The 57,671-nt window shown below is 48.4% G+C and carries 35 protein-coding genes and 5 tRNA genes (1 of these 40 running past the window's edge); 23 read left to right on the top strand and 17 right to left on the bottom strand.

The genetic code is table 11. The features are described from left to right. A protein-coding gene (locus K0504_RS14135; RefSeq protein ID WP_220104796.1) for a glutathione peroxidase crosses the window boundary here: on the bottom strand, positions 1-592 show its 5' portion. It extends 140 nt beyond the left edge of the window; 592 of the gene's 732 nt are visible here — the first part of the coding sequence; it begins with the start codon at positions 590-592; the stop codon falls past the left edge of the window. A gap of 418 nt (positions 593-1,010) precedes the next feature. On the opposite strand from K0504_RS14135, the gene K0504_RS14130 reads away from it, so the two are divergent. The 3 genes from K0504_RS14130 to K0504_RS14120 all read left to right on the top strand — a co-directional run bounded on the left by K0504_RS14130 (position 1,011) and on the right by K0504_RS14120 (position 8,966). Further along, the gene (locus tag K0504_RS14130; protein ID WP_220104795.1) at positions 1,011-3,806 is read left to right on the top strand and encodes a hypothetical protein; all 2,796 of its coding nucleotides are present in this window, start codon (positions 1,011-1,013) and stop codon (positions 3,804-3,806) included. A 136-nt stretch (positions 3,807-3,942) separates the two neighbouring features. Next, positions 3,943-6,600, top strand: a complete 2,658-nt coding sequence (locus tag K0504_RS14125; RefSeq protein ID WP_220104794.1) for a TonB-dependent receptor domain-containing protein — start codon at positions 3,943-3,945, stop codon at positions 6,598-6,600. Positions 6,601-7,052: 452 nt separating this feature from the next. Continuing rightward, positions 7,053-8,966: an alkaline phosphatase D family protein gene (locus K0504_RS14120; protein ID WP_220104793.1), complete on the top strand. Its 1,914-nt coding sequence runs from the start codon at positions 7,053-7,055 to the stop codon at positions 8,964-8,966. A gap of 35 nt (positions 8,967-9,001) precedes the next feature. On the opposite strand, the gene K0504_RS14115 is transcribed toward K0504_RS14120, so the two are convergent. The 5 genes from K0504_RS14115 to cysK all read right to left on the bottom strand — a co-directional run bounded on the left by K0504_RS14115 (position 9,002) and on the right by cysK (position 14,456). Then, a complete protein-coding gene (locus K0504_RS14115; protein WP_220104792.1) occupies positions 9,002-9,748 on the bottom strand; it encodes a substrate-binding periplasmic protein in 747 nt (248 codons plus the stop codon). 112 nt (positions 9,749-9,860) lie between these two features. After that, entirely contained in the window at positions 9,861-10,352 is a 492-nt protein-coding gene (locus K0504_RS14110) for a phosphatase domain-containing putative toxin (RefSeq protein ID WP_220104791.1), read from the bottom strand. A gap of 38 nt (positions 10,353-10,390) precedes the next feature. Further along, on the bottom strand, positions 10,391-11,410 hold the full coding sequence (locus tag K0504_RS14105; protein ID WP_220104790.1) for an SGNH/GDSL hydrolase family protein: 1,020 nt from the start codon (positions 11,408-11,410) through the stop codon (positions 10,391-10,393). A 144-nt stretch (positions 11,411-11,554) separates the two neighbouring features. Beyond that, positions 11,555-13,225, bottom strand: a complete 1,671-nt coding sequence (asnB, locus tag K0504_RS14100) for an asparagine synthase B (protein WP_220104789.1) — start codon at positions 13,223-13,225, stop codon at positions 11,555-11,557. Between the two features lie 268 nt (positions 13,226-13,493). Next, entirely contained in the window at positions 13,494-14,456 is a 963-nt protein-coding gene (gene cysK, locus K0504_RS14095; RefSeq protein WP_220104788.1) for a cysteine synthase A, read from the bottom strand. 378 nt (positions 14,457-14,834) lie between these two features. Here cysK and K0504_RS14090 point away from each other — a divergent pair, with 378 nt between their 5' ends. The 7 genes from K0504_RS14090 to amt all read left to right on the top strand — a co-directional run bounded on the left by K0504_RS14090 (position 14,835) and on the right by amt (position 26,368). Then, the gene (locus tag K0504_RS14090) at positions 14,835-16,058 is read left to right on the top strand and encodes a cation:proton antiporter (protein ID WP_220104787.1); all 1,224 of its coding nucleotides are present in this window, start codon (positions 14,835-14,837) and stop codon (positions 16,056-16,058) included. Positions 16,059-16,189: 131 nt separating this feature from the next. Beyond that, on the top strand, positions 16,190-16,945 hold the full coding sequence (locus K0504_RS14085; RefSeq protein WP_220104786.1) for a sulfite exporter TauE/SafE family protein: 756 nt from the start codon (positions 16,190-16,192) through the stop codon (positions 16,943-16,945). An 81-nt stretch (positions 16,946-17,026) separates the two neighbouring features. Beyond that, positions 17,027-17,392, top strand: a complete 366-nt coding sequence (locus K0504_RS14080; protein ID WP_220104785.1) for a diacylglycerol kinase — start codon at positions 17,027-17,029, stop codon at positions 17,390-17,392. Between the two features lie 123 nt (positions 17,393-17,515). Further along, on the top strand, positions 17,516-18,706 hold the full coding sequence (locus K0504_RS14075) for an efflux RND transporter periplasmic adaptor subunit (RefSeq protein ID WP_220104784.1): 1,191 nt from the start codon (positions 17,516-17,518) through the stop codon (positions 18,704-18,706). Further along, entirely contained in the window at positions 18,706-21,852 is a 3,147-nt protein-coding gene (locus K0504_RS14070; RefSeq protein ID WP_220104783.1) for an efflux RND transporter permease subunit, read from the top strand. Before K0504_RS14075 ends, K0504_RS14070 begins: the two co-directional genes overlap by 1 nt. 42 nt (positions 21,853-21,894) lie before the next feature. Beyond that, positions 21,895-23,085, top strand: a complete 1,191-nt coding sequence (locus tag K0504_RS14065; protein WP_220104782.1) for a tetratricopeptide repeat protein — start codon at positions 21,895-21,897, stop codon at positions 23,083-23,085. Positions 23,086-23,323: 238 nt separating this feature from the next. Continuing rightward, positions 23,324-26,368, top strand: coding sequence for an ammonium transporter (gene amt, locus K0504_RS14060; RefSeq protein WP_220104781.1), 3,045 nt, complete (start codon positions 23,324-23,326; stop codon positions 26,366-26,368). Positions 26,369-26,458: 90 nt separating this feature from the next. On the opposite strand, the gene K0504_RS14055 is transcribed toward amt, so the two are convergent. The 4 genes from K0504_RS14055 to cysZ all read right to left on the bottom strand — a co-directional run bounded on the left by K0504_RS14055 (position 26,459) and on the right by cysZ (position 32,882). Continuing rightward, the gene (locus K0504_RS14055) at positions 26,459-27,460 is read right to left on the bottom strand and encodes an acyltransferase family protein (RefSeq protein WP_318837982.1); all 1,002 of its coding nucleotides are present in this window, start codon (positions 27,458-27,460) and stop codon (positions 26,459-26,461) included. Positions 27,461-27,778: 318 nt separating this feature from the next. Then, a complete protein-coding gene (locus K0504_RS14050) occupies positions 27,779-30,487 on the bottom strand; it encodes a molybdopterin-dependent oxidoreductase (protein ID WP_220104779.1) in 2,709 nt (902 codons plus the stop codon). Further along, the gene (locus tag K0504_RS14045; protein ID WP_220104778.1) at positions 30,488-31,753 is read right to left on the bottom strand and encodes an NAD(P)/FAD-dependent oxidoreductase; all 1,266 of its coding nucleotides are present in this window, start codon (positions 31,751-31,753) and stop codon (positions 30,488-30,490) included. A gap of 373 nt (positions 31,754-32,126) precedes the next feature. Continuing rightward, a complete protein-coding gene (gene cysZ, locus K0504_RS14040; protein ID WP_220104777.1) occupies positions 32,127-32,882 on the bottom strand; it encodes a sulfate transporter CysZ in 756 nt (251 codons plus the stop codon). 510 nt (positions 32,883-33,392) lie between these two features. On the opposite strand from cysZ, the gene K0504_RS14035 reads away from it, so the two are divergent. Next, on the top strand, positions 33,393-35,372 hold the full coding sequence (locus K0504_RS14035) for a glycoside hydrolase family 16 protein (protein ID WP_318837981.1): 1,980 nt from the start codon (positions 33,393-33,395) through the stop codon (positions 35,370-35,372). Positions 35,373-35,395: 23 nt separating this feature from the next. Here K0504_RS14035 and K0504_RS14030 read toward each other — a convergent pair whose 3' ends face one another. Beyond that, positions 35,396-35,821 carry a DUF2141 domain-containing protein gene (locus K0504_RS14030; protein WP_220104776.1) on the bottom strand — a complete coding sequence of 142 codons (426 nt, stop codon included), beginning with the start codon at positions 35,819-35,821 and terminating at the stop codon, positions 35,396-35,398. A gap of 257 nt (positions 35,822-36,078) precedes the next feature. Between K0504_RS14030 and K0504_RS14025 the strand changes: the two genes are divergently transcribed. From K0504_RS14025 to K0504_RS13995, 7 genes are all read left to right on the top strand, one after another. Next, on the top strand, positions 36,079-37,302 hold the full coding sequence (locus K0504_RS14025; RefSeq protein WP_220104775.1) for a sensor histidine kinase: 1,224 nt from the start codon (positions 36,079-36,081) through the stop codon (positions 37,300-37,302). Continuing rightward, positions 37,299-37,934: a response regulator gene (locus K0504_RS18600; protein WP_220104774.1), complete on the top strand. Its 636-nt coding sequence runs from the start codon at positions 37,299-37,301 to the stop codon at positions 37,932-37,934. The genes K0504_RS14025 and K0504_RS18600 overlap by 4 nt, the downstream gene beginning before the upstream one ends. 169 nt (positions 37,935-38,103) lie before the next feature. Further along, positions 38,104-41,574, top strand: a complete 3,471-nt coding sequence (gene smc / locus K0504_RS14015) for a chromosome segregation protein SMC (protein ID WP_220104773.1) — start codon at positions 38,104-38,106, stop codon at positions 41,572-41,574. A 20-nt stretch (positions 41,575-41,594) separates the two neighbouring features. Next, positions 41,595-42,431 carry a cell division protein ZipA gene (gene zipA, locus K0504_RS14010; protein WP_220104772.1) on the top strand — a complete coding sequence of 279 codons (837 nt, stop codon included), beginning with the start codon at positions 41,595-41,597 and terminating at the stop codon, positions 42,429-42,431. Between the two features lie 99 nt (positions 42,432-42,530). Next, the gene (gene ligA, locus K0504_RS14005) at positions 42,531-44,564 is read left to right on the top strand and encodes an NAD-dependent DNA ligase LigA (RefSeq protein WP_220104771.1); all 2,034 of its coding nucleotides are present in this window, start codon (positions 42,531-42,533) and stop codon (positions 44,562-44,564) included. A 222-nt stretch (positions 44,565-44,786) separates the two neighbouring features. After that, positions 44,787-45,359, top strand: a complete 573-nt coding sequence (locus tag K0504_RS14000; RefSeq protein WP_220104770.1) for a DUF3016 domain-containing protein — start codon at positions 44,787-44,789, stop codon at positions 45,357-45,359. Between the two features lie 71 nt (positions 45,360-45,430). After that, positions 45,431-45,895, top strand: coding sequence for a GNAT family N-acetyltransferase (locus K0504_RS13995; RefSeq protein WP_225918145.1), 465 nt, complete (start codon positions 45,431-45,433; stop codon positions 45,893-45,895). Between the two features lie 2 nt (positions 45,896-45,897). Here K0504_RS13995 and K0504_RS13990 read toward each other — a convergent pair whose 3' ends face one another. Both K0504_RS13990 and K0504_RS13985 read right to left on the bottom strand, forming a co-directional pair. Then, a complete protein-coding gene (locus tag K0504_RS13990) occupies positions 45,898-47,142 on the bottom strand; it encodes a flagellar assembly protein T N-terminal domain-containing protein (RefSeq protein WP_220104769.1) in 1,245 nt (414 codons plus the stop codon). Further along, positions 47,130-47,909 carry a flagellar basal body L-ring protein FlgH gene (locus K0504_RS13985; protein ID WP_220104768.1) on the bottom strand — a complete coding sequence of 260 codons (780 nt, stop codon included), beginning with the start codon at positions 47,907-47,909 and terminating at the stop codon, positions 47,130-47,132. The genes K0504_RS13990 and K0504_RS13985 overlap by 13 nt, the downstream gene beginning before the upstream one ends. Before the next feature lie 402 nt (positions 47,910-48,311). Here K0504_RS13985 and K0504_RS13980 point away from each other — a divergent pair, with 402 nt between their 5' ends. Then, positions 48,312-49,559 (top strand): diguanylate cyclase, encoded by a 1,248-nt coding sequence (locus tag K0504_RS13980; protein WP_220104767.1) that lies wholly within the window; start codon positions 48,312-48,314, stop codon positions 49,557-49,559. A gap of 9 nt (positions 49,560-49,568) precedes the next feature. Here the strand turns inward: K0504_RS13980 and K0504_RS13975 are convergent, their stop codons facing one another. From K0504_RS13975 to K0504_RS13960, 4 genes are all read right to left on the bottom strand, one after another. Beyond that, positions 49,569-52,019, bottom strand: coding sequence for a sensor domain-containing phosphodiesterase (locus K0504_RS13975; protein ID WP_220104766.1), 2,451 nt, complete (start codon positions 52,017-52,019; stop codon positions 49,569-49,571). 349 nt (positions 52,020-52,368) lie between these two features. After that, a tRNA-Val gene (locus K0504_RS13970) sits at positions 52,369-52,444 on the bottom strand. Between the two features lie 7 nt (positions 52,445-52,451). Further along, positions 52,452-52,527 (bottom strand) — tRNA-Val (locus tag K0504_RS13965). Between the two features lie 8 nt (positions 52,528-52,535). Continuing rightward, positions 52,536-52,611: transfer RNA gene (locus K0504_RS13960), tRNA-Val, on the bottom strand. Between the two features lie 225 nt (positions 52,612-52,836). Here K0504_RS13960 and gltX point away from each other — a divergent pair. From gltX to K0504_RS13940, 4 genes are all read left to right on the top strand, one after another. Next, positions 52,837-54,318, top strand: coding sequence for a glutamate--tRNA ligase (gltX, locus tag K0504_RS13955; RefSeq protein ID WP_220104765.1), 1,482 nt, complete (start codon positions 52,837-52,839; stop codon positions 54,316-54,318). A gap of 1,967 nt (positions 54,319-56,285) precedes the next feature. Beyond that, the gene (locus K0504_RS13950; RefSeq protein ID WP_220104764.1) at positions 56,286-57,185 is read left to right on the top strand and encodes a dienelactone hydrolase family protein; all 900 of its coding nucleotides are present in this window, start codon (positions 56,286-56,288) and stop codon (positions 57,183-57,185) included. A 235-nt stretch (positions 57,186-57,420) separates the two neighbouring features. After that, a tRNA-Ala gene (locus K0504_RS13945) sits at positions 57,421-57,496 on the top strand. 102 nt (positions 57,497-57,598) lie between these two features. Further along, positions 57,599-57,671, top strand: a tRNA-Glu gene (locus tag K0504_RS13940).

Here is a 57,671-nt window from a genome sequence, read left to right as displayed (position 1 = left end):
AGCGGATGCTGGCATCAATTAATGCTTGCTTAGCTTTGGCACAAAATGGGCAGCCTGGTTTCGAAATGATACTGACTGAATCAGGTTTGTTAGCGCTTGGCGCAATGTAGCTCAACATGGTGTCAGCATCGGAGACTTCAAACGGGTCGCCTGGTTTCTGTGGCTCAATGAACATTTTTTCGATGATGCCGTTTTTCACTAACATGGAATAGCGCCACGAGCGTTTGCCAAACCCCAGCTCTGATTTATCTACCAGTAAGCCCATGCCTTGAGCGAACTCGCCATTGCCATCGGGGATCACGCGAATGTTTCCTGCTTCTTGATCGGCTAACCACGCGTTCATCACAAAGGTGTCGTTCACACTCATGCAAACAATCTCGTCAACACCACTGGCTTTAAATACCTCGGCTAACTCGTTGTAACGCGGTAAATGCGTGGATGAACACGTTGGCGTGAAAGCACCGGGCAAGGCAAATACGATCACTGTTTTGTTGGCAAATATTTCATCGGTGGTGACATGAACCCACTCATCGCCTTGGCGAGTTGGAAAGGTGACTTGCGGGACGGGTTGACCTTCTTTATTAGCAAACATAGTGGTTCTCCAGCAGGAATTCGACAGTAATTAGGTAACTGAGCTCAGTATGTTACCCAGAGTTTGATAATAGAAATCGATTAAACCTATCTACTTGATAGGTGTTGGTGCGAAGGATTGTTGTGCAACATCAAGGAGTGGCTAGATTTTGTTCGAGGGTTTGTATGTAAATCAAACAATGTTGGTTGGGGTAAACAGGGTTTTCTCTAGTTGTTGTGAATTTTTTATGACCACTGGTGTTTTCTTGAAGGGGGCTTGCCTATGGTCTACGCCGCGCCAAACAAGGGTTGAAACATTTGTGCAACGAATAAGACATATTTCATTCATCTAGTTGAAGTCTTTTTGTAATTTTTCGCCTTTAGCTTTGCTCACGCTTATTTCACATGCGATTAATTCCGTCCTCGGAGAAGACAAGACAATGGAACTCAAAACCCTGTTTAAGCTCGGCGCAATTTCTACTGCGTTGATCCTTGCTGGTTGTGGTGGCGACATCAACATTAAAACTGGTGAAGATACTGTAATTACCGACCCATCCGATCCATCTGAATCAACAACAGAGCAAGCTTACGGCGGCTTCGCTGAGCAAAGCACTAGCCTGACAGAACTGGACGGAATGGAAGTCTGGACTCTTAGCGGCTCACTGCTGCCATCAGAGGCTTCTGCTTCTAACTACACCACTGGTGGCCAAGACGGCGACGAAATTACCTTGGGTAACGACGTGGTATGGCAACTTGATGGCGCGGTTGTTGTGGGTGGCGATAACGAAAATTCAGTCACGCTGAACATTTTACCGGGCACCAAAATCATTGGTGGTGACGGTTCGTACTTAGTTGTTAGCCGTGGCTCAAAAATTGAAGCGGTTGGTACCGAAGATGCGCCAATCGTATTTACATCGACTGAAGCTGCACTTGGCCAAGAAGGCGAAGCGGGTCAGTGGGGTGGTTTGGTACTGCTAGGTAATGCGCCAGTTAACAGCTGCCCAGATTTAGATGCTTGTGACGCTTCGTTCGAAGTTGGCGATCACGCATACGGCGGTAACGATTCTGAAGACGATTCAGGTACGTTGAAATACGTTCGCGTTGAGTTCGGTGGTTTCAAAATCAACGACACACAAGAAATGAACGGCATCAGCTTCGCCGCTGTCGGTGCAGGTACTGAAGTTGAGTACATCCAAGTACACGAAAACAACGATGATGGCGTTGAGTTCTGGGGCGGTAACGTTTCAATCTCTAACGTTGTGTTGACCAATAACTTCGATGATTCGCTTGACTGGACCAACGGTTGGCAGGGTTCTGCTCAACACGTTCTGATCATGCAGAAAGATGACGGCTCGAACCGTGGTATCGAAGCAGATAGCAACAGCGACATTGATGCCGATCCTAAGTCAATGCCAACTCTATCTAACGTTACTATTTTGGTTGCCAACGGTACCAATGCTGGTGGTGACGATGCCGAAGGTATCATCCTGCGTAAAGCAACTGCCGTTAACGCTTATAACATCCTGGTTAAAGGCGACACTGACTCCGGTGAGTGTTTGGAAATTGACGGTGACAACACGGTTATCAACGCGCAAAACGGCGAGCTAGTGTTCACTCACAGCCTGCTGGACTGTGTTGAGCCAACTAAAGATCAAAGCGTAGACGAAGACAACACATTGGCCTTCGACGTAAACGCTTGGTACACCGAGCAAGAAGGTAACTACATTGGTGCCTCTGCGCTTGACGGTTACATGCCTACTTCTAGCTCTATTGCCCTGACGGGTGGTAAAGCTGACCTGAGCAACACTGATTCTCGTTTGGATGACGCTGAATACATTGGTGCATTTGACGGTTCAACTGACTGGACTGAAAACTGGACCACTGCCATCCACGACGACGGTGACGATGACACAGTAACACTGCAACCATTGACGTCTTGCCCAGTCGGCACGACTCAAGAAGATGCAACAGCTGGCCTTTATGAAGACTCCTCGGTTGAGCTGGTATGTGCGTTGGAAGGTAACCTACTAACGAACACGACCTTGTTGGCTGGCTCTAACGTTTTGTACAAGCTAGCTGGCGGTGCGGTTCTAGTTGGTGGCGACAATGAAGATGCAACAACTCTGGCGATTCAAGCTGGCGTTAACATCTTTGCTGAAAGCGACAGCTACTTGGCGATTAACCGTGGTTCTAAAATCATGGCGCAAGGCTCTGACGACATGCCAATTACCATGACTTCGCAAGAAGACGTTGTCGCTGGTCTTGACGGTGAGCGCGGTCAGTGGGGTGGTTTGGTTCTGCTCGGTAACGGTTTGACCAATGCTTGCCCTGATAAAGATGCTTGTGACGCTTCATTCGAAGTTGGTGACCACGCATACGGCGGCAACGACAACACTGATAGCAGCGGTACCATCAGCTACGTGGTTGTTAAGTACGCTGGCTTCAAAGTGAACGATACCCAAGAAATGAACGGTATTAGCTTTGCAGCGGTAGGTTCAGGCACTCAAGTTGACCACATTCAAATTCACGCCAACGGTGATGACGGCGTTGAGTTCTGGGGGGGTGCAGTGAGCATGAAATACGTTTACCTGACGCACAACTTTGATGACAGCCTCGACTGGACCAACGGTTGGCAAGGTAACGCTCAACACGTTTACATCACGCATGAAGATGGCCAAGCAAACCGCGGTATTGAAGGCGACAGCCACAAGAGTGACGGTGATACGCCAACGTCTCACCCTGTTCTGGCTAACGTAACTATCGAGCCTGGTGTTGATATCGAAAATGCTTCTGGTGACAAAGGCGAAGGCATCATCTTACGTGTTGCTACTGAAGCTGAAATCTACAACCTGCTGGTTCAAGGCCGTAAAGGCGACACGTCTGAGACTGAGTCTGGCGAATGTTTAGAGCTTGACGGTACTTACCCATCATTGGTTGATGGCGTGAACAGCGGTGCGCTGTTGATTGAAAACAGCATCATCGACTGTAACGAACCTTTCAAAGGCACTGAAATGGGTACTGTTGACGTTGAAGCTTGGTTCTTAGCTCAAAACGGTAACAGCACTGACGAAGTGACGCTGACTGATGGCATGCCTGCTGGTACTGACACTGTTCTGTTAGGTTCAGGTCAAGACGTAAGCGCTATGGACAGCTGGTTCGATTCAACTGACTACATCGGTGCATTTGACGGCACTAACGACTGGCGCGGCAACTGGGCATACGACCCAGCTAACTAAGCACAAGCTTAGGCTTCGACCCGGAGGGGAGCTTCGGCTCCCCCCCAATTCGTTTAACTCCTTCATCTATAGAAACACCTTTCGGGTTACCTACATCAGGGTAAGTCGAATTTGAATTGCACAGGATAGTCACAGTATGAAAACCAAGCCGAGTTTTACCACCCGCAAGGTAAGTGTTGCAGTTGCCAGTGCGCTATCTGCGGCAGCCATGTTCACTGCTGCTCCTGCTATGTCAGCAGACGAGCAACAAGCTGATGCGGGTTACGCAGGCAATGACGTAGAAGTTATTGCGGTAACGGCTCGACTCAAAAGCGCCGCTTCCGAGGTCATGGAAGAACGCCGCGAGCAAGCCTATGTCGCCGATCTCATGGGCGCAGACCAAATCTCGCGTACTGGCGATAGCGATGCCGCTGCAGCCTTGCGTCGTGTCACCGGTTTGACCCTGAAAGATGGCAAGTTCATTTATGTGCGTGGTTTAGGTGAGCGTTACTCAAGTACCTCGCTAAACGGCGCTATTGTTCCTTCTCCAGATCCAACTCGTAACGTTGTGCCGCTGGACATGTTCCCAGCCTCAATTATTGAATCACTGTCCGTGCAAAAAGCCGGCTCACCGGGTGCTCCAGCTGCCTTTGGTGGTGGTCACGTCGATATTCGTACCAAAGCGATTCCATCCGACTTCTTCTTCAAGGTTGGTGTCGGCACACGTTATAACAGCAATGATTCAGACGACGCTTTGACCTACAGCGGTACTGGCGACGATACCTGGAAAGGTAAAGACGATGGCGCGCGAGGCTATCCTCAGAGCGCTCAAAATACTTACGATACCTATGGTGGTATCGATCCAATTAATGACATTTTTCCAGTGGTTGGCGACATTGAACAAGCCTACCAAATCAACCGCGAAGCGGCTGTTGATATCAACCGCGCCATGACTGTAAAAGCGGAGGATACGGATTTTGCCTACCGCGCCAACGTGGCCGTGGGTAACAGCTGGGATTTAGGAAAAGACACCATCTTTGGTTTGGTTGCCGCAGGCTACTATAAGCGTCAGCAAGAAAACTATGAAGAGTTGGATATTGAGCTTGCCGATCCTGAAGGCACCATCGAAAACTCGAAAGAAATTGTTGGAACAGATTCTATTGTTCAGTGGTCAGCCTTGCTTAACATGGGCTTAGAGCTGGACGAAAACAACAAGATTGAAACCTATTCAACCTACCTGCGCGATACCTCAGATGATGTTTCTGTCGCCATTGAAGAAACCATCGATACCATTTCTGAGCCGAATGCTTTGCAGGTTTACAGCATTGAATATGAAGAGCGCACGTTGATCAGCAACCAAGCCAAAGGGATTCACTTTTTCCCAAGTTTGTACGACTTGGAAGTGAACTGGTTCTACTCTGACGCGCGCGCAGAACGTTATGCGCCGAATGAAGTGTCATACACCTATGGTGTGGTGTTTGACGAAGAAACTGGTGAAATGACATCGCGTAAATTGAATACGCAAGATGCGCCGAAATATGTCTACACGCGCTTGGATGATGATACCGAGAACACGGGTTTTGATGTCACTTTGCCAACCAGTATTGCGGGGGCAGAAGTACGCTTTACCGCCGGTTATAGCTACTTTGAGCGTGCTCGTGAAAACTACGCGTCTCGTTTTACATTCGATGCCACGGGTTTCGATAGCGAACTGCTGACCGAAGACTTTCACGTTATCTTTGCCGACGAAAACATTCTGGATGCCGAAAACGACTTCGAATTAGGTGATTCGTCAACGGACACTGAAGATTACGTTGCGGCAGAAATGATTGATGCCGGCTTTGCTTCCTTCGACGTTAACATTGACGACGTGTGGCGCTTTACTGGTGGTATTCGCTACGAAGACTTCCGTCGTACCACCTTGCCAATTGACGAAGATGGCGAAATATCTACTGAAGATGGCCGCTATGAAATCACCGATTATGTTGTGGTTGAAGATGGCTGGTTCCCGTCGTTAGCGGCAACTTGGCAGCAAAGCGATCAAATGCAATGGCGTTTCGGTGTGAGCAAAACCATTGTTCGCCCAGATTTGCGTGAAGTATCGCCGGTTCGTTTCCAAGATCCTGTGACGGGTATTGACTCGTTCGGTAACCCAGAGCTTGAAAGCTCCGACATTATCAATGCTGATGTGCGTTGGGAATGGTACATGGAGTCTGGCAGTAACCTGAGTATTGGTGCCTTCTACAAAGATTTAGAAGCGCCGATTGAACCCGTCCAGCGTATTACTGAAGCGGGTCAGCAGCAGAAATATTACAACGCTGATTCAGGCTACATCTACGGTATCGAAACTGAATTCCTACGCGATTTCTCATTCATTGATAGTGAGTCGGATATTCTCGATGGCATGTTCATCGCGGGTAACTTGACCTTAAGTGACTCAGAAATTGAAATTTCACCGAACAGTGAGATTGACCCAACCAACACCAAGCGTCGCATGACTGGCCACTCAGAGTATGTTGCAAACTTGCAGTTCAGCTTTGATTCGCCAGATCAGTACCATAGCGCAACCTTGGTTTATAACGTATTCGGTAAACGGATTGCGTGGGGTGGTTCAGCCGGTTTGGGTGATATCTACGAGCAGCCGTTCCACAGTTTGGACTTTACTTACACCTTATTCCCGACCGATAGCATCGATGTCAAATTCAAAGCCAAGAACATCTTGGGTGAAGAGTCTGAATATAAGCAAAATGGTCATAAGGTCTTCTGGAAAGAGCCAGGTACTGAACTAACGCTGCAATTCTCTTACGAGTACTAATCGGTGGGGCATTGCCCCGCCAGCAACATCGCCGATCAGTCTTGCACTGATCGGCCCTCGCATAACTATAACTATCTATCGCACTTACACTCCGTCAAGCACCGCAAGGTGCTTTTTTTTATGTCCAGGGACGAACTGTATCCGTCCTTAGGTACGTAAACAGCACATCCCTGCGCTACTCCTGCCGCGGCGCATGAGTTTATATGAGAGCGCAGGAGCGGCGATGTTCCAACCAAGCGTTCATCCTGATGCCTCGAAGGATAAACAACTCGCCTTCCCCTTAGCCGGTCGCACTTCGACGTGCTCAACAGCAAGGTTTTTCTCATCAGAGCAGGCCGTGTCTGAAAAATCGTTTTACATCTCTCAACTTGCATCTTGCTGTCATCTGACCAACAGTGAACACAGCGATGCGCCACGCTGATGGGTTAACAGGGCATTATTAGGAGAGGTGGATGACAACGGATTCCAAATTAGAATTGGTCTTGGCTGGACCTATATTACGCCACGTTTCAGCATCCCATTTTGGCTGTTGGTTGGTGACGTCTGAGGCCGTTCGTTGTCGTGTTTTGTTGAAACCCGAGCAAACTGATGAAGTTGATTTTCCACTTGATGAACACATGGTCAGCTATCAGGCCGCTGCAAACTTGTGGATTCATCAAATTCAATTACCGCTAAGTACACCGCTGCCTGAGCAAGGTTGGGTTGACTATCAATTACTGTTGCAACCTCAGGGGCAACAAAATTGGTTGGGACTTGCTGACTGGGGCCACGACAATCTATGTTATTCAGCACGCAGATCGCTCGGCTTCTATTTGGCTCCCAAGGTTACAAAATTACTTCATGGGTCGTGCCGTAAACCGCATCATGATTCCATCGATGGCTTGGTCGAAGCCGATGCCTTACTGGCGGCTAAACCTGTACAAGAGTGGCCACAATTATTGCTGTTAAGTGGTGACCAAATTTATTGTGATGATGTGGCTGCGCCCATGTTAAGGGCGATTCATCAAGCAATTAGCGAGCTTGGTTTTACTGGCGAAGACTTGCCTCAATGCGCTGTGTCTTCATCTGACGCGCTGCATCATCAACAGCCAAACTATTTTAATCGCAGTGAATTGCTGCCGCTAACCCACTCTGGTCAAGCTGTAGCAGATAAGATTTTCAAAGGGGTGAAGAAACCAATTTTCACCTCTGATAATGCTGAAAATCACCTCATTAGTTTGGCCGAAGTTGTCACCATGTATCTGATGGTTTGGTCGCCAAGCTTATGGCAGGCCAACAGCACTGCGCTGCCGCCGGAGTTATCTCAGCAACTCAGCGCCGATGAGCTGTCTTTGTATCAACAACAGCAAGTCGTCATTGATCGGTTTGCCGCAGGGCTAGCCAATGTACGTCGATTAATGGCGCATGTGCCAACGGCAATGATTTTTGATGATCATGATGTCACCGATGACTGGAATTTGAGTGCGCGTTGGGAGCAAATTGCCTATGGCAATCCACTCTCTAAACGCATTATTGGTAATGCGTTGCTGGGATATTATTTGTGTCAGGGGCAAGGTAATCAGTTAACGCTGCTTGCAAATGACCAGCAACAACGAGTGCAAAAGGCATTAGACGACGTCGGCCAAGAGGCACATCAACAGGTTCTTGAAACACTCTTTGCCAAGTCTGATTGGGGCTATAGCTGGCCCACCACACCCACTTTAGTGGTGTTGGATACTCGCACCCAGCGATGGCGTTCGGAGCGCTCTTTTGATAAACCGTCTGGTTTGATGGACTACGAAGCGATTGTGGCGCTCCAAAGCCAACTCGAGCAGCTTCCCGCAGCGATTGTTGTTTCACCCGCTCCGGTATTTGGGGTGAAGTTAATCGAGGCGATTCAACATGTGTTTACTTTTTTCGGCAAGCCATTGATGGTTGATGCTGAAAGCTGGATGGCTCATCCTGGTGCGGCCAAAGCGCTGCTCGATATGTTCAAACACCAACATACGCCCGAGCGGTTCGTGATCCTCTCTGGTGATGTGCACTATTCGTTTATGTTTGCGGTGCGACTCCGCCATCAGCAGCAATCGTCTGACATTTGGCAGATCACCAGCAGTGGCATTAAAAATGAATTTCCCGACAGCTTGCTACGCATTTTAGATCGGTTGAACCGCTGGATTTACTCACCTAAATCGCCGTTGAATTGGTTTACCAAACGTCGAGATATGGCGATTGTTCCCTACCTGCCAGAGTCGCGAGAAAAAGGGCGCCGGCTACTTAATGCGGCGGGAATTGGTTTGGTGGAGCTGGATGAACAGGGCGCACCGATCAATGTTTATCAGCTGTGTGAAGGCGGCCAATTGGTTGGGTTTCAGCCTCGCAAGTGATAACTGTGGCGGCCAATTGAATCGGCGCGCTGCGGTTAGTCAAAACTTTGATTCGGCGGCGTTACACCATATTTTTTATAGTATTTATCGATCTTTCCATTTTTACGGTATTCCAGAATGGCAGCGGCTATCTCTTCGCTGTATTGGACGTTATCTGACGCTTTGGGAATGCTGATGTACATGTAATTGTTGAATGAGTCGACGAAGTCCAATTTTTCAAAGCGAGCCGAAAATAAGTGTTCGCTATGAGAGCTCGAACTAACTGCCACGTCAATTCGGCCGATATCGAGCATCTTAAGTAACTGAGGTGTTTTACTGACGAGCACTAATTCTCTGGTGTCGAGGGTTGAAAAGGTTGGCGAATAGAAATGACCACGAATCGCGCCAATTTTTAGTTTGCGTAACTCGTCATAGGAGTTCACATCCGATTTGAACTTAGGCGATTTATAAAACGACAGCTCGCGAGTGAAATGGGCATAGGGAATCGGCACTAAAAACAGTTCCCGCTCTGGCGTCATTGAATGGCGAATGAGCAAATCAACCGTGCCTTTCTTGCCATATTCAATGGAGCGGATCCAAGGCACTTTATACCAAGTAATTGAATGGCCGAGTTCAGCCAACACGTCAGTGACTAAATCCGGAATAATGCCAGCACACTTATCACCAGCAAAGTAGAGCTCGGGCGGATAATCACGGCAATGGGCTTTAAATTCTGCAGCAGAAGCGCTGAGAGAGAATAGGATTACAAGGCTGGTAAATGCAACGGTTAGGTTTTTTATCATGCCAAACTTCGTAACTAGGGCGTCCGTTCAGTATAGACTGCGCAAATTACTCAGCAAGTGAAAAGTGCCCACACGCTAAGCAGTATGGGCGTTAGATCGGCATTCTGAATTATTATGCGAGATATTGTTTGAGGTACTTAACATGAGGAGGAAGAGTCAGTGACTTTTCCTTCACGGCTTGGACTCGTTCAACAATCTCGTCATAGCCAAGGCCAAGTTCGGCCAAGATCAAGCTAATCATCAAACCGGTGCGGCCAGTTCCGCCTTTACAGTGAACAGCAATGGTTTTATTCGCTTTGGCAGCTGCCACAACGGCAGCTTTTTCGTTGGCCCATTTTAATTGGCATTCTTGGTCAGGCGCGCAATCATCTTCCACTGGGAAATGAAACCATTCGATGCCCAGCGCAGCACATAGCTCTGGCAAAGCGGTGACTTCATTTTTAACCATTTCTTCGCTTGGCATCATGGTAATGAGCACTTCGGCGCCAGCTGCTTTGAGGGTTTGCAATGAATCTTGCAGTGACTGCTCTTTGGTTCCTGGGCAAGGCGTAAAAAGTAAGCTTAATTGGTCAAGTTTGAGTGTTTGAAATGGATGTGAACTCATGATTTTCTCTAATCTTGTTGTGGTTTACGTTAAACAGTTTACCAACCCATTGTGTCAGCAATGTGGTTGGAAATAATCTCGGCCATATGACGGTGTTGGGCCAAATTAGGATGAGAATCGCTGCCAGATAGTCCGTCAATGAGTGTTTCAATTTCGATAAACTCGCAAACAATGCCCAACTGTCTTGTCTCGGCTACAACTTGTTGCAAGTAGCCTTGCTGTTGCTGCCAGTCATCAACCATGCGATTCGGGCCAAAGATGACGAAAAATTTGGCGTCAGGATGATGCTTAGCTAATTGTTGGATAAAGCCTGTGTAGGCGTTGACGAACTTGGCCTTTGTCGGCACGCCTGAAACAAAGTCATTGGTTCCTAAGTTAATGACCACGGCATCGGCAGGTTGTTGCGAATAATCCCAATCAGTTTTACTGAAAAAATGAGAACGATTGTAAAAGCTTGGTACAGCTCCCGATTCATTGCCATCAAAGCGTCGAAAGATACCTTCACCGGAATAGGCAACAACACTAACGTCAGCGTTTAGATGCCGACCAATAAGTGCTGGAAATGCCATGCAAGCGTTTGATTGCGATGGGTTATAACCTTGGCCATGGCCCTCATTACCGTAACCACAGCTGATGGAGTCGCCATAAAACTCGATTAATCGTTGCCGCGGCTTCGCTGTTTCAATTTCAGGTTGACGGTTGTCACTGTACAGAACCAGACCATCGAAACTACAACTGCCCGTCATCGACTCGGTGCGACGATAAATTTCTATGTCATGCAGCTGCTCATTTTGGCTCAACGAAATCTGATACTGCTTCTTTGATCGCTCCACGCACAGCGTAGTATGGAGCTTACCATTGGCATACACATCGTAATAATTTGGCAGTGGCACAGGGCCTTTCTGGCTTGTTATCAGCAGGAGCAGTGACTGGCAACGAACTCGGATCCGCAGGCCTGATAAAGGCCATGAATGGACTGCCTGTTTTGGGTTGGAGCGGTCGCAGTGGCCCAGATAACAAATGGCAGGATGATTGGGAGTAATGGTCAACTGATTCATGCTAGTTAGTTCGTGTCATCGTTACGCGCGGTAATGTATGAAATTTGCCCTTGGTGCATGTTGATTTAAATCCAGATCTTGGTTGCCTTAAAAACAAAAACGCCAGCATGTGCTGGCGTTTTTTATCTTAATGCCCAATTGGCATTAATCGTAAGACTCGTTGTGCACACCAACGGTACGACCTGATGGATCGTTCAGGTTCTGGAAGCTTTCATCCCACGCCAATGCTTCTGGGGTAGAACAAGCGACAGACTTACCATGTGGTACCGTTTGCAGCACGGTATCAACCTTACCAAAATGCTCTTCAAAGATACGGCGATAGAAGTAGGCTTCTTTGCTATCTGGCGTATTGATTGGGAACTTGTATTCAGCGCTAGCCAATTCTTGATCGGTTACTTCTGAATCGGTCATTTCTTTTAAGGTATCAATCCAGCTGTAACCCACACCATCAGAGAACTGCTCCTTTTGGCGCCAAGCAACGCTTTCTGGCAACAAGTGCGCGAATGCTTCACGTAAGATGTGTTTTTCCATTTTACCGTTTGAGCCGCACATCTTATCAGCAGGGTTAATACGCATGGCCACGTCCATGAACTTCTTGTCCAAGAAAGGAACGCGAGCTTCTACGCCCCAAGCTGACATGGCTTTGTTGGCGCGTAAGCAATCGAACAGGTTTAGCTTGTCGAGTTTACGCAGTAGTTCTTCGTGGAACTCTTGAGCATTTGGCGCTTTGTGGAAGTACAAGTAGCCACCGAAAATTTCGTCAGCACCTTCACCAGACAACACCATTTTGATGCCCATGGCTTTGATTTGGCGAGCCATCAAGTACATTGGGGTTGAAGCGCGAATGGTTGTCACATCGTAAGTTTCGAGATGATAGATAACATCTCGAATGGCATCCAAACCTTCTTGTACCGTGAAGTGAATTTCGTGGTGCACGGTACCAATGTGATCGGCAACTTTTTGAGCTGCAATCAAATCCGGCGAACCTTTTAGGCCAACCGCAAACGAGTGAAGGCGTGGCCACCAGGCTTCGGATTTCTCATCATCTTCAACACGACGTTTTGAGAATTTCTGCGCAATGGCCGAAGTTACTGACGAATCTAGGCCGCCCGACAGCAATACGCCGTATGGAACATCAGACATCAAGTGACTTTTCACCGACTCTTCTAATGCTTCACGCAATTCAGCAACCGAACTTTCGTTGTCTTTAACGGCATCGTGGCTGTGCCAGTCACGGTTGTAGTAACGGGTAAACTCACCCGTAGTGCTATCTAAATAATGGCCAGGAGGGAAGGTTTCAACGCGGTTACAAACGGGCGTTAGCGACTTCATTTCTGAAGCTACATAGAAATTACCGTGCTCATCCCAACCAATGTATAGCGGAATAATACCGATGTGATCTCGGGCGATTAGGTAGCTGTTTTTCTCTTCGTCATATAAAACGAATGCGAACATGCCATTGAGCTTGTCGATGAAGTTAATGCCATGTTCTTGGTACAGCGCCAAGATCACTTCACAGTCAGAACGTGTTTGAAATTGGAAGTCGATGCCTAAATTTGCTTCGAGTTCTTTGTGATTGTAAATCTCGCCATTGACGGCTAACGCATGTGTTTTACTCGGATTGAGCAGCGGTTGAGCACCATTCTCGACGCCGACAATAGACAGGCGTTCGTGGGCCAGAATGGCATTGTCACTGGTGTAAATGCCAGACCAGTCGGGGCCGCGGTGGCGCATCAACTTAGAGAGTTGAAGCGCTTGTTGGCGCAGCTCGGAGACATCAGATTTGATGTCAAGAATACCGAGAATTGAACACATACGTACTCCTTAAGAATTTCTTTCCAAAAGTGAGGGGCCAGGCTCACATTTCGTTGGCGCAGGCCGCATGGCAGCGGCTTATAATCGAATTATATAGACAGGCCACTTTGCACCATTATTGGTTAAGGCGCAAGCATTCAGGTGGGGTAGAAGTGACTTTTTATTCATTTATTCGCATAAACATGCGAAAGCCGTTGAAAACACAAAAAAAGCGACACCGGAGTGTCGCTTTTTTAATCAACTAACGTTGCTTTATAAGACGAAGGCGTTACTGGACGTTTTCTTGTTCAGTAAAGACGCCAGCGAACAATGCGCTCGATAGGTAGCGCTCAGCAGCACTTGGCAAGATAACGACGATTTTCTTATCTGGGAATTCTGCTGACAAACGCTGTGCTGCAACAACCGCTGCACCAGAGCTAATACCTGCAAGAATGCCTTCTTTGTCCATCAACTCGCGAGCTGTGGCAATGGCATCTTCGCTGCTCACTTGCTCAACACGGTCAACCAAGTCTAAGTCGAGGTTACCCGGAATAAAGCCAGCGCCAATACCCTGGATTTTGTGAGGACCAGGCGTCAATTCTTCACCAGCTTTTGCTTGGGTGATTACTGGTGACTCAACAGGCTCAACAGCAACAGACAAAATGTCTTTACCCTGCGTTTGCTTAATGTAACGGCTAACACCAGTAATGGTGCCGCCTGTACCAACGCCTGCGATGAAGATATCAACTTCACCATCGGTATCATTCCAGATCTCTGGGCCTGTTGTTTTAACGTGAATTTCTGGGTTAGCCGGGTTTTCGAATTGGCCCAAAATCAGGTACTTGTCTGGATCGCCATCGCGCAGCTCTTCAGCTTTAGCAATGGCACCTTTCATACCTTTTGCGCCATCGGTCAGTACCAAGTCGGCACCCAACGCTTTGAGCAACTTACGACGCTCCAAGCTCATGGTGTTTGGCATGGTCAAGATCAGCTTGTAACCGCGAGCCGCCGCAACGAATGCCAAGGCAATACCTGTGTTACCACTGGTAGGCTCAACCAATACTTTGTCTTTGGTCAGCAAACCTTTTTCTTCGGCATCCCAAATCATGTTGGCGCCAATACGGCACTTGACTGAGAAGCTTGGGTTGCGTGCTTCTACTTTAGCGTAAACATTGCCGCCTTCTACCAAGCGATTTAGTTTAACCAGCGGTGTATTGCCGATAGTTGCTGAATTATCTTCGTATACGTTCATACCCAAGTCCTTGAGCCAATTTACATTAGATTGAGAGCTAGCATAGGCGGTAAAACCCGAGCTGCAAAGTCAAGTTTGTTATAACGATATTGCTCATTACTTTACGCTTACCATAACTTTAAGAAATATAGCTTACCAAAGGCAATTAGCGGCCGAGCGGATATCAAATTCTTTTTGCGCGACATGTCGCCGCAGCAGCTAAGTTTAACCTTGCTGATGCGAACAATATGGAGCCGAGGCGCCCCTTTATTTACTCCCGACAATTATTTGCAACCGGCAATGAGTTTGCCTTAATTCCGCTTATTTAGGCGTTTCGGTGTAAATGGCTTGATGAGGTGGACAGCAACGGGTTGCTTCAACTGAACAGGAGACGTCATCTTGTATCAAAACTTAGCGTTGTTGGCGGCATTTGCTTTTATGTATAGCGTCGTGGCGGGTGGCCTTGCTCGAACTTGGGTTAATGGTGCTGTTGTGTTCACCTTATTTGGTGTGGCGCTTGGGCCGTTGGGATTGGGCTGGCTGCAACTAACGCTCGATGCAAACGGTATACGGCTCATCGCCGAATTAACGTTAGCCATGGTGTTGTTTACTGACGCCGCGCATGCCGATTTAGGTGTACTCAAGCGCAACGTTCGCATACCAGAGCGGCTGCTAATGTTGTCGCTACCGCTCACCATTCTGTTTGGATTTGCTGTTGCTTGGCTGCTGTTCGATCATTTGTCGATGTTGGAAATGGCGATTCTGGCCACCATGCTTGCGCCAACCGATGCGGCGCTGGGCAAAGCGGTCGTTAGTGACCCTTCGGTTCCAGCACCAATTCGCGAAGGGCTCAATTTTGAAAGCGGGCTGAATGATGGCATTTGTGTGCCCATATTATTTTTGTTGCTAGCGCTTGCCGAAGGGCAGCGTGGCGATCACGGCATTTCTATACTGGCCCTGCATTTAATGGCCGAAGAAATTGGCATTGGCGTGCTGGTCGCTATGGTTGTTAGTGTGCCCGGCGCTTGGCTGCTAAAGCGTTGCAGCCGTCATCAATGGCTTGAAGAGTCTTGGTTGCAAGTGCCCGTTGTGGCCATGGCCGTTACTTGTTTCGCGCTAGCTCAGGCGTCGGGAGGCAGTGGTTTTATTGCCGCTTTTATCGGTGGCTTAGTGTTTGGTTGGTTGACGAAACATCACCCACTGAAACATGTAATCTTGGAGCGGGCCGAAGGCGTTGGCGACTTATTCTCTTTAATCACTTGGGTTGCCTTTGGGGCCGTTGTTATCTCGAAATCGCATTCAGCGTTTGACTGGCACATTCTGTTGTACTCAATACTGAGTTTGACCGTCATTCGAATGCTGCCAGTTTTTGTTTCGTTGGCAGGCTTAAAATTAGCGTTAGGTGAGAAATTGTTTATTGGTTGGTTTGGCCCCCGCGGGTTAGCCAGCATTGTGTTCGCCGTGATTGTTTACAATAGTGATCTGCCCGGAGTGCACACCATTAGCATGACCGTGGTTTGCACCATTATTCTCAGCGTACTGTTACATGGTTTAAGCGCGACACCTTTGGTGGCGGCACTGGCACAGCGTGCCAAAGGCCACGCTCAAACGGCGAAATCTTGATTGGCCGATAACTATTTAGCGTTGGTAAGGCGTTGCTAGCCAATGACATTTTCCACTGAAAATGTCATTGTTGTTGGCTTGGCATCTCATATAGGGTTAACGCTCGTTGTTCCCGCGCAGAAGGATTTGTTATGGCCGCGCTGTTTGGTCTGTTTGTTATTTCTCTTATTGCTAATACCTTTTCTGCATTTTCCGGTGGTGGTGCCGGTTTGTTGCAATTTCCCGCGCTCATTTTTCTAGGGCTTCCATTCGCGGTCGCGCTAGCAACGCATAAAGTGGCATCGGTCGCCCTTGGTGTTGGTGCCGCTTTTCGTCATTACAAAGAACGCAATTTACATTTGCAGTTGTCCATCCTGATGGTCGCGGCTGGTGTGCCAGGTGTGTTATTGGGAGCGTGGGGAATTTTGGCGGTTCCTGAACGGTTAGCCACGTTGGCGCTTGGAGGCCTCACCATTGCGCTCGGTGTCTATTCCGTCTGCAAGCCTAAACTGGGAACCACCAATGAATTCCAACAACTGAATCAGTCGCAACTTGTTATTGCCGGAACGGGATTATTTGTGATTGGCATTCTTAACGGTTCACTGACCTCGGGCACGGGGTTGTTCGTCACGTTGTGGTTGGTCAGTTATTTAAAACTCGATTATCAACGCGCTGTGGCCCATACCTTGGTTTGGGTTGGCATGGTTTGGAACGGCACCGGAGCAGGGCTGTTAGGGTTTTTAGGTCAAGTCCACTGGAGTTGGTTGCCTGCACTGCTGTTAGGCTCATTGCTGGGTGGCTACCTCGGAGCTCACCTGAGCATTAAAAAGGGCAATACCGTCATAAAACGTGCTTTTGAGACCGTCACTATCTTGGTGGGGTTAGCGCTCCTATTCAAAGCTTTTTAATCGACGTTTAAACGCGACACGAAACTGTCATGAATAGCTACTAGTTTGGTTGTTTTTTTCTGACATGGATCGAGGTTGCTTATGAATCAACGCAAAGGATTGGCTCGCATTATTGCAGCCACAGGCTACTCCTATAAAGGCGTCAAGGCCGCTTGGAAACACGAAGAAGCATTTCGACAGGAAGTGGTGTTGATGTTGCTCATGGCGCCATTGGCATTCTGGGTTGGTGACAACTTTGCCGAACAGATGATTTTGTTGGGCAGCGTGGTGCTGGTGGTGGTCGTTGAGTTATTAAATTCTGCCATTGAAGCCATTACCGACCGAGTATCTACCGACTATCACAAACTGAGCGGACGCGCCAAAGATATGGGGTCTGCAGCTGTTTTTGTTGCACTTTTTCTAATGATTTTTGTCTGGGGCGTTAAGATTTATCAACTATTGATGTAGTCTGTATACAATTTTACTGCCGCGAAGGAAGTCACGTGGCGTAATAACCTCCCGCATACTGTTTTTAGCCAGCATGGCTAATGCGTTAGCAGGTCGTATAGTTTTCAATCAGGAGGATTGTTTTTGCCTATTCGTTCCCGTCTGCTGAAAGCCGGTTTACCGGTGCTTATTCTACTTTTGTGTCTTGTCGTAACCTTCATCATGATCCAGGGCCAAGATGCCCCTGAGCAAGAGCAACAAGTACGCAAACCAATGTTGGTTGAAGTCATTTCCGTGAGCCGCCAGCCGGTGGTGTATACCATCCGTTCGCAAGGTTCGGTGATGCCTAAGTTTCGGAGTGATTTAACCACTGAAGTGAGTGGCCGAGTTGAAGCCGTTTCCAAAAACTTTGTTGCCGGTGGCTTTGTGCGCAAAGGTGAAGTGCTGGTGCAATTAGAGCAAGCCGACTATCAAACTGAGTTGAAAGCCGCCGAAGCCACACTTTATGGTGCACGAGCTGCTCTGGAAGAAGAAAAAGCTCGCGCCAAAGTGGCGGAAGAAGATTGGCGCCAGTATTCAGCCGAAGAGATCCCAGAGCTTGGGCTGCGCAAGCCCCAGTTGGCAAAAGAAATGGCCAATCTTAGCTATGCTCACGCCCAACTTGACCGCGCCAAGCGCAACTTAGAACGTACCCAAATTCGCGCGCCATATGATGCTATTTTGCGGACCAAAGAAGTTGACGTGGGAGAGTTCTTGTCGCGCGGCACCAATGTCGCAGAATTGTTTGGTACCGACGTGGCTGAAGTACGCCTGCCAATAACCGATACTGAACTTGCCTACCTCGAATTGGGTGACGATCCCTCCGCTGCAACGGTTCTTTTAACCAGTAATATTGGCAATAAACAGTTTGAATGGGCTGCGAGGCTGGCTCGTTCGGAAGGCATTATTGACGAACAATCTCGCTTTATTTATGCCGTTATCGAAGTCGATGATCCGTACCTTCGGGGCGCTAGTAACGCTGAAAATCAAACGTTATTGCCTCTTAAGTTCGGCCGTTTTGTAGGCGCTGAAATCGTCGGTACCAGTGAGCGAAACATGATTCGATTGCCCCGTAAAGTGGTTCGAGGTGGCGATCAAGTGGTGGTGGTTACACCTGAAAATACCGTGGCGCGACGCACCATTGTGGTCGAGCGCTCAGAACGCGATTATGTTTACGTCCGAGACGGATTAGACGATGGTGAACGGGTTGCAGTCACACCCATCGCAAGTTTACCAAATGGCTCGCCAGTGAGAGTTTCTGATGATACCGACGTAACAGAAGCCGGAGCTGAGTAATGAGCCAACCTCCAATCCAACGTTCCACCGGCATTATCGCTTGGTTTGCTTACAACCCGGTTGCCGCAAACTTGCTCATGGCATTAATTGTGATTGCCGGTTTGTTGTCGCTGTCGACCATGCGCAAACAGGTATTTCCTGACATCGAATTTAATGCGGTGATGGTTCAGGTGCCATACCCAGGCGCGGCGCCTCTTGAAGTGGAAGAGGGCATTAATATCAAAATCGAAGAAGCGATTTCTGATATTAACGGCATCAAAAAAGTCACCTCAACCGCATCGGAAGGTATCGGCAGCATCAATATCGAAGTAGACGATGATTTTGATGTGCAAGAAGTGCTGGATGAGGTCAAGGTTAATGTCGACGCCATCATCAGCTTTCCGGAAAACGCTGAAAAGCCCATTGTGTTTCGGATCAAACCCACGCAAGAAGTGATGTGGCTGTCGGTTTCTGGTGATCTTGAAGAAGCCGACATGAAACGCGTTGCCAATGAAGTACGCGATGAAGTCGCCAACCTGCCAACGGTCAGCTCTGCCAAGTTATACGGTGCACGCGATGATGAAGTGGCCATTGAAGTCTCCGAAGCTGACCTACAAAAATATGGCATTACATTTGATGATGTTGTGTCAGCGGTGCGTCGGAGTTCGATTGATTTACCGAGCGGCTCAATTAAGTCAGATGCTGGTAACATTCTGCTGCGCACCAAAGGGCAGGCATATACCGGTGAAGATTTTTCCAACATCGTATTGCTGACGCGCACCGATGGAACTCGGCTGTATTTGCGTGATATTGCCATCGTCAATGACGGCTTTGTTGAAGAATTGAATTATGCCCGGTTTGACCGGCGTTACAGTCTGACAATTCAAGTTAGCGCGGTGGGTAATCAGAATGTGTTAGAGATTGCCGACGACGTGCGCCAGTACGCGGCTGACAAGCGTGCCGAATTGCCGCAAGGCGTTTATGTTGATGAATGGGCGGATGTGTCGTTTTACTTGCAAGATCGGCTCGATTTAATGATTCGAAACATGCTGTACGGTGGCATTTTAGTGTTCTTGGTATTGTCGTTGTTTTTGCGTCTGAGCTTGGCATTTTGGGTGATTTTGGGGCTACCGGTGTGTTTTCTCGGTACGTTCATGTTGATGCCTACGCCGCCTGTTGATCTATCCATCAATATGATCAGCTTGTTTGGATTTATTTTGGTGCTTGGGATCGTGGTGGATGACGCCATCATTATCGGGGAAAGTGCCTGGTCGGAAGTCGAAAAGAACGGCCATACGTTAGAAAATATTATTCGCGGCGCCCAACGCGTGGCCATGCCCGCAACCTTTGGCGTGTTAACCACGATTGCGGCGTTCTGGCCAATGCTAATGGTTTCAGGGCCGTTTGGTGTTATATGGAAAACCATCGGGCTAGTGGTGATTTTATGCTTGGTCTTCTCGTTGGTGGAATCAAAGTTGATCTTGCCTGCTCACTTGCAACATATGAAAGTGAAGAAGATCGATCGCAACCACAGCAATCCGATTTATCGTTTTCAGGCTCGGTTCGCCGAAGGCATGAAGCGCTTTGTTACTCATCAATATCAACCTGCACTAAAGCGCGCGCTAGAGTATCGCTACGTCACTATTGCTAGCTTCTTCGGCATGTTTGTATTGGCCATCGGCTTGATTGGCAGTGGCAAAGTGCGCTGGGAATTCTTTCCGAATATTCCATCGGATTTCATCATGGTGAATGTCGACATGGTGGAAGGTAGCTCTGATATCGCCACGATTCGAGCACTGGAATCGTTAGAAGAATCCTTGTATGCGATGGACAACGCTGTTTTTGAAGAGCATGGCTATCGAGTAGTGCGCCATAACAATACTTGGATGGAAAGTGCCTTATCAGGCGCCATGGTGGTTGAGTTACTCAAGAATGAAAACCGCGATGTCGATGGCTTTGAAGTGGTCAAACGCTGGCGTGAGTTAACCCCTGAAATTCCCGGTGTGCGAGTGCTTGATTTTCAAGGTTCGACCAACAAAGGCGCCGGCGCCGATCTTGGCTTTCAGCTGAGCGGTAAGAATATGAGTACGTTGCAGGCGGCTGCCAAAGACTTAAAAGCGAAGTTACACAGCTATGTTGGCGTGTATAACGTGAAAGACAGCTATTCTGGCGGTGCTCAGGAAATTACACTTGCGGTGAAGCCGGAAGCTGAAGCATTAGGGATCTCGCTGTCAGACTTGGCAAAGCAAGTCCGTTATGGCTTTTATGGGGCCGAAGCTCAGCGTATTCAGCGTGGTGATGAAGAAGTCAAAGTGATGATTCGCTATCCGCGCGAAGAACGTAGCTCCATTGGCCATTTAGAAAATATGCGAGTGCGTACCGCTAGCGGTCAAGAAGTGCCGTTTGCCAAAGTGGCAGACATTACCATTCAAGATGGTTATTCGGCGATTACCCGCATTAACGGTGTACGCGCCATTGATGTTAGTGCCTCTATTGATAAAGCAACCACCGAATCTGAAACCGTCCGCAAAGACATTGAAGAAGACTTTATGGCGCTATTGCAAGAGCGCTACCCTGATGTGAAATATGGTCTTGACGGCGCTAGCCTAGAAGAGCAAGAGGCCATGTCCGGATTACTGCAAGCCTTTGCTGTTGCCTTGGTGGTGATCTTTGCCCTGATTGCGATTCCGCTAAAATCATATGCGCAGCCTTTGATTGTGATGTCGGTCATTCCATTTGGCATGATTGGCGCCATTGTTGGTCACTGGGTGCTAGGCATCTCCGTCAGTGTACTGTCGCTTTGTGGCATTGTTGCCCTGGCTGGTGTTGTGGTGAATGACAGCTTGATCATGGTTGATTTTGTCAATCGAGCCCGAGCTGAAGGTTTGCGTTTGTACGATGCTGCGCTAATGGCGGGCGGTCAGCGTTTTCGCGCCATTGTGTTGACGTCATTGACAACTTTCTTTGGTCTCATTCCGATTGTTCTTGAACGCAGCCTACAAGCTCAAATTGTGATTCCAATGGCTGTGTCGCTGGCATTCGGTATCTTATTTGCAACCGTGATTACACTATTTATGGTGCCATGCCTCTACTTGATTTTAGAAGATATCAAGGCGCCATTTCGGCGCAATAAAACCACATTAGATGCGACTCAAGAAAACGCGTAATTAACCTCGTTTGGGGTTAAAGCAACTGGCAGGGAGCTAGTTATGTTTTGTTTAATACCATTTTTCCTACGCGCCATCAGATTTCCAGAGCTTGTGTTGGCCGTCGTGCTGATGACTATGGTTGGATGTGCTGCGCCTAAACCGCCAGCGCCGCAACAAACGCCACCGCTGACTTATGACGCCAGTGCGTTTACACAACAAGATGTCATCGCAGAAACGGACATATTTCAGCTCACTGAAAGCCAGACAGCCGATTTCCTCAACTATTACCATGCGCCGGAGCAGGCCGAAACTGCCGGCCATAAACGTTTGTATCATTACTTGGAAGAAAAGCTGTCAGGCTTCGACTTTAAAGGCCAAACGTATTCGGCTGACGAAGCCTTATCCCGACAAGCCGGTAATTGCCTATCGCTAGCGATTTTAACAACGGCGCTTGCTGATTTAGTGACCATAAAAGTGAACTATCAACGTGTCAATGTGGCGCCTATCTTCCGTCGCTATGACGACATTATGATGTTGTCGAGCCATGTACGAAGCCACGTCTATGATCCTAATTTTGTAGCTAATCCCGGAGCGATGACACTGATCAAGCCGAAAATTGTCATAGACTATTTTCCTCAACGCGGCGACGTGTCTGGCAGCAGGGTTCTACCGGCAGATTTTATTGCTATGTTTTACCAAAACTTAGCGGCTGATGCGCTTATTCGACAGCAGTACGATCGAGCATTTTCACTCATTACCAAAGGATTGGAAATTTCGCCGCTTAATCCAGAATCGCTTAATATGTTGGCCGTGCTGTACAGTAAAACTGGGCAGCGCCAACAGGCAGAATTGGTGTATCGCTACGCTTTGAATTACTCGGAATTTTCTACCAACTCAGTCAACAACTACGCTCGCTTGTTAACCAATCAGGGACGGCATGCGGAAGCGGAACTTATCATTGAGCAGTTTCCATTAGCCACTGATGACAATCCCTATCGTTGGATTGATATTGCCGAAAATGCGCTAGCGCAGGGGCATATCGACAAAGCGATTGATGGTTTCAAGCGAGCCAATAATTTAGCGCCTTACATTCACGAAGCGTATTTTGGTTTGGCTAAGAGTTATTATCGGCTCGGCAATCTTGAACAAGCCAATGAGGCCATGCAACTGGCTCATCAATATGCTTATACGGACCAAGAAGAAAGTCTATATCAGGCTAAACTTCGCGTTCTTGAACAACACGACAATTGATCTGTTTTGGTGCATTTGATCGCCAAGCGACTATTTCTATGGTGCACCAAACTAACGGCACTCTATTAACTGACTGTTAATTAAAAATTTCATTAATCAAATCAATTAATTAGCTAATTCTTATTTACGTCTGTTTTGCCCTATTTAGCGGCGCGCTTTTTGCAATAAAAATGATCATTTAGCAGGGTTTAATGTAACCAATGGCCTGCTAATGCTGTTAAGTGCTCCGGAGAAACGAGTGGAATATTCTTGGTTATTGATCGCCTCAGTGTTGGTGTTTTTCATGCAGGCGGGCTTTTTATGTTTAGAAACTGGGAAAATTCGCAGTAAAAACAGTATTAACGTTGCCGCAAAAAACATCGCAGATTTCATTGTGGCCGCCATTATCTTTTGGTTATTTGGTTTTGCACTGATGTTCGGCCAATCCAACGGCGGGCTCGTTGGCTTTTCCGGTTTTGCGTTTGGCGCGGAACAATCAGCACAGCAAGTCAGTTTCTTTATTTTCCAAATGATGTTCTGTGGTACCGCAGCTACCTTGATGTCGGGCGCCGTGGCCGAGCGTATGAGCTTTCTTGGTTACCTCGCTGCCGCCATTATTCTTTGCGCCATCATTTATCCTATTCCGGGCCATTGGGCATGGGCCTCGATTTATCAAAATGGTAATTCAGGCTGGCTTGAAGCGCTTGGCTTTGTCGATTTTGCAGGTGCGAGCGTGGTTCATGCCGTTGGCGGATGTGTCGCACTCTCTGCCATTCTGATTATTGGCCCACGCCAAGGGCGGTTTGAACAAAACAGCCGTATTCCGCAAGGTAGTAATCTGCCGATGTCGGTGCTGGGTACCTTGTTGATCTGGCTTGGTTGGTTTGGCTTTAACGGTGGCAGCACCTTGGTGCTAAATGACCAAGTTCCGTTGATTTTGTTGAACACTTGTTTAGCCGCCGTTTGGTCTGGTGTTGTTGCGGCGATTTGCCACTATGTTTGGCAGCGTTATGTTGATGTTGGCGCCATTCTCAATGGCGTGCTTGCTGGCTTGGTGGGTATTACCGCCGGTTGTCATGCTGTTGCGCCCAGTGAGGCCATGATCATTGGGATGGTGGCTGGCTTAGTGGTGTTTTTTGGCACTCGTCTCATTGCTCGATTAAAGATAGATGATGCCCTTGGTGTGGTTCCGGTACATTTATTTGCTGGCATTTGGGGAACGTTGGCGGTTGCGATTTTCGGTGATTTGAACAGCCTCGCGACTGGGCTCGACCGTGTCGCCCAGCTGGGCGTGCAATTGCTCGGTGTGATGGCCATTTGCAGTTACAGCGTGATTGTCAGTTACGTCGCCTTGCGGCTTTTGAACCGCTGGTTGCCGTTACGAGTGTCTGCAAGCGACGAGCTGCAAGGCATGAATATTTCCGAACATCGAGCCTCAACCGAGCTAATCGACCTGCTTGGCTCCATGCATCAACAACAGCGTGATGGTTCGTTTTCAGAGCCAGTACCGGTTGAGCCCTTTACCGAAGTCGGCCAAATTGCTCGCCAGTACAATGACGTGATCGCTAAAGTTAATGACGAGATGGGTAAGCGCGATGATGCCATTGATCGTTTCCGCTCCAGTGAGATGCGCAAAAGCGCCATTCTGGACTCGTCGATGGATTCGATTGTGACCATCGATTTATTGGGGCGAGTACTTGAATTTAACCCTGCTGCAGAACGCACATTTGGTTACTTGAAGCGCCATGTGACCGGCAAAGACTTCATTGAGTTGTTCATTATTTCGGATCAACAAGCTGCCGTTCGAGAAAGCCTCCAGCATAAATTTTCATCTTCTTCGGGCTTGCTTCGTAATCGCCGAAATGCTTTTACTTTAATGCGTAGCTCTGGCGATCAATTCCCCGCAGAAATTACGGTTACGGTGACTAATTTAAGCGACCGTAGCAATGAATTTACCTTGCATGTCCGTGATGTGACGCGTCAGTTAAAGCTGCAAGAAAAGCTCAAACAACTGGCTTATAGTGATCCGCTTACGGGTTTGTACAACCGAACGTACCTCATGGACTCGCTGATCCGAGCCTTAGAGCAATCCGTTAGTTTTCAAGAACAGGTAGTGTTGTTCTTCCTCGATCTGGATCGTTTCAAAACCATTAACGATACCTTGGGGCATCGCGCCGGTGATGACTTACTGTGTGAAGTGGCCAACCGCCTGACTCGTGTCACGCGCAGCAAAGATATAATCGCTCGCTGGGGCGGCGACGAATTTGTTGTGTTGGTGACAGGGGCGTTTACCAGCACAGCAGCGTGTGACAAGGCACAAGCTATTTTGGATGTGATGCGCGAACCTGTGCAGCTCGAAGGGCGTGAACTAAAAATTCCAACCAGTGTGGGGATCGCCATTGGTGATAGCGGCCTGGCAACGGCCGAGCAATTGATGCAATTTGCTGATTTGGCCATGTACAGCGCCAAACAACGCGGCCGCGATAACTATCAACTTTTCCACCCAGACATGGCCAAAACTGCAGCGCGAAACTTCGATCATGAGCAGGAGATGCGCAAAGCGATTGCCAGTCAAGAACAGTTCTACATGGTGTATCAGCCTAAGGTGCTCAATGATGGCGCTATTGTTGGCCTAGAGGCACTTATGCGTTGGCAGCACCCGAAAGAAGGGTTGATTTCTCCTGCTGAATTTATTCCTTTGGCGGAAGAGTCCGATCTAATTATTCAACTGGGTGAATTGGCGATTGATGATGTGCTTAAGCAAATGCATGGCTGGCGCAAAGCCGGTTGTGAGCTGGTGCCCGTGTCGGTCAATATCTCTGGTCGACATATGGTTTCTGGCCCCTTGGTTGAGTACGTCAAAGATCGATTGGAGCATTATCAAATTGCTGGCGATTTACTGGAAGTTGAAATAACCGAAGGTGTGCTGCTAACCGATGTTGAGCGTTGTATTGATGTGATGACGGCATTAAAAGCACTGAACTTGAAGTTGTCGGTTGATGATTTTGGAACCGGCTATTCGTCATTAAATTACTTGAAAAAACTGCCGCTAGATATCCTCAAAATTGATCGCTCATTTGTTGATGAGTGTGCCACGACAGTCGAAGATGGCCAAATTTGTACCACCATCATTAGCCTGGCGCAGCACCTCGATTTGACCACGGTCGCCGAAGGCGTTGAGAGCCCAGAACAATTAGCGTTTTTGCAGCTCAAAGGTTGCAATATCTATCAGGGGTATTTGTTCCATAAGCCGACGACGCCAGAGCACATCAGCACCTTACTCGCGCAGCAGGTTGTAGCCTAACGGACTGTATTACTGCTATTGGCACGGTGTTGAGATGGGTAATAGAAAAAGCTCCTGAACTACTCAGGAGCTTTTTTTATGGTCTACAGATTATTTGGCGACAGCCTTTTTGGGGCCGCGATAATTGTCTTTACCGACGATGTAGTGACCAAGCGGAATGTTGTTAAACGATCGAACGATCACAATGGAGGTGATGGTGGTCATGATGAATAACAGTGGAATAGACAACCAATAGTTCAATGACTCCATGGGTAAGTAGGTGGTGTAAATCACAATGACGGGCCAGTGCACCAGATATATGCCGTAGGACGAGCGACTAACCGTCTGTACCCACCAACGATCGCCAAACTTTAATCCCACCAATAACAACACGCCAAACAGGCTGATGGTAAGTGGAATGTTCTCGAATAATTTTGAATGGACGAGCTTGCCATCGTAAATGAAATTGGCGGTGGAAATGGCAATACTCAATATCGCTAGGCCGTAGATAAGACCGGTATTTTGTTTAATAAATGCGATAACTTGCTGGTAGTAGCGGCCAATAAAGTAACCAAAGCAAAAGAACGCGGCCCAAGTCGTGAAGATGAATTTGTAATCGCGATGATCGATATGTGGAGTGACATATTTGTAGTGGAAATAAGTGATGAAACTGGTCAGTAAAATAATACTAAGCTGACTCAGTTTGAACTTCACGATTGCCATGTGCATCAGGTAGAACTGCACAATCACAATGACAAACCAGCCGTGATATTTACCCAACAAGTAGCTGCCAAGGCGCATCGGATCGAAGGCTTCTCCAACCACAAACACTTTCACCAATTCGGAAACAATGGCGAATGCGATAAATGGTGCAACGATAAACTTCAAGCGTTTACCAAGAAAAGCGTCGGGCAAGCTTTGATGGTAACTGCGGGCGATTAAGGTTTCTGACAACATCACAAACGCCGGCGTAGCGAAACACAACAGCACTCTGAAAATGTCATAAATATCGAGCATGGTAACGGGGACGGTATCACGCAAGAACAACATGCAGTGCAGCAAGGTAATGGATAAACAAGCGCATGCTCGCACCATGTTGAATTCGTGATTGATTTTCTTGGTGGGTTTAGCAACGGCAGTGATAGCGAAATCTCCTTATCCCAAAGCTTATCGATAACAGCGGGTATTGTTCAGGCAAGTGCTTGATTAAGTTATTGGTAGCACGAAAGCCCTAGTAGGGCAATGACAGTCAGCTAGGATAGCCGCTGCAGCAACCATCTGCAAAATCAGGTGGTTGAACGACTAACTGAGGCACGGCTACGGAATGCTAAAGGTCATGGCCAACGACAGCGTGAAGAAGTAATCGTTGGGAGTAGGGGCATTGGTGCTAATGGTAATAGCACCAATGCCAACATGATGAGGGCGTTGCCGCTAGGCCGGTTGTGGCTCGGCGATGGAAGCCAGAATCGTTTTAATTTCGGGGACACAGGAGCCACAGTTGGTACCGGCTTTACAGCATTTTCCAACCTCTTGATAGGTTGTTAGGGCATTGTCGGTGATGGCTTTGCGAATGGTCTTCTCGCCAACATTGAAGCACGCACAAACCTGGGCGCCAGTATCCTCTGCGCCAGCCGTTGGTAAACCTGACAGCAATGCCAACCGTTCGACTTCCGATAGAGACGGTTTCGCAAACAATGAGCTGAGAAAATTGCGTTCAGGCAACACTGAGGTTTGTGGACCTGGAGCAATACACATCACGCACATCAATACGTTAGCTTGATAGCCTGCGACCCGTAATACGCCATGTTGCGGATCATCAACGTACTGCCAGTTTAGATTCGGGTACGTTTCAGATAGCCACTGCTTGGCCCAATTGATGTTTGGACGATCAGCTGAGACATCGGCTAATTCATAACGGAGATAGCCCTGACACGGGACTTTCACCTGATAATCAATCGTTGAGTTGGTTAATGTCTGACGACTTAACACAAAGCCATGCCATTGCGCTTGGTATGCGGTAATCGCTACTGGCGTGTGTTTACTTTCTGGTTGCGCGGAAATGGGATCAACCACAGGGTTGACCAAGCTCCCCATTCGACCCGCGCTAGCCAGTTGTTCGGTCCAATGCATCGGAACAAAAATATCACCCGGTTGCTGCTTGTCCGTAATGTTGACGCGCGCATACATCTTGCCCCATTTACTGCTGAGTTCCGCGAGGCTGCCATCGGTCAAGCCATATTGCTTGGCATCGATCGGGTGTACTTCAACAAACGGCTCGGGCTTGTGCTGGTTGAGGCGCGGCGCTAATGCGGTGCGCGTCATGGTGTGCCATTGATCGCGCAAACGTCCGGTATTTAGCACCAGCGGGTAATCTGCACAGGTTGGATTTTCTGGTGGTTTAGCGCGAAGGGCGAGAAACTGGCCTTTACGCGATGGCGTGTAGAATTGGCCATCGCAAAAGAATCGCGTTTTGCCGTTCGGATAAGCTGCATTGATTGGCCATTGAGTCGGCTCAAAGTTGTTGTAATCTGCCAACGAAATATCGGCAAGCGCCGAAATGTCAAAGTCACGTAAGCGTTGTGCCTGCGTATTTTCAAAACCAGATAAGGCGGCATGCTCTCGAAAAACTTCAACTTGATGTTGGTAGTTAAAGGCCTCTTCAAAGCCCAGTCGCTGCCCGACTCGAGATAGAATCCACCAATCTGGTTTAGCCTCACCAGCGGCAGGCAATAACGCGCGTTGATGCGAAATGCGGCGCTCGGTGTTGGTCACCATGCCGTCTTTTTCACTCCAGCCTTGAGCCGGCAGTTTGACGTGGGCCAGTGCCATGGTGTCGGTTTGTGCCACACAATCACTGACCACTACAAATGGACACTGTTGCAGAGCCTTTTTTACCTTATCGGCGTTTGGCAGACTGACCACAGGGTTGGTGGCCATGATCCATACCGCTTTGACTTTGCCATCGGCAATGGCGTCGAATAAATCGACTGCTGGCAAGCCCGGCCCTTGCGCTAATGTTGTGGTGTTCCAGAAACGGCCAACACGGTCTCGGTCGCCATCAATATTAAACTCAAGGTGAGCCGCCAATGTGGTGGCTAAACCGCCAACCTCACGGCCGCCCATGGCATTGGGTTGGCCGGTCATTGACAGCGGCCCGCTGCCCGGTTTACCGATGCGCCCAGTGGCTAAGTGACAATTGATAATGGCGTTCACTTTATCGACGCCGCTGGACGATTGATTGACGCCTTGACTGTAGGCAGTGACGGTTTTATCGGTTTCTGCAAACCAGCTATAGAAGGTTGCTAAGTCCCTTTCGGATAATCGGGTTTCACTGGCAATGGCCGCTAACGCTGCGCCGTCTGCTTGACTTGCGGCAACGGCTTCGGCAAATCCTTCGGTGTGGCTTTCAACGAATTCGTGATCGATGTATTGGCCTTCAACCAAGTAATTAAGCAAGCCGTTAAATAACGCGACATCAGATCCGGCAGCTATGGGTAAGTGTAAATCGGCAATGTCGCAGGTGTCGGTGCGACGCGGATCAATCACCACCACCTTCATGTTGGGATTGTTGCTTTTCGCTGCTCGAATCCGCTGATACGAAACAGGGTGGCACCAGGCCATGTTGGAGCCGGTGATCACCACTAAATCGGCCAACTCTAAATCTTCAAAACAGTTCGGCACGGTGTCAGTACCGAAAGCGCGTTTGTGACCAGACACCGCCGATGACATACATAAACGACTATTGGTATCGATATTGCCGCTGCCGATAAAGCCTTTCATCAACTTGTTTGCGACGTAGTAGTCTTCGGTCAGGAGCTGGCCGCTGCCGTAAAATGCCACGGCATCGGGGCCGTGCTCGGCAATAATTTGTGAGAAGCGGGTGGCAACTTCATCAAGAGCTTGGTCCCAATGGACTTGTTCGTCACCAATGAACGGGTGTAGCAAACGGCTCGATAGATCAATGGTTTCGCCTAATGATGAGCCTTTTGAGCAGACACGCCCGAAATTCGCAGGGTGAGCTTTGTCGCCCGTTACCGATACGTCACGCGTTAGGGGATTCACTTTGGCTTCAATGCCGCAGCCAACGCCACAGTATGCGCAGGTTGTTTTGATGGTGTTAGTGGCTTGTAGATCGGTCACTTACGCTACCTCTGGCATTGGCGAATCAGTCATTTCTTGAGCAAAAACGTCGGCATAGTGCTGGCCGAAAATGAGCATTGAACGAATGCTGGCAAGATTTTGTTGGCTTTCTAATAAGCTTTGGTACCAGCTACCATCTTTGGTATCGCCGTAAAGCACAGCGCCCACCAGCGTGTTGTCGCGCAATACCAAACGTTTGTAGACGTTCAGTTGTTGATCGTGAAATTCGATAAGTTCGCAGCCAGCATCACCATTGAAGTCGCCAACGGAAAACATGTTAATTCCAGACACTTTTAGCTTGGTTGCAGTAGGTAGCATCTTGTACTCGGCAACCCCATGACCGCTGAGATGATTGGCGCATACTTTGGCTTGCTCAAACACAGGGGCAACTAAACCAAACGTTTGGCCGCGATGCTGAACGCATTCGCCAACGGCATAAATGCTCGGATCGAAGGTTTGCAAAGTGTCGTTAACCACAATGCCGCGTTCGCAATGTAATCCGGCTTGCTGAGCTAGTTCAAAGTTTGGTTTTACGCCAACGGCCATCACAAACAAGTCACAAGGGAGTTCGGAACCATCGGCGAAGGTGACTTGGGTGACGTGACCTGATTTGTCGCCTATTAATTCTTTCGTTTCGGCCGCCATTTTGAACTGAATGCCACGGGATTCGAATTCGGTTTGCAGTAAATCGGCGGCAGTGCTGTCGAGTTGCCGATTTAATAAGGTGGCGCAGTTATGGACAACAGTGACATCCATGCCTTGTTGGCGCAGCCCATTTGCTGCTTCCAGCCCTAACAGCCCGCCGCCAAGCACAACCGCATGCTGTTTAGAGGCGGCATAACTGAGCATGGTGTTCACGTCAAAGATGTCTCGAAAGGCGATGACGCCATCAAGTTTATGGCCGGGAAAGGGAATGATAAAGGGTTTTGAACCGGTCGCGATAAGCAATCGATCATATCGGGCAGAGGTGCCATCGCGCGATTCAACGAGTCGCCTACGACGGTTGATGCTCACCACTTGCTTGTCAGGCCCAGCATGCAAGGTAATGTGATTGTCTTTGTACCACTGACGATCATTAATCATGATTTCATCAATGGTTTTCTCACCGCATAGCACTGGCGACAACATGATGCGGTTGTAGTTGCCGTAGGGTTCAGCACCAAAAATAGTGATGTCATAGTAATCGGGCTTAGCTTCTAGCAGCTCTTCTACTGCTTTCATGCCAGCCATACCATTGCCGATCACGACTAAACGTTCTTTTCTCATTCCAGCAGGGCCTGTCATTCTTAGAATAATTTCTTTTGTAGATTAATTAGCAATCGGCATACCAACCCCGTCAACGGGTGTAATTGACAAAATGAGTTTGTAATAGTTGTTATAAAACAGCTTGTTGCTATTTTTGTCTTAAAATGGTGCAAGGAGGGTGAGAGGCGCCGAATTGTTCTGCGCACTAATTTGGGGCTTTGTTGTATTCCGAATGCACTTGTTCAGCTCTGCGTTGGCAACGCGGAACAAGCGACGCCGCAGCCACGCTGACTTGCTAATTAACTTCGATAGCCGGTAACAGGCCATTGAGTGAATGTGGTTTGCCTGAGGGATATGAATCAGGCGCTTTCGGTTCGCGAATAGCGCCGTTGAATCACGGTTTGTTCAGTAATTGTTGGCGGTGAGTTTGCACCCACATTGATGTTGCGCCACAAATGGCTACGGGCATGACCAGTAAGTTTACGATCGGGATCATCGTAAAGAGCATCACCATAATGCCGAAACTCATGCTTTGTGAGCGTTTCTCTTTAAGTCTTAATTTCATTCGAGCGAATGGAATTTTATGGTTATCAAACGGGTAATCACTGTATTGAATCGCCATCATCCAAGCTGAAAACAAAAACCAAATGACGGGGGCGAGCGTTTGTCCTACCAGCGGAATAAAAAATAGAATCAAACAAAGCAGAGCACGAGGAATGAAGTAACCAAGCTTTTGAAATTCGCGGGCAAAAAGTCTGGGCACGTCTTTGATTAAGTCGACAAAACCACCTGTATTGATAGGTTTTCCGGTCAGATACAATTCGACTTTTTCAGCCAATAAGCCGTTAAAAGGCGCAGCCAACCAGTTTGCGGCAGTGGCAAACAAAAACGAAAAGGTAATCAGCATCGAAATAATCGCCAGCGGCCACAGCAGATATTCAAGCCAGCTAAGCCAACTCGGCAGCCAATTTTGAAGCAGCACGAACCATTCCGTCAGGCTGCTAATCAAGTAACCAAACAGCACTGAAAAGATGATCAAATTAATGATCAGCGGTACCGCGACAAAACGACGCAAGCCTTTGGTTTGAATCAGCTCAAAGCCTTTAAAAAAGTAGGCGGCTCCGCTGCTGCCTCCCTGAATTACCTGCATTGTCGATCGATCCTTTGTGCATACGTTAATTGCGATTATAAGCACGGGACATGGCAAAAAACATCGTCAGCTTGTTACAAACCATGACAAATTGCACCTTAGGTTCATGCGCTTACCATTAGCCACTTGTATCAATAAAACCTAGCGGTGGCTTTTCAATCGCCGCGCTTAACGGCCTTGTTAACTTGCTCGCATGCTCACAAAACCCAAAGCTAGATCGAAGTTTGAATTGGCTTTACCAATATTTTGCGTAGGATTTGCCCTTCTTCCATATCTCACCGTACCACCGACGCGATACGCAGACCCGTTATTGATAAAGCGCATTTCACTTAACGATGAAAGCGCTTACTTAGGGCCCGCGTTCGCTCTGGTGAGGTGTGGCGCAAACCCACACAAACAAAACAGATAATAATGATGAACGAAAAAAGATCTCATAGAGAAAGACTGAGCCTGTGGTTCAGGGGTTATTCGATTAACCAGCTTCTGGCTGCGGCGCTATTGTTCTTGGCTGTGGCGCCTGCGCAGGCGGGTTGGGAAGTGCAATGGATTGATGCTTTCGAAGGGGAAGGTGTCAATTGGGACAACTGGACGGCACAGATCCAAGCCAACTATAACAACGAAATTCAATGTTATACCGATAACGAAAGTTCATTGCAGAAGAACTATGACGTGTCAGATGGCACTTTGAAAATCATCGCTAGACGCCAAGATATTGCTTGCCCTGGGTTGGGCAACCAACAACGCGAGTGGACGTCAGGCCGGCTCAATAGCAAAGATAAACGCGAGTTCTTGTATGGTCGCATTGAAACACGATTGCGTTTTCTCAACCTAGAAGGTGGTACTTGGCCTGCTTTCTGGATGCTGGAAAACCGTATTGCTGAACATCCAATTCGCGGCGACAACGATACGGTGAATTGGCCAAATGCTGGAGCCGGTGAAATTGATGTGTGGGAATGGTTTTCCAACGACGGCGGCAGTTATATCACTAACTTTTTCAATGTGAATGGATGCGGTAGCGAGTTTCGACCAACGTATGCGGGTGGTGCTGCCGATGTTCAAGATTTCCATACCTATGCCATTGAGTGGAGCGCTGATCAGGTTAGCTTTTTCATGGACGGGAACGTCGTAAAATCCCATGACATTAGCGCTTGCCCGCAATACAAAGAGCCAATGTTTTTGCTGTTAAACGTGGCCATTGGCGGCAATTTAGGCGGCGCAGTTGATGCCAGCCTGATGCAGGCCACCATGGAAGTTGATTATGTCGCCCATTGCACCACCGCTGATAATTCAGCAACAGGGTGTAATCAAACCACGCCAATCTCAGCCGATGATGATGGCGACGGCGTTGGCAATAGTCTGGACCAATGTCATGACACGCCAGCTGGCACAAGCGTTGATATTAATGGCTGTGCCGATTCTCAAGTAACGGAAACGCCAACCACAGCGGCGCCAACTCCGACACCAGTGGCAAGTGATGTTATTGCGCTTTTTAGCGATGCCTATAACGAGATTGACGGGGTTAATTTTAATCCAGACTGGGGCCAGTCAACGATTGTAACGCAGCCGATGTTGAATGATGACGAGGTACTTATGTATACCGGCCTCAATTATCAAGGCACTGACTATGATGGCAATCATCAGGATGTCAGCGGTATGACTCACCTGCATGTGGACTATTGGACGAGTTCTTCCACAGCATTAAGTGTGTATCTGATCAGCCCTGGCCCGCAAGAAACACCTTACCCGTTTGCTGTTGAACAACACCAATGGATCAGCACGGATATTCCGCTATCCACGTTCACTGCTGTCGATTTAACGGATACCTTTCAATTAAAAGTTGAGGGTAATGGCTCTGTCTATTTGGACAATATTTACTTTGTTAATTTGGACGGCGAACCAGCGGTGATTGACAGTGATAGCGACGGCGTTACTGACGCACAAGATAGTTGTGACAACACCACGGTAGGAGCCATTGTTGATGCGAACGGATGTGAAAACTTTGCGCCAACGGTGAATTTAATTGCTCGCCAAGACGGCAGTAGCGTTTCGCAAATCGATCGGACAGCGGGCGTTGTCAGTGTATCGGCAACTGTCGCCGATGCTAATGCGGGCGACAGCCATCAATACCAATGGCAGTTCAATACGGAATGGGTTGCCGAAACGGCAAGTTCGTTCAGTTTTGACCCCAACGATCTGGATACCGAAAACGTTAGCATTACCGTCACGGTCAGCGATGATGGCGAACCGGTTAAAACGGCGCAGCAAACATTGCAACTCGCTATTCAAACGAGTCAGGATGATACTGGGTCGACCGACACAGGAGATAGTGCTAACCAGTCTGGCTCAGGTGGCAGTAGCTGGGGTTTGTTGGGGCTAATCGGTTTGCTGTGTTTAGGAACGCTACGTCACGCGCTTAACACCTGCCGCTTTGCTAACTCTTCTGGAAGATCTGACAAGCCCAACACGAGTGACGTGCTGGACTTTCAGTAAGCGGCAATCAAGCTAGGGTTAGGTTATTGCAAAGAAATGGATATTTCGGTGGTTTGATCTTCTATCAGCGTGACTTTGGCATCGTCAAAACTGGCCGGGCCGTAACTGCCTACATTGTTTGAAAAGCCATAGGGCTCATTAGGAATACCAAGCCAGTTGGCATCGAGTTGTCCATTGCCATTGAGATCTTGAAACATTCTCACCACGTATTCACCAGCTGCAAGATCGGCAAGCACGAAATGTAGTGGTTTATCGTCGGCATCCAGAATCATTCGGGCAATGGCGCCTTGCTCCGCCTCATAGCGTTCGTTTGAGTCATACACTTCAATGTAGGTACCACCTGTGGCTTGATTGTTGTCAATGGTTACATCCAATGTGGCGGCTTGCGCAGATAACGCAATGAGGGTCATAAATGGGGTGATTAATCCTGCAATCCAGTAAGTAGACATGGTCAAATCCTCTTGTTGATGTCGTTTCAGTCGGAGTGACTGTGCTGTTCGGGATCTATTGAAACAATCTTGCGCACATTACACAGGTGCCATTGGTCATTCATTGGAGGCATGAAAATCGTGACTTTTGGCACTGCCGGTTGCCACAGGAGAATGGCATAGTGGCAGTTCGCGCTCGACAGGCGAGTTGGTCGGTGCCTGCGCAGCTCAAATATCCAAATGGGACAGTCAGTTTGTTGAAAAGGATTTGCTAAGCCATGTCTGAAAATGTTTCTCGTTCTGTCTTTGCTCGCCTGCGTGACGCCATGCAACGGGATGATTTGATTTTGTCGATGAGCGGTTTGATTACCTATGCCGTGGTGACTTGGGTGGATGCGTTAAATGGTGATCTCACGGCGTTCCGCTTTAGCTTAATCGTGGTGATGGCGCTGGCCTTTAGCTATGCCACTATCTGGCAGTCTGGTAACAATATTGGCCGTGCTCAGCGGATCGCATTGTTGCTTCAATGTGTCTGTGCATTACTGATTTACGCCAATGAGCGCAGCTTAGTTGCTCCAGTATTGTTTGTGTTGTGCGCGGCTCAATTGCCAGCATTTCTTGGCTTAAAGCGCTGGTGGTGGGGCTTGATTGGCTTAAACCTCGCCCTGTTTGCCATTGACGCGTTCAGCGGCTTGACCCAGCACACGGTGATCTCCAACTTAGTCTTTCTCAGTTTTGAATTGTTTGCGGCGTTGTCGACACGCTCACGCTTGCTCGCGCAACACCAACAAAAATTACTCGAAGCGACACACCTAAAGCTGGTTGCAGCGCAATCGCGTTTAACTCAGCAGAGTGAACACCAAGAGCGATTGCGCATTGCACGCGATCTGCACGATAGTGTTGGCCATCATCTAACGGCTTTGAGTTTACAGCTAGAGCACGCCCTTCATCGGCCGCCGGAGCAGCCGCATGAGTTTTACCAAAGTCTGCGGCAAGCTGTGAACAACACCTTGCAGCAGACTCGCACTATTGTTCATCACATGCGTCAGCAATCGAACATCTGCCTCACCGATTTTATGCGGCAACTGCGCCGTGGTTTACCCGCAGCCATCGAGCTGCAATGTCAGTTAGAGCATGGACTCTTGTCATCGGTGCAAAATAGTCAATTGGCGCATTGTATTGAAGAGGCTATCAGTAATGCCTTACGCCACGGCAATGCAACAAAAGTGCTCGTTAGCCTTGAGCCTCATCCTGCCGTGCCCGGACAATTGCTGCTCATAGTGTCTGATAATGGCCAAGGCTGTCGCCATATTGAACAAGGTAGCGGTTTGCGCGGCATTCAAGAGCGCGTCAGTAGCCTCAACGGTCAGGCTCAATTTGTTAGCAACGCCGCGGGTTTTGTCCTCTCCATCACGTTGCCCGTTGCCACTGACATTGGCGTTGAATCCATGATATCCGGCAGGGTAGAAAGCGACGGTAAAACAATGGAGGCGTTAGTGTGATTCGCATCGGTTTAGTTGATGATCAAGCATTGATCCGTGATGGTATTGCTCGGCTCATCGAGCTTAATCCCGACTTCAGTGTGTTGTGGCAGGCTGAGCATGGTCAGCAAGCGCTGACGTCGATACAACAGCAGCCCGTTGATTTGTTGCTCTCTGATATTCGCATGCCAGTGATGGATGGCATTCAACTGGTGTCGCAAATGCGCCAACTGGGCCTATTAACGCCGGTCTTGATGCTGACAACCTTTGATGAACATCAGCTGTTCATGAGAGCGTTGCAGGCTGGCGTTAATGGTTTTTTGCTCAAAGACATTAGTTGGGAAAAACTAGAACATGCCATAAAAACCGTTGCCGGAGGCGGGTTCTTAGCGGAGCCTGAATTGCTAAACCGCCAGCATTTACCTGCGTCCGATGACGAGTCATTACCACAACTCCCCGCCGATTCTTTAACCGCCAAGGAGCAGCAGATCTTGCGATACTTGGCTGCCGGCTTTAGTAACAAAGAAATCGCCGGGGCGGTCTATTTAGCCGAGGGCACGGTGAAAAATCATATTTCTAATTTGCTCACCAAATTACATGCGCGCGATCGAACGCAAGCTGTGATCAAGGCGTTGCGTTGGCAATTGATTTAACTTCGCTGAGGCTTTGATGTGACTTTGTTGTGACCTTGTTGTGACTGAGGGAGCGCTGGTCAACTTACATCCAGTCAGCACAAAACCAACCGGCCAAACGTGACATTCTTCACCAACGTGATATGTTGCTGAAATCCTGTCACTTCAATAAGCCGTTTGTTGTCCGATAATGCGTTTAAAATCAATCAAGCTCGCCGGTTTTAAATCTTTTGTCGACCCTACGACGGTGCCTTTCCCGCAGTCACTCACGGCCATTGTTGGTCCTAATGGTTGTGGCAAATCTAATATCATTGATGCGGTGCGTTGGGTGTTGGGCGAAAGCTCGGCTAAAAACCTGCGCGGCGATGACATGACCGACGTTATTTTCAATGGGTCTTTAGAGCGCAAGCCCGTCTCTCAGGCCAGTGTCGAATTGGTGTTTGATAACGAAGATGGTCGCGTTGCCGGTGAATTTGCCAATTACGCCGAAGTGTCCGTTAAGCGCCAAGTGACTCGAGAGCGACAAAACACTTATTTTTTGAACGGCAACAAATGCCGCCGTCGTGACATCACCGACATCTTTTTGGGAACAGGCTTAGGGCCGCGTTCTTACGCCATTATTGAACAGGGCATGATTTCGCGGCTGATTGAATCGAAGCCGCAAGAGTTGCGCATTTTCATTGAAGAAGCAGCTGGTATTTCCAAATACAAAGAACGTCGGCGCGACACTGAGAATCGCTTGCGCCATAGCCGCGACAACCTTGACCGGCTGAACGATGTGCGCGAAGAGTTAGGGCAGCAATTAAACAAGTTGAAGCGCCAATCGACTGCGGCTCGCAAATATAAAGAATTAAAATCAAAAGAGCGTTTACTGAAAGCTCAGTTATCAGCAATCCGTTGGCTCAATTGGCAAGGTCGACACGACGAACTAGCGACTCGTGCTGGTGAGCTTGATGTGCAGGCGGAGCAATTACAAAGCCAAAGTGTTGCCCTGCAGACCCAGCAGACCGAACAGCAAACCGAATTAGAACATCAGACCTTGCGTCATGATACGGTCCGCCAGCAGCTCTTTCAGATCAGCAACACCATTACTCGACTCGAGCAGCAAATTCTCCATCAAGGTCAGCATAAACAACGTTTGCAACAAGAATTGATGCGACTGAGTGAACAACTCGCAGAGCAAACGGGCTTTATTGAAGAGCAACAAGAGCAGGTAGCGATTCTTACGGAACAGGCCGAACAGCTGCAAGAACAAGAATACGGTATTGAGTTGGCGCTGGATGAATCGGGGTTGATGCTCGAACAGGCAGAACAAGCCTTGCAGGCTTGGCAAACTCGCTACCAGCAACAAAATGAAGGGTTGCAGCAACTGCGGCAACAATTGCAAACGAATAAACATCAGCAGCAGTTGCATCAACAGCAACAACAATCCGTGGGTCAGCAACAACAACGGTTACAGCAATCGCAGCAACAACTCGACAGTGAAGAATTAGCGGCGCAGCAGCACGGGCTAGTCGATGCGCTTGACGAATTAGCGATGGAGCACGAAGAGCTGTTACTGCAACTCGAACAGGAACAAGGGAGTGCGGCTGAAGCCAGTGAACTTCACCGCTCATTGCAGCAACAGAAGCAAGCATCGGCACAGCAACAGGCGGCGTTGCAGAGTAAGCTACAAACCTTGCGGCAATGGCACTCCAGTGATGATGAACTTAGCCAGAGTCTTCGCCAGCAAGGCATTGAACTGACCTCTGAAGTGGTTGACAGCCTGGTGATTGAAGCGGGTTGCGAACTTGCCGTTGAGACCATCTTGGGTCGTTTTGGCCAAGCTTGGTTAACGCCGCAGATCAGCGCAGCAGCAAACAGCAATTTACCCGCGAATACCTGTTTGATTGATTTGTCTAACCACGAATCGGTGACGCCGAACACCGATAGTCTGGCAGCCAAAGTACAAGGGCCGTCAGTCGCTTTACAATGGCTGAGCAGCGTCAAATGGGTAGCCTCCGACGCCGAGCTATGGCAAACCGAATTATCATCAACGCCGTTTGATAGCGTCATTTCAGCGTCGGGCATTTGGCTAGGCAAAGGCTGGCTGCTAACCGCTGAGTCAGGGCAAGGTAAACTCGCCATTCATGCCGAACTGCTGCGCACTGAGCAATTGCTTGACGAGCAGCAACTGCAAATCGAAACCCTAACGGACAAGCTCGCCAGTGCTGATGAGCAACAACAGCGCAGACAACAACAATTGCAGCAGACCCGGCAGCGCGTTCAGCAAAGTGAGACTGAGCAACAACAGCGCCGCGCTGCCTTAGCGTTGGTCAAACAGCAGCTGCAATCACAACAACAACAGCAAACGCAGCTGCAACAAGAACTCGCTCAATGCGATGAGCAGTTAACAGAATTGGAATTAGTGCTGGCTGAGTTGGTGGAAGCTGAGCTGATGCTAGAAGAACAGATGGCCGAACAAGATGATGGTCATCAGCTATTGCAAGATGAGCGATTACAGTCAGAACAAAATGTTCGAAATGCTCGTGCGTCCCGCGATCAGTTGCAGCAGCAACAACATCAGGTTGCACTGCAGCAATCGACCATTTCCAATCAACGTGATAGCGCACAGCAAGCATTGCAGCGAGCAGAAGCGCAGCAACAGCAATGGTTACAACGTCAGCAGCAACTGCAACAAGAAGTAAACGTCGATGTTGATGACAGTGATTACCAAGCCGAATTAGAGCAACAGTTAGAACAAAAAATCGATGTTGAGCAACAGGCTGCCAGCCATAGTGACGCGATTCACCATGCTCAGAACCAGTTGATTGACCTCAAGCAACAAGAACAAAAGATCATCAACCAGCAATCTGAGCTGAAAGCGCAAAAAGACAGCTTGCTGCTTGAACAACAAACCGCGTCGGTTCGCGCGCAAGCCGCCACCGAGCAATTGCAAGAAATGGATCAACCACTCAAAGTGGTGCTTGATGAACTGCCAGCGGAATACTCAGAATCGAGCTGGCAAGAACAATTAGAACGGCTGGCAAAATCCATCAGCCGCTTGGGCCCAATTAACTTAGCGGCCATCGACGAATATGAACAAGCTGCTGAACGTAAGCAGTACCTCGATCAGCAAAACGACGATTTGATGAGTGCTCTCGATACTTTAGAGAGTGCCATTCGCCGCATTGATCGCGAATGCCGAGCCCGATTTAAAGAAACCTTCGATCAGGTTAACGGCGACCTAAAAGTTTTGTTTCCGAAGGTATTCGGCGGCGGGGCAGCTTATTTGGAACTAACTGATGATGATATGCTCGAAACAGGTGTCACCATCATGGCTAGACCGCCAGGTAAACGAAACGCAACAATTCACCTGTTATCGGGTGGCGAAAAGGCATTGACCGCTTTATCATTGGTGTTCGCCATTTTCCGACTCAATCCAGCACCGTTTTGTATGTTGGATGAAGTTGATGCGCCGCTTGATGATGCCAATGTCGGTCGCTTTTGTAATCTGGTTCGGGAAATGTCGGAGTCCGTGCAGTTTATTTATATCAGCCACAACAAGGTCACCATGGAAATGGCAGAGCAGCTTGCTGGCGTTACCATGCATGAGCCGGGCGTATCGCGCTTGGTGTCAGTGGACGTAGAGCAAGCTGTCGCGTTGGCTGAAGTATCTTAGAGAATGAGTAAGGACGAGTAATGGATGAGTTTCGTTTGGTGTTGATCATTGCCGGTGCCGTGGGCATAGCTGCCCTGTTATGGCACGGGTTATGGTCGCTAAGACGCCAACAAGGGGGTGCCATTGGCAGCAAAGAAAAGCCACTTGCGGAAATATATAAAGAACAAAAGAAGCGCAATCGTGATGATGAAGGCTTCGATCAACTTGGCGTAGGCCAAGTTCGTACCGTTGCGGGTGCATTGGAAGCCGAGCACGATCGTCAAGAGCCATCGTTTAGTGCCGTTGACGATACCCCGGATCCAGAGCAAGTTGAATTCCAGTTGGATCAACCTGAGCCGGCGCTTGAGGAAGCAACAACTGCTGAGCCAAGTGACACTATCGTTGCTTCTGAACCAGAAATAGAACCTGAACCAGAGCCAATGCCTGAGCCTGAAGAAGTGTTAATTCTCACGGTTGTGGCAGCCCCAGGCGACGAATTACCCGGCGCAGATCTGTTACCAAGTTTGCTCACGTTAGGCTTTAAGTTTGGCGAAATGGGTATTTTTCATCGCCATGAAGACAGCTCAGGGCAGGGCAGAGTGTTGTTTAGCCTGGCCAATATGGTCAAACCCGGCACCTTTGATGTTGACAACATGGAGTCGTTCAAGACACCCGGCATTTCGTTGTTTATGACTTTGCCGAATGCGGGTGAAGCCACTCAGTCATTTAACATGATGCTCAATGCGGCTCAGAAGTTGGCGCGAGAGCTGAAAGGTCAAGTACTTGATGACACACGTAGCGTGTTGACCAACCAAAAAATTCGCCACTATCAGGAGCGTATTCGAGAGTTTGAGCGCAAACGCTTGATTGTGAGCTAATCATCTTAATTTGGGGCTGAGTTATCAGCCCTTTGTTTTTTCTATCGCACCCCATGCGAGGTGCTACGCACTCCACCAAAGCCAATACCTGAAACCGTTATGACGTCAGAACAAGCTAACATTCGAATTGCTGAATTAACTCAACAGCTGCAAGCACACAATCATGCTTATTACGTGAATAATGAAGCCACCGTTCCGGATGCTGAATATGATCGTTTGATGCAAGAACTGATTGAACTCGAGCGCCAATTTCCAGCGTTAAAAACAGCCTTTTCGCCAAGCCAGAAAGTCGGCGGCGATGTGCAATCTCAGTTCGACACGGTGCAACATGAAATGCCCATGTTGTCGCTAGACAATGTATTTAGTGCTGAGGATTTTGCCGAGTTTGATCGCCGTTGCCACGACCGCTTGCTCGATGAGCGTGAGTTAAGCTATTGCGCAGAGCCTAAGCTCGATGGCCTTGCGATTAGCTTGCTGTATGAAAACGGCGTGCTGGTACAAGCGGCGACCCGAGGCGATGGTCAGCAAGGCGAGAACGTTACCGCCAATGCCAAAACCATTGGCGCTGTGCCCTTGCAACTCTCAGGCGACGCTCTCCCGGCACGCATAGAAGTGCGCGGTGAAGTGATTATTCCAAAAGCTGATTTTGACGCCATGAACGAGCGCGCCCGCCAGCGTGGCGATAAATTGTTTGCTAACCCTCGTAACGCCGCCGCTGGCAGCATACGCCAGCTTGATTCCAAAATTGCCGCAAGTCGACCACTAAGTTTTGTGGCCTACGCTGTTGGCGTCTTTGCCGATGACGCCATTGAGTTGGCAAGCAGTCACTATCAACGCCTCCAACAACTCAAGCTGTGGGGCTTACCCATTGCCGCTGAGCTAACCCAATGTCAGGGCGTCCAAGAGGTGAACGCCTACTGTCAAAAGATTCTGGCCGACCGCGATAGTCTGAGTTACGAAATTGATGGTGTGGTCATCAAAGTTGATGCGATTGAAGCCCAACAGCAGTTGGGGTTTGTGGCCAAAGCACCGCGCTGGGCCACGGCATTTAAATTCCCGGCACAAGAAGAAATGACGCTGTTGCAGGATGTTGAATTTCAAGTTGGCCGCACCGGAGCAATCACTCCAGTAGCACGACTAAAGCCGGTCTTTGTGGGTGGCGTGACGGTATCCAATGCAACCTTGCATAATGCTGATGAAGTGGCTCGCCTTGGGGTTAAAGTAGGCGATACCGTGGTGATCCGCCGCGCTGGCGATGTGATCCCTCAAATCGTCAGTGTTATTACCAGCAAACGGCCTGATGATGCCGCTGATATTCATTTCCCCGACGCTTGCCCTGTGTGTGATTCTGCTGTTGAGCGAGTTGAAGGTGAAGCCGTGTTGCGTTGCACCGGCGGTTTGGTCTGCGGCGCTCAACGAAAAGAAGCCCTCAAGCACTTTTGTTCTCGCAAAGCGCTGAACGTAGATGGCTTGGGCGACAAAGTGATTGAGCAGCTGGTTGAACGAGAGTTGGTGCATGATCCGGCCGATCTGTTCAAACTCAGCAAACTACAATTGCGCTCGCTTGAGCGCATGGGCGACAAGTCAGCCGAGAAGCTATTAATAGCGCTAGAAGCGGCCAAGCAAACAACCTTACCCAAGTTTCTCTATGCGCTCGGTATTCGCGAAGTAGGCGAGGCCACGGCGCTTAATTTGGCCAACTATTTCAAAACCCTCGATAACCTGATGCAAGCTGAGCAAGAGCAATTGCTGGCGGTGGATGATGTGGGTGACATTGTGGCGGCGCACGTACAAAGCTTTTTCGCTGAGCCCCATAATCAGCAAGTCATGACTCGTTTACTGGACGCTGGTTTGCAATGGCCTGATATTGAAACCATCGATTCGCCCGATGAATTACCGCTAGCGGGGCAGACCGTTGTCTTGACTGGCACGTTAACCAGCATGGGGCGTAATGATGCCAAGGCTAAATTACAGCAACTCGGTGCCAAGGTAAGTGGCTCGGTATCAGCCAAAACCAGTTGTTTGTTCGCCGGTGCCAATGCTGGCTCTAAGCTCGCCAAGGCCCAACAGCTTGATGTTGAAGTCAAAGATGAAGCGGCCATGCTGGCGCTGTTTGAGGAAAACGGCTTGTAATCTTTGTTGCTCGCATTGCGATATGCGGTGCGAGCAACAACCCTTCGTTATATCGAGTCTGCCTCGACCCTTTGCCATCCTGCATCACGGCTTAATTATCATTGTTGCTTTTTATGGAACAAGCCATGCCAGTGCGGCTCATTTCTCTTGCATCCGGCCTACACTAATATTGCACCATCACATACACATCGTACCCAATAAGAACTTGATGAGGCATCAGTAATGAAATTATCCACTCGTATTCAATCTGTATGCGGCGCTCTGGCGATTGTCATGACGACTCTTGTGTCGGGCGCAGCGTCTGCCGACGAGCAATCAATGGAAAACTCCGTTTCTCACACCACCGATAAGATGCAGCTGCAATGGCATGAGTGGGATAACTATCGCGATATCAACGAAGGGCGCCATGAAACGGCAACAAAATTTAGAACCCGAGTCTTTGCCGAACTTGGTGAAACCATTGCCACTAATGCGGATAAATTGCCTGATGGCTGGATTCTGCAAATGCTGGTTATTGACGTCGACCTAGCGGGTGATACGAGTGCTCAAACCGCTGCCGGTATGCGAGGACTGCGAGTTTTTAAGCACGGTTTCAACCCCGCCATGAGTATTAAATATGCGGTATTAGACGAGCAGCAAAATGTTGTTATTGAGGGCGCAGAAGTGCTATCAAATCGCAACTATATGAATGGCAAAGGCTCATTTGCTTTTAATCGCGACAAGCTTGCTTATGACAAAGAAATTATTGATAGCTGGTTCGCCGATGAGTTATTGCCAGCGGTTGATGCGCACTAACGCAGATTTTGCCCTGAGAACTTGGCTAAGTTAGGCTACGGGGCAAGATCTTCCAAAAGAGCGACACCGTTATGGCTATCCAAATCACTGTGAATGATTTATCTGATGGCGAGATAGCCAAGTTACTGCAAGCCCATTTACAGGCCATGCATCAATATTCCCCAGCAGACAGCATTCATGCGCTCGATACTACCAAGTTAAGCGATCCGGCAATAACCTTTTGGGGCGCTAGCGTAAACGGTGAATTGGCAGGTTGCGGTGCCCTCAAAGCGCTGCCGAACAATGAGGGTGAAGTGAAGTCGATGAAAACCGATGATCGTTTTCTTCGCCAAGGGATTGCCCATCAATTACTCAGTGTCATTATTGATGAAGCCAAACGTCGAGGGTATTGCCGATTAAATTTAGAAACCGGCACCCATGCGGCGTTTGAGCCGGCCGTTGCCATGTATGAAAAGCATGGCTTTGTCGCAAGTGAGCCGTTTGGTGATTATCAGGCTGATCCTTTTAGCCGCTTCTATAGCAAAGCGCTGCTGTAGCGCTAGTAGGCTAAATGCCCTTCAACGGCTTCGTCAAAATCATCAAACTCAAACGGATCTTTAGGCATGGCAAATAAAATATCGCGCACCTGAATATTCGCTAAGTCGGCGGCTCGTTTTGCTCGCAGTACCGCACGATTGGGGTAGACTGACACCACGTCGAGTTGATTTTCGGTCACGTTGAAAATAGACGTTTGTGAATTGCTGGGCTGATTACCGTAACTCTGTTGGTGCGCCAAAATAAATTCATCACCCAATTGCACACCGTTACTCTGACCCAAGTTAATAATGACTTTTGAGCCAATGACATCTAAAACCGATGCCAAGCTCTGTCGACAATACAGCGCATCTTCCACTTCGCTTTTGGCTTGTTTCAGCAGCTCGTCTACCAGCTGACCATAATCAGATGACCAAAATGCTTCGCTGCTGACATCGTGCACCACGGTGCGCTCAAACGGCCACTCGCGATTGCCTTGATAGGTTTTGTTGAAGACCAGCCCACCTTGCACCCCATCGAGTACTGATATGGTCATTCTGAAGTTACGTTTGGTGGTGGTTTTATTAAAAACGATGGCCTTCATTTGTTTTTCGGTATGGCTCGAAAGATCTTCAATCTTGCCCAACATGACATATTGCACACCGTGTTGCTCGGCAAGCAATGCAACGTCTTTGGGCTTGGCGCTTTGCGAATAGTGTTCGGCGGATACATCAAAGGTAATTGGGCGGGTACGCAGTGAACGGGCGTCAACGGTTGCGCTTTCACTTTGAAACGCTTGATAAAGCATTCGGCCTAGTTGTTCAGGTAAGTCATAAATGGCGCCAAGCTGGGCATGTTCGTACTTTTCAAGCTGAAAAGGGCCAACCAGCAATGGCTTGGTATAACGGTTGGTATGGCAGCTGCCACTTGGGAAAATATCCGCAGCTATCGTGACCACAACGTGATCTTCGGCCACGGCTTCTTTTAAGATTTTGAGGCCGTACACTTCGCCGTGGGTTTTGACTCGAAGTTCGTCGGTTTGTAAAACGCCAGATTTAACAACTTGCAGCGAACGAACGCTGGCGCCACCGTAATACATCAGGCTCACCAGCGCATTTTTAACCGCTAATCGGCGTGCTTCTTCGGTGTCATTTTGCAAAATAGGCGCGCGGCCTTCACCTTCAAACCAGTCGGCATGGCTTACGGCTGAAAAGAGTAAACACAGCGCTAATGTAATCGTTGAAGATAACTTGTTGCTTAGAATGGCCATGACTCGCCGCTTAGGAATGACGAAATCCAACCCTGTTTTTGAGCTTCGGCTTGTGCGCCTGTACCACTGAATTCGATGCGCGCATTGGCCACTTGGTAAGAGCCGATGGAGTTATCGAGCGCGACATCTTTGGGGCGAACAATGCCGGTAAAGCGGATGAATTCTTTGCCGTTGTTAATGACCAGCCATTTTTCGCCGCGCACGACTAAATTGCCATTGTTCAGTACATCAACCACGGTAACGGTAATGCGACCCGATAAACTGTGTTTTTGATTGGCATCGGCGGCGCCATCAAAATCGTTGTCTTGTTTGATATCCAACTCAACAATTTTTCCTAATATCTCTAAATCGCCGCCGGGCACTGTGATGGGCTCTAGCGTGTAGTTGGTTGATTTTTCGAGTGTTGAGTTCGCTGACTTGGTTGCTTTTGCTTCTTCATCTAACACCACGGTAATGGTGTCGCCGAGGGCGAAGTTAGGGATATAGCTATATAAACTACGCGAGGTGTCGCTGTTAAATAACGAGCCGGTAACGACCACAGGCTCTGGTTCACGACCGGGTCTTATAGGGGCGTAGTACGGGTCGTCAGGTACTGGATCGTAGTCATCGCTAGTGGGCAGTGCGCTGGGTTCAACCTCTTGGTCGGATAAGCTTTTTTCGCCGGTAACCACGTCGACCAGATCCGATGCGGCATCGGGATTCACTTCCAAATTGGCACAGGCGGTCAGCCACAGCGCGCAGCTTGCTAATAATATTTTGAGCTTCATGTTATGTTCCTAATTCAAGCTTTAGCGAGATCAGCAGCTCTATTGCAGGCGAAATTGGAAGCAAATGCGGGCTATTGTTCAAACCAAAGCAGGTGCTTCGCTGTTTAACTGGATAAGTTGTTACGCGTTAAACTTCGCTAACTTATTGAGATAAATACGTAACCTCTATTCACCGTGTGCACACATTCTCATAACTCTGTGCACTAAGAATGAGGAAAGTGTGAAGAAATCGTGCATCGCGCCAATGGGGATAAGTGGCGCAAATCATTGTGTTAAAGCTTGATTCAATTTGACCGACATAAGTTGCGTGTCGAAAAGATGAATTAATTAGCAGAATGAACTTGGGGGCATTAGCAACTTTGGCTTAAGCTCTTGAGGTTAACTAATAAGAAAGGTGTATATATGGCGCGGTTGTTAGTGGTTGAAGACAGTAATACGGTAATGCGAGTCCTCAAGCACCTAGCCAGTACAAGGCTTCCCACCGTGGACACTGTGTTCACTCAGAGCTTTGCAGAAACGAAGCAAGCTTTTGGTCAGAATTCCGATTTTTACGCCGCAATTGTAGATTTAACCTTACCCGATGCTCTCAATGGCGAAGTCGTTGATTTTGTCATGAAGCAAGGGATCCCGTGCATCGTGTTAACCGGTGATTTTAATGAAAAGCGCCGCAAGCAACTGGTCGATGCCGGAGTGGTCGATTACGTGGTGAAAGAAAGTCGCCACGCTTATCACTACGCGATGAAACTGGCATCTCGGTTGCGTACCAATGACCAAATCAAAGTCTTGGTGGTGGACGATTCCGCCATGTCACGCAAACATATTCGCAATCTTCTTGAGCGCCAGCTTTACAATGTGATTGAAGCCGAAGATGGCTTGGATGCCATTGAACAAATTAGCATCCAACCTGATATTCGTTTGATCATCACCGATTTTGAAATGCCCAACATGGACGGCTTCAAGCTGGTCAACGAAATTCGCACCAAGTTTGATAAGCGCGGGCTCGCCATTATTGGTTTGTCATCGCAAGAAAGTGGCATCTTATCGGCTCAGTTTATTAAACACGGCGCCAATGACTTCCTGAACAAGCCGTTTTACCCAGAAGAATTTTACTGTCGTATTACGCAAAACCTTGAGGCCATTGAGCTCATTGAAGAGATTGAAGATGCGGCAAATCGAGATTACTTAACGGGCTTGTACAATCGCCGGGCATTCTTTGAATTCAGCAAAACGGTGTTGCGTGAAGCCTGGGCTCACCAGCTACCGGTTAGTTTTTCACTCATTGACTTAGATAACTTCAAATACATTAACGATCACTATGGCCATGCGGTTGGTGATGAAGTGCTCAAGCGATTTGCCACATTAATGCAGCGTTATTGTGAGAAATTTTTATTCGCTAGAGTCGGTGGCGAAGAGTTTGCCTTGATCATGTCTGGGCTCGATACCACCAAAGCCCTCGCGCTCGTCAATGGCTTGCGCCAAGCATTTGTTGAACAAACAATGGAATGTGGCGCTACCACGTTTAATGTTTCGTTCAGCGGCGGGGTTGTCACCGAATCTAATGGCAACCTAGACGCCATGTACAATAAAGCCGACGAATTGCTATATCGCGCGAAAGAAGCCGGCCGCAACATGGTTTTGGCCGACGACTAATCAACTCGCTTAATCGATGGCGATGTATTGAGAGGAAAAGAACTTAATCACATCGCCTTTGCCAATCAGGCCCACATAGTGCTCGTTGTTGTCGACCACTACCCACGGAAACGGTTTTTTCTCTTTAAGCCAACTTAATGTCTTTGATACCGGTGAATTGATATTCACCATGTGCAAAGGTGGGCGCATGATTTGTACCAATCGACGGCGTAGAATTTCCAAATCAGAACGCTTTTCAATGTCAGTGCCTAGGGTTGGCGATCCATGCAAATAGTAAATTTCTTTATCAATGACACCCACGCAGTTATTGCCATCAATGACCGCCACCGCTTCGGTGTCGCTATGTTCAAACACACCTTTTAAATAACTAAATGACAAACTTGGCTCTAGCTTAGGTACGTTGCGATTGACCAAGCTCGACAAGTTTGCCGCTTCGCCACTGACCACCGAATATGGTTTTAGATCTTCAATGTGTTCCAAGTAAGCATTGGCTTGCATGATCTTATCGATTGGCACCGGACGAGAGAAGTAGAAGCCCTGTAGATAGTCGACTTTCAATTCGGTCAGGATTTTAATTTCAGATAACTGTTCAACCCCTTCAGCAATCACTTTAACCCCAAGAATATGCGCCAATTCGACAATCATTTTGACGATGTAATATTCCCGGCTGGCCAGCTTTAAGTTAGAGACAAACTCACGGTCTATTTTGAGAAAATCAAAGTTTTTACCGGTCAGGTAAGCAAATGATGAATAGCCAGTACCAAAATCATCAATGGCAATGGAAACGCCATTATTTCTAAGTTTCATTAACGGATGAGAGCTTGCTTCGCTTTGTCCGCTGCCGAAGTAAGCACTCTCTGTTAGTTCAATGGTGATGTGCTCAGAGCCAATGCCGGATTGGCGAATGAGGTCATCAATTCCTTGCATGACTTCATGAATGGGCGTTTGCGTGCAAAGGGAAAAGTTCGTTGAAATGGCAACATGGGCGCCAAATATGTCTTGAATTTCCGGTAAGTGATTAATCGCTTTTGCGGCGATGCTCCGGTCGAGTTCATTGACTAAATTCAGCTCTTCCGTCACTCGAATCATTTCTTGAGTTTCGAAGCTAAGATCGCCATCTTTTGGAAATCGACAAAGCGATTCGAATTTAGCAATTTTCCAGTCGGCCGTTGACACAATGGCCTGAAAATGAACATCTAACGTCTTACCAAAAATACTGTTGCGCACCGTGTTTTCAAGGTATTCGCGTCGTTTCAGCGAGTCATGAAGTTTGGCATCGTAAAAATTCACGCTGCGAGCTTTACCTGACGGATGAACCAGCATGGCTTGCATGGCGTGGGGCACTAATAGTTTGGGGTTATCGGTGTCGACGCCAAAAATAGAGACACCAATTTTGCCTCTGGTGATGCACTTAAATAACGACGCCCCAGTTTTGATTTTGATGCGACCAAAAATCTCCTGAATTTTGGCGCCAATCAGATGAACTACATTTGCCGAGGAACAATCAAACGCGCCGATCGACAGTGCGAAAATGTTATTGCCAAAATAGCCGGCCATATAATGATCATCGTGCTTGGCGAGAGCGCCAGATAGCTCTTTTCGCTCTTGGATTTGATTGTCTGGATCAAACTGAGGAGAAAACGCGATGACGATAGGGCCTCGGTAACCGGTCGGCGACTTCGTTAAGCTGGATAAGGTTGATTTGAAAACTTTTTCGCTCGGCAGCTGGGTCAGTAATTCAATGCCGCCGGATTCGCGATCGGCAATTCGGTAAAGGCGCTCTGATAGGTCCAATGAAAACCCAACATAAAAAACCTCACCATTGTCGGTGGTGATTTTTTGGATGGTAAATTCCTGCGGGAATACTTCGCCGGTTTTCTTTCTCGACAGCAAGTTGCCAGACCAATAGCCATTGTTTTGGATCTCTAGCCATAACTCTTTGAAGAATTTACGGTTGTGCTTGCCGGCATTGAAAATACTGGTGGGTTGGCCAATGAGCTCTGACAGCTGGTAGCCCGTTGCCCGTTCGACATATTTATTGGCACTGACGATACGAGTGCGAGCGTCACAAACCACAATGCCGTGGTGACTATTATCAAATAGCGCATCAAAAATTGAAGAGAACTTTTGGTTAGACGGAATTTGCAGTAATAAGGCTAAGCTAGCTTTTAACTGTTTAGCGGTAATCCGCTCTAGCTCGATCAGACAGTAAACGGTCGGTTGTTCGGGCAATAAAAGACTACAGGTAAACGATTCTATTTCCCCAGTCTTGTGTACTTTCTCACAACATGACACCAGCTTTTCTTTGTTGTCATTGGTCAACACCGCCACAAAGTCGCTGATGCTTGAGAACGTCGATTCCTTGCCTAATATTGGGCTGTGCGGACCTGCTCTGAATTCAAAATGCTCAGTTTCAGCATCCCATAGCCATTCACCAAAGCTATTTTTATCAAAAGACACACCGGGTTCCTTTCTTGTTCACCAACGACCAATGTTCAATAAAGTTCGTTACCACTGGGCAAATAGGCGGGCAGATGACTGCATTATTGTTGCCTGTAGATTAGCGGAACTACACAACAAACATATGATTACTCATTGAATCTGTGAGCCGCTCCACTGTGCGAAAAACAGTAAGAATTATCTAATATAAGGTAGCGCCATCAACTGACCTGACAAGTCGAGAGAGGCAATGCTGGGCAGTCGTTAGTTTGCGTTTGTCGCTTGTTAAAAGGGATGGCTTATAACGGGGCTTAAATACGGGAAAGCTAGAAAGCAAAAAGCCCGCTATGATAGCGGGCTTTTTTTAATTTGGTGGTCGCTACTGGGCTCGAACCAGTGACCCCCTCCTTGTAAGGGAGGTGCTCTCCCAACTGAGCTAAGCGACCAGGGAGATGGTGGACGGTACTGGGCTCGAACCAGTGACCCCCTCCTTGTAAGGGAGGTGCTCTCCCAACTGAGCTAACCGTCCGTCAGACGTGGTGGTCGCTACTGGGCTCGAACCAGTGACCCCCTCCTTGTAAGGGAGGTGCTCTCCCAACTGAGCTAAGCGACCTCGTCTGTGGGGGCGTATTATAGGGGGGGCGGATTCTGTGTCAATAGAATTTTTGCATAGAATAATAAGTGTAGAAATTTTCACCAGAATTCAACAATCATTGGCTGTTTCGAGGAATTTAGTCACAACGCCATCAATTGATGTGTATTGATTGAGTCTTGTCGGTGTGATCGCTACACTTGCTGGCAATTTCCAACTCCATCCTGACTGAGGTTTCTGTCTACTATGACGGTACGTACGCGCGTTGCGCCTTCTCCTACCGGTGACCCACACGTTGGCACCGCTTATATCGCTCTATTCAACTACGTTTTTGCTAAGCAGCAAGGCGGTCAATTCATCCTGCGGATTGAAGACACTGACCAAGCACGCAGCAGCAAAGCGTCTGAACAAGCGATTTACGATAGCCTGCGCTGGTTAGGCGTGGATTGGGACGAAGGGCCAGACGTTGGCGGTGAACACGGACCATACCGTCAGAGTGAGCGCTCCGAGCTATACCGCAAATACGCTGAACAGCTCATTGTTGAAGGCAAAGCCTTCCGCTGTTTTGCGACATCTGAAGAACTCGATCAGATGCGTAAAGACCAAATGGCAGCCGGTGAGCCGCAAAAATACGATGGCCGCGGCCTACGTCTGACTGATGAGCAAGTCGAGCAATACCTAAAAGAAGGTAAGCCGTATGTTGTTCGCATGAAGATCCCAGAAGAGGGCAGCTTCAAGTTCAACGATTACTTGCGCGGTGAAGTAGAAATTCCATGGTCGCAAGTGGACATGCAAGTGCTGCTTAAAGCAGACGGCTTCCCAACGTATTTCTTAGCCAACGTGGTTGACGATCACTTGATGGGCATCACTCACGTCTTCCGCGGCGAAGAGTGGCTCAACTCAGCACCTAAGCTGCTCAAGTTGTATGAAGACTTAGACTGGGAAGCGCCTGTTCTTGGCCACATGCCGCTGCTGCGCAACCCAGACAAGAGCAAGCTCAGCAAACGTAAGAACCCAACGAGCGTGAACTACTACAAGAAGATGGGTTTCTTGCCAGAAGCGCTACTCAACTACTTGGGCCGTATGGGCTGGTCAATGCCAGATGAGCGCGAGAAGTTCACCTTGGCTGAGATGATTGAAAACTTCGACATGAAACGCGTCTCTCTCGGCGGCCCGGTATTCGATATCGATAAGCTCAAGTGGCTTAACGGCGTGTGGATGCGTGAAGAGCTTAGTGACGAGCAACTCATCGAGCGCATGAAAGACTGGGCTTACAACAAAGATACGTTGATGACGTTGTTGCCAGAAGCCAAACCGCGGATGGAAACCTTCAGTGACTTCGCACCGCTGATGGGGCACTTCGTCAGTGGTTTACCTGAGTATGATCCGGCGTTGCTTACCGCGAAAATTGAAGACACTCAGGTGCGCATTGCCCTGCAATACCTGATCTGGCAATTTGACGCGGCCCGTGAGTGGGACAAAGACGTGGTCTTCGGTACGGTGAAAGAAACCGCCAACTACCTCGATTTGAAGATTAAAGATTTCCTTCAGCCAATTTTCGTGGCGATTACCGGCAAGGAATCATCAACCTCGGTGATTGATGCCATGGTGATCTTAGGCTCGGATATGACCCGCGCTCGTTTACGTGTGGCGTTGAATCATATTGGTGTGAGTAAGAAGCAAGCGAAGTCGTTGGAGCGGGCGTACAGGACGTTTCCAGAGAAGTAGCTTTTGATACAGCTTAAAGCGGTGGCTTTAAGCTGTATGGAATTTATGAAAAAGCCCAGCGATGCTGGGCTTTTTGGTGGAGTGGGTTTGTGCCTCTGAGCCAGCGCGCCTTTCGCTGGCGTTTTTGTTGAGCAACTGTTTTGTATAATGCTCACTACACAGCCCCTTTGAAGCGAAAGAGCCAATAGGCACAGGGGCCGACTAAAATTAAAACGATGAACCAAGAGTGTATAAAGTAAGTACCCAAACAGATACTTAAGCAAGCAACACACAGATTAGTTCGATGTTTTTCCCAAAGCTCCAACAGTACTGTGTAATAGCAAATACTAGGGAAAATACTTGCGGCAATTAAGGCTACTTTGAGCGGGTTACTTGATTGAATGACCTCAGTCCACATGCCAGCCGGCACGGCTAACAAGCATGCAATGAGCAAACCTGTTGCAATCAGCCAATAGTATTGGCGCCCGCTGAGTTTCAAGCCTAATTCCTTTTAATTTTGTCCACTATTAAGCCGATTGTTAGAAGTACAATGCTATTTATTTCCAGCCAAGATAATAAATAACACCAGAAGCTAACACTGTAAAAATAAAAGTTATAAAACCAATGACTAACGGGCTGGATCGCCAATTGCTTGATTTAAGCTTAAGCGATTCCTCAAGGTAGTGTTCCCCTGCTAAAGTAAGACGAAGCTCATAAAGTACAGGAGCCTTGCCCCTTTCCGTAACTTCTTGAGATAAACAGCCTTCAATTAATCCTTACTCATATAAATCTTTAACTAGAAAACCGTCCAACTCTTTACTGTTACGAGCTTTCGTTAACTTTATATAGCTCAAAGCATCAATTATTTTTCGTTGAATACTATCCATGATTTCTCGGTGTTAGTGCGACGTTGCAAGCTGATCCACCCTTGTTGGGAGCTATGGTTTGAACAGTGCAACACGATTGAATTAGTAAACCATACCTATTCTCTCCTGATAGGAATCTGATACGCCTCAATATTTTGCTTGTTGGTAAATGGCCAACCATCGTCATTAAATTCACGTCAAGGTTTCGCCATTCTTATGCAAAGAACGGCGACTTACTTTTCTTTGCTCACACAAAGAACAGTAAGCAAAAGAAAGTGTGCCCCGACATTGGTAAGCGTTCAGCCAACCTCAGGCGCACAAAAGTCGCGCTTGAACGCGTTTTTACCCTTCGACTAAATCAAACCCGCGCCACGCGCGACGAGCAAGCGCTTGATTTTGTGCTTCATCCTGAGTTTAGCTTCACACCAATGACGGGGGGAGTTTGGATTGAGCGTTGAATAAATTGAAGCTGGTGATAGTTGCTCATCCTTCGACAAGCTCAGGACAAACGAAGTTGAAATACCCAAAACCTTCGTGTTGAGCTTGTTGAAACATGAACGACCTAACTATTCCCCATATCAATTGCCCGTCGCCATCGATGAGTCGCGCAGCGATCGAAAGGTACAGCCGAGGACTGTTTGAGCCTTACGTTTTTTGTAAGGCGAGTTCCGCAGGCGCTTTCGAGCGTGAGCAACGAATGGAGCCGAAGGCCTAGAGCGTCGGGTTGTCGGGGGGATTTTTAAGGGGCTTCGACAAGAAAGCCCCTTAAACTGCTGCCGGTCAGCACCGGCACGGTGAATAAGTTAATAGTTGTTTAGTTGTAGGGCCGATAGTTTATTAAACGAATAGAACACCAAAGACATGCGCTTTGTTTTGCGCTTCATCCTGAGCTTGTCGAAACATGAACGTCCCAACTATTCCCCACATCTAACCGCCCGTCGGCATCAACAAGTACCAATATGCGTTAAAGCTAATTTATAGAGGCCGACCTTCGTCAGACATTAGTCGATAGATTATTGCTATCTGCATGGAATTTCGCCATCTTGTTTGCTGTCTGATATTACGTCTCATTTCTTAGATAAATAAAAACAACTACAAACAAACGACTACAAGGAACTAACCATGGTCACTCCTACCTCTGAACCGACTCGGCCAATCCCAGAAGAAGCTTTTGATTGGTACGATCAATACGCCCACGGTTTAATGGACCGCCGTACCTTTTTGACGAAGCTGGCGGGGTTGACTGCGCTAGGCTTTACCATGACAACCCTGACGGGCGCGTTGATGCCAAATTATGCGCTAGCAGAGCAGGTGTCTTTTAATGATCCGGCGATTAAAGCAACCTTTGAGACATTCGAATCGCCCAAAGGGCATGGTGAGTGTCGCGGCTATTTGGTGATGCCAACTAAGCTCGAAGAAAAAGCGCCAGTGGTGTTGGTGGTGCACGAGAACCGTGGTTTGAATCCTTATGTCAAAGATGTTGCGCGTCGCTTGGCAATGGCTGGCTTTATAGCTTTTGCTCCTGATGCATTGCATCCAATTGGCGGCTATCCAGGTAATGATGATGACGGCCGCGCCATGCAAAAGAGTATGGAAAAGTCCAAACTCGAAGAAGACTTTATTGCCGCCGCTCGTTTTATTAAGCAACACCCACAAAGCACCGGCAAGCTTGGTGCGGTTGGTTTCTGCTTTGGTGGTTACATCGTCAACATGCTGGCTGCCTCAATCCCTGAAGAGTTAAACGCTGGGGTTCCTTTTTATGGCACGCCGGCAGCGAAATCACTACGCGCGAATGTTAAAGGCCCGTTGATGGTACAGCTCGGCGAGCTGGACGAACGCGTGAATAAGTCGTGGCCTGATTATGAGGCACAACTCAAAGCCAATGGCGCTGACTACACGATGCATATGTACCCGAAAGCCCGCCACGGTTTCCACAATGACTCGACTAGCCGTTATGACAAAGAGCAGGCTGAACTTGCCTGGAATCGAACGGTAGATTTCTTTAAGCAACACTTGAGTTAATGACAACACTCGAGCCTTGCAATTAAAGGGCAAGGCTCGCCGTTGTCGAAGCGATCGTTGAAGCCTTAATAAGGCGTTGGTTGATCAGAAATTGCTCACTTGTGGCGCAATTCGTATAAATCTACATCGTTCGCGGCGTTGCGACGAAAAAGGTGTTGACAGCTTTCGGCGCTCTGCTTAGAATGCGCCTCGCTCTTGGGGCAGGGCTCAGTGTTTTGCTTCGGTAAAAGAGTTTGGGGCTATAGCTCAGCTGGGAGAGCGCTTGCATGGCATGCAAGAGGTCCGCGGTTCGATCCCGCGTAGCTCCACCAAATTTGTTTGAATTGATTTAGTTCGGTTCAAACCATCAACGAGGAATTAGGCGCCTCTCTCGTAAGAGAAACAGTTGATGTAAAACGGCACCGTTTTCGTGTGTCCCGTTCGTCTAGAGGCCTAGGACTCCGCCCTTTCACGGCGGCAACAGGGGTTCGAATCCCCTACGGGATA

This window comes from Neiella holothuriorum (assembly GCF_019457915.1).
GTDB classification, from domain to species: domain Bacteria; phylum Pseudomonadota; class Gammaproteobacteria; order Enterobacterales; family Neiellaceae; genus Neiella; species Neiella holothuriorum.
The sequence above is the reverse complement of the archived record's forward strand: the minus strand, read 5'-3'. Positions and strand labels throughout refer to the sequence as shown.

What these genes read in the sequence shown, in the direction of transcription:
- K0504_RS14130 (WP_220104795.1), top strand. Translation starts at nt 1,011, where the DNA reads ATGGAACTCAAAACCCTGTTTAAGCTCGGCGCAATTTCTACTGCGTTG.
- K0504_RS14125 (WP_220104794.1), top strand. Translation starts at nt 3,943, where the DNA reads ATGAAAACCAAGCCGAGTTTTACCACCCGCAAGGTAAGTGTTGCAGTT.
- K0504_RS14120 (WP_220104793.1), top strand. Translation starts at nt 7,053, where the DNA reads ATGACAACGGATTCCAAATTAGAATTGGTCTTGGCTGGACCTATATTA.
- K0504_RS14115 (WP_220104792.1), bottom strand. Translation starts at nt 9,748, where the DNA reads ATGATAAAAAACCTAACCGTTGCATTTACCAGCCTTGTAATCCTATTC.
- K0504_RS14110 (WP_220104791.1), bottom strand. Translation starts at nt 10,352, where the DNA reads ATGAGTTCACATCCATTTCAAACACTCAAACTTGACCAATTAAGCTTA.
- K0504_RS14105 (WP_220104790.1), bottom strand. Translation starts at nt 11,410, where the DNA reads ATGAATCAGTTGACCATTACTCCCAATCATCCTGCCATTTGTTATCTG.
- asnB (WP_220104789.1), bottom strand. Translation starts at nt 13,225, where the DNA reads ATGTGTTCAATTCTCGGTATTCTTGACATCAAATCTGATGTCTCCGAG.
- cysK (WP_220104788.1), bottom strand. Translation starts at nt 14,456, where the DNA reads ATGAACGTATACGAAGATAATTCAGCAACTATCGGCAATACACCGCTG.
- K0504_RS14085 (WP_220104786.1), top strand. Translation starts at nt 16,190, where the DNA reads ATGGCCGCGCTGTTTGGTCTGTTTGTTATTTCTCTTATTGCTAATACC.
- K0504_RS14080 (WP_220104785.1), top strand. Translation starts at nt 17,027, where the DNA reads ATGAATCAACGCAAAGGATTGGCTCGCATTATTGCAGCCACAGGCTAC.
- K0504_RS14070 (WP_220104783.1), top strand. Translation starts at nt 18,706, where the DNA reads ATGAGCCAACCTCCAATCCAACGTTCCACCGGCATTATCGCTTGGTTT.
- K0504_RS14065 (WP_220104782.1), top strand. Translation starts at nt 21,895, where the DNA reads ATGTTTTGTTTAATACCATTTTTCCTACGCGCCATCAGATTTCCAGAG.
- K0504_RS14045 (WP_220104778.1), bottom strand. Translation starts at nt 31,753, where the DNA reads ATGAGAAAAGAACGTTTAGTCGTGATCGGCAATGGTATGGCTGGCATG.
- cysZ (WP_220104777.1), bottom strand. Translation starts at nt 32,882, where the DNA reads ATGCAGGTAATTCAGGGAGGCAGCAGCGGAGCCGCCTACTTTTTTAAA.
- K0504_RS14030 (WP_220104776.1), bottom strand. Translation starts at nt 35,821, where the DNA reads ATGTCTACTTACTGGATTGCAGGATTAATCACCCCATTTATGACCCTC.
- K0504_RS14025 (WP_220104775.1), top strand. Translation starts at nt 36,079, where the DNA reads ATGTCTGAAAATGTTTCTCGTTCTGTCTTTGCTCGCCTGCGTGACGCC.
- smc (WP_220104773.1), top strand. Translation starts at nt 38,104, where the DNA reads ATGCGTTTAAAATCAATCAAGCTCGCCGGTTTTAAATCTTTTGTCGAC.
- zipA (WP_220104772.1), top strand. Translation starts at nt 41,595, where the DNA reads ATGGATGAGTTTCGTTTGGTGTTGATCATTGCCGGTGCCGTGGGCATA.
- ligA (WP_220104771.1), top strand. Translation starts at nt 42,531, where the DNA reads ATGACGTCAGAACAAGCTAACATTCGAATTGCTGAATTAACTCAACAG.
- K0504_RS14000 (WP_220104770.1), top strand. Translation starts at nt 44,787, where the DNA reads ATGAAATTATCCACTCGTATTCAATCTGTATGCGGCGCTCTGGCGATT.
- K0504_RS13995 (WP_225918145.1), top strand. Translation starts at nt 45,431, where the DNA reads ATGGCTATCCAAATCACTGTGAATGATTTATCTGATGGCGAGATAGCC.
- K0504_RS13990 (WP_220104769.1), bottom strand. Translation starts at nt 47,142, where the DNA reads ATGGCCATTCTAAGCAACAAGTTATCTTCAACGATTACATTAGCGCTG.
- K0504_RS13985 (WP_220104768.1), bottom strand. Translation starts at nt 47,909, where the DNA reads ATGAAGCTCAAAATATTATTAGCAAGCTGCGCGCTGTGGCTGACCGCC.
- K0504_RS13980 (WP_220104767.1), top strand. Translation starts at nt 48,312, where the DNA reads ATGGCGCGGTTGTTAGTGGTTGAAGACAGTAATACGGTAATGCGAGTC.
- gltX (WP_220104765.1), top strand. Translation starts at nt 52,837, where the DNA reads ATGACGGTACGTACGCGCGTTGCGCCTTCTCCTACCGGTGACCCACAC.
- K0504_RS13950 (WP_220104764.1), top strand. Translation starts at nt 56,286, where the DNA reads ATGGTCACTCCTACCTCTGAACCGACTCGGCCAATCCCAGAAGAAGCT.